Source organism: Caulobacter sp. GW822-FHT07D08, from assembly GCF_058798735.1.
This window is the reverse complement of sequence record NZ_JBXAKU010000002.1, coordinates 499,145-544,357: the sequence shown is the minus strand read 5'-3', so window position 1 is coordinate 544,357 and position 45,213 is coordinate 499,145. Positions and strand designations below refer to the sequence as shown.

Here is a 45,213-nt window from a genome sequence, read left to right as displayed (position 1 = left end):
TTCAAACCTCCCGTCTCAGAAGGTTTGAATCAGCCCCGCCACTTTTTGGGAATCCCGTTTATGGGTCTGTGGCCTAGTGGAAATCCCGGCTCCGTAGCAGCCTTCCGGACACCTTCTGGCGCACGCGCGGGGCCGGCGCGCCCGGCTCGTCGCGCAGGGTGGACAGGTGCGCCGACAGGTCGGTGAAGCCCTCGGCCACCACGTGGATGACATTCTCGGCCCTTTGCACCCGGCCGTGGACGACCAGGAACGAGGCGGTCATCACCACATTGCGGTCGGCCTCGAAGCGGTCCTTCCAGACCACCGCATTGGCCACGCCCGTCTCGTCCTCCAGGGTCACGAACACCACGCCCTTGGCCGTCCCTGGTCGCTGGCGGATCAGGACGAGCCCCGCCACCGACACCTTGCGGCCGTCCTTTAGGGTCAGCAGTTGCTCGGCCGTGATCACCCCGCGCCGGATCAGCATCGCGCGGTAGAAGCTTACCGGATGGTCCTTCAGCGACAGGCTGGTGGTGCGGTAATCCTCGGCCACTTCCTGCGGCTGGCCCATGGCCGGCAGCGCCGCACGGTCTTCGAACAGCGGCAGCCCGGCCAGCAACGGCGCCCGCACCGGCGCCTTGTGCTCGCCCTTCAGCCCCTTCACCGCCCACAGCGCCTCGCGGCGGGTGAGCCCGACCGAGGCGAAGGCGTCGGCCTCGGCGAGCAGCTCCAGCGCGCGCTGCGGCACGCCGCCCTGCGCGAACTCGCCCGGGGTGCGAGCGCCCTCCTCCCTCGCCTTGAGCAGGGGTTCGATATCGCCCTTCTCCTTCAGGCCCTTGATCTGGCGGAACCCCAGGCGGACGGCCTTCCAGCGGGGGCGGTTCTGGTCGTTGGCGATCTTGTCCGCGCGCGGCCTGAACCGGCGAGCCCCCTCCACCGCTTCGCGGTCCCCCTCCCCCATGAAGGGGGAGGAAGGCACCTTGCGAGCCTCTAGCGTGCAGTCCCAGTCGCTGGCCAGGATGTCCGGCGGCAGCACCTCCACCCCATGCTCGCGCGCGTCCCGCACCAGCTGGGCCGGCTGGTAGAAGCCCATCGGCTGGGAGTTGATCAGGGCCGCGCAGAACACGTCCGGCCAGGCCCATTTGATCCAGGCCGAGACGTAGACCAGCTTGGCGAAACTGGCCGCGTGGCTCTCCGGAAAGCCGTAGTGACCGAAGCCCTCGATCTGCTTGAAGCACCGCTCGGCGAAGTCGCGCTGGTAGCCGCGCGCGACCATGCCCTCGACGAACTTGTCGCGATATTCGGCCGGCGTGCCCAGGTTGCGGAAGGTGGCCATGGCCTTGCGCAGGCCGTCGGCCTCGTCGGGCGTGAACTTGGCCGCCTCGATGGCCAGGCTCATGGCCTGTTCCTGGAACAGCGGCACACCGTAGGTGTTGCCGAGGATCTGTTTCAGCTCATCTTCGGGGCCATGCTCCGGCGACGGCGCGGGCATGTCCACGGGTTCGATCCCATTCCGCCGCTTCAGGTACGGGTGCACCATGTCGCCCTGGATCGGGCCGGGTCGGACGATCGCCACCTCGATGACCAGGTCGTAGAACCTGCGGGGCTTCAGGCGCGGTAGCATCGACATCTGCGCCCGGCTCTCCACCTGGAAGATGCCCACGCTGTCGGCCACGCACAGCATGTCGTAGACGCCGGGCAGCTCGAGCGGGACATCGGCCAGGTCGACGATCGGCTCGCCATGATCGGCCCGCAACATGCCGAAAGCGCGCTGGATGGCGGTCAGCATGCCCAGGGCCAGCACGTCGACCTTCATCAGCTTCAGGCTGTCGATATCGTCCTTGTCCCACTCGATGAAGGTGCGGTCGGCCATGGCCGCATTGCCGATCGGCACGGTCTCGTCCAGCCGCCGCTTGGTCAGGACAAAGCCGCCGACATGCTGCGACAGGTGGCGCGGGAAGCCCATCAGCTCGGTGGCCAGGTTCACCGCGCGGGCGATCTCAGGCGCCTCGGGATCCAGGCCCGCATTGCGCAGATGCTCCTCGGGCAGGCCCGAGCCCCAGCTGCCCCAGACCGTGCCGGCCAGCAGGTTGGTGACGTCCTCGGTCAGGCCCAGGGCCTTGCCGACATCGCGGATGGCGCTGCGCGGGCGGTAGTGGATCACCGTCCCGCAGATGGCGGCATATTCCCGACCATAGCGACGATAGACATACTGCATCACCTCCTCGCGCCGCTCGTGCTCGAAATCGACGTCGATGTCCGGCGGCTCGCCGCGGTTCTCGGAGATGAAACGGGTGAACAGCAGCCGGTGCTCGGTCGGGTCGATCGCCGTCACGCCCAGGCAGAAGCAGACCGAGGAATTGGCCGCCGACCCGCGCCCCTGGCACAGTATGCCCATGCTACGGGCCTCGCGCACGATGTCGTGCACGGTGATGAAGTAGTTGGGATAGTCCATCTTGGCGATCAGCCGCAGCTCTTCCTTCAGCTGCCTGGCGACCTTCTCCGGCACGCCGGCCGGATAGCGCCAGGCCGCGCCGGACCAGGTGAGATCGCTCAGGTGCTCCATCGCCGTCTTGCCGGCCGGCACGGGCTCGTCCGGATATTCCTCGTTGAGCTGGCCGAGGTCGAAGCCGATCCGCTCGACGATCTCGACCGTGCGCTCGACCGCACGGGGCCAGCGTTCGAACAGGCGCGCCATCTCGGCCGGCGACTTGATGTGACGCTCGGCATTGGCCTCCAGCCGGAAGCCCGCCTCCTGGATCGTGCAGTGCTCGCGCACGCAGGTGATGACGTCCTGCAGCGGTCGCCGTTCGGGGCCGTGATAGAGCACGTCATTGGTCGCCACGATCGGCGCGCCGGCGGTCCGGCCCAGGTCGTCCAGGCGCGAGAGACGCTTGAGGTCCTGGGCGGCGTAGGCCCGGCTGGCCGCCAGCCAGGATCGCCCGCGCAGGTCGCCGGCCATACGGGCCAGGTCGCGTTCGAAAGCCTCGTCCAGCGTCCCGGGCGGCAGGATCAAGCCCAGCTGGCCATCGGAATGCTCCAGAAAATCCGGCCAGGAGAGGTGGCACTCGCCCTTGCCTGCCCGCCGCTGGCCGACCGTCAGCAGCCGCGTCAGCCGGCCGAACGCCTCGCGGTCGGTCGGGTAGCAGAGAAGACTGGGCGTCCCGTCCATGAAGTCCAGCCGGCACCCACTCAGTATACGGACGTTTCGCTTCTTGACCGCCGTCCAGGCCCGGACGACGCCCGCCAGGCTGTTGCGGTCGGTGACGCCGATGGCCGAGAGGCCCAGCGCCTCGGCCGCGATCGCCAGCTCCTCCGCGTGCGAGGCCCCGCGCAGGAACGAGAAATTGGTGGTGGTCTGGAGCTCGGCGTAGGCGCTCATCCGAACAGCCCATGGATCCACCACTTGGGCGCTTCGTCCTCGCCAAACAGGCCTTGGCGATAGATCCAGAACCGCCCCCCCACGTCATCCTCGACGCGGTAGTAGTCGCGGACCTTGCCGGGGCCGGTATCGGTCTCGCCGACGCCGGCGCGCCACCATTCCTGGCCGATGCGTTCAGGGCCCTCGGCGCGGCGGACGCGGTGGGCGCGGCCGCGCCAGGTGAACGACATCGGCGGATCGTCCGGCAGCTTGGCGATGGCCGTGATCGCCTCGGGCCGCTTGAACAGCCGCACCGGGCGCGGTCGGTCGGGGTTCCATTTCGCGGCGGCCGGCGGGTCGAGCGGGGCGTTGCGGACGACCGAGCGTTCGGGGACATGGCTCTCATACGGATCGGCGCGCCAGACGCGGGCTTCGCCCAAGCGGTTGACCAGGCGGTCGATCAGAGGGGCCAGGGTCTCGTCGAGGCTGGTCCCGGCTTCGGCGTCCAGCCGGTCCTGCGCCGCCGCCAAGGGCTCGACGGCGGCGGCGTGGACGGTGACGACCTCGATGCCGAAGCCGGGGTCGACCTTGTCCAGCTTGGGGACGATCAGCTTGGTCAGCCGCTTGGCGTCGCGACCGATGCGGGCCAGGCTCGCGCGGACCGGATAGGCCTGGCCGTCCAGGCGGTGGAACACGACCTCGAAGCGCTTGGCCCCGCGCCCCTCGGCCTCCAGCCGTTGGCAGATCAAGGCCAGGGCGTCGCCGGTCACGCGGGCCAGGTCCTCGGGCGCGCTGATCGGCTCGAAGAAGGCCATGCGGTCGAACCAGGGCGTGGCCGGGCGGCGGAAGCTCAGGGCCTCGGCCGCCATGCCCAGGGCCTGATCGAGGCGCAGAGTCAGGCCCAGGCCGAAGCGCTTGGCCAGCTGGGCGCGGGGCAGGGCGAAGAGCTGCCCGACACGGTGCAGGCCCAGGCGCGGCAGTTGGGCCTCGGCGGCGTCCTCCAGGCGCAGGGCCGCGACGGGCAAGGCCTCGATCGCCGCGCGCTGCTCGCCCGGCGCGGCGATGGCCAGGTCGTCGCCGTCGCGGGCCCCAAACCGCGCCAGGGCCCACGCGGCTCCGGCGGTGTCGGCGATCGCCGCCCGAGCCGGCACGCCCCAGCGCGCCAACCGCGCCACGAGATCGACCAGCATGTCGCGCTCCCCGCCCCACAGGTGGTCGGTGCCGGTGATGTCGAGAAATAGGCCGTCCGCCCCATCGATCGCCACGGCCGGCGAGAAGCGCACGCACCAGTCGCACAGGGCCTCCAGCGCCACGCGGTCGGCGACGGGATCGTGGTCGAAGGTCATCAGGTTCGGAACCAGGGCCATGGCGTCGGCGGCCTTCTGGCCGGGGCCGAGGCCAAGGGCCCGGGCGGTCTCGTCGACGGCGGCGAGGCGTCGGGTCCCGCCCTCCGTGGCCAGCAGGGCGAAAGGCGCGGCTTCAGCCGACGTATCGCAGCCCGGGTTCCGCCGGCGCCACGTCGTGATCGGCCAGTTGGGACACCAGACGGAAAGGATGCGGGCCATGGCCGGCCTCCTGTGCTTCCAAGATCCAAGAGCCGGGACGTCCGCCCCGGCAGCGTTCCAGTTCGACCCGCCAGCGCGGGGGGCCGAGGCCGATGTCGTCCGCCGGCGGCGGGGTCGGCGATGGCCCGATCCGCCAGCGGCTGAACGAGGCCGAGCCGGACACCGCCTGGCCCGCGCCCGCTCGTCCCCCGTAAGGTCTTCGGTGCAGCACCACCCCGAAGCCGCCGCGCTTCTCGCAGGCCAGCTGCAGGCGGCGGCCGGCCGTCAGGTCCGGGGCCTCGGCTTCACCGACAGCGGCGGCGACACCCTGAGTGGAAAGCGCGTCCTCCAGCACCGACAGGGTCTCGGCCTCGTCGCGCGTGCGAACCTGGATCAGCCGCTCGGTCGGGAAGCCGAGGCCAAACAGACCAGGCGCGAACAGGTCGCCGCGCCGGGCGATCCAGACGATGGCGCCGGTCTTCACGAGGGGCCGCAACAGCAGGCCGACGAAGGCGGCGGGGGCCGCCCCGGTCTCGCTCTCCAGCCCCGCGCCCGTCACCTCGTGCCAGCCGCCCAGCGGCAGGCCGCCGCCTGGAAAGCAGCCGTCGATGGCCAGATCGCCGAACGGCAGGACGGGATTCGGAGTCCGAGTCCCCGCTTCGATCGCGGCGATCCGGCCTCTAAGGGCCGCAAGACGCGCCTCGCGCGAGCCGGCCATTCCATACTCCTTGTTCCACTTTTGTTCTGATCTCGCGGCGCGGCGGAGTCAAGCCTTGGAGAGTCGGGCGGGACCGGCCAAAGTGTCTCAAACGGCCGTATGAAGCCCCCCCCGCAGGAAACCTCATGTCCCTCACCCGCGTCCTGATCGCCAACCGTGGCGAGATCGCCGTCCGCATCGCCCGCGCGGCGGCGGAGGCCGGGCTTACGAGCGTGGCGGTCTACGCGACCGATGACGCGGGCTCGCCCCATGTCGGCGCCGCCGACCAGGCGGTCGCCCTGCCCGGCGCGGGGGCGCGGGCCTATCTCGACATCGCCGCGATCGTGACGGCGGCCAAGGCGCAGGGCTGCGACGCCCTGCATCCCGGCTATGGCTTCCTGTCGGAAAACGCTGGCCTGGCGCGGGCGTGCGCCGAGGCGGGCATCATCTTCGTCGGCCCCTCGCCCGAGCACCTGGAGACCTTCGGCGACAAGGCCGCCGCGCGGGCGCTGGCGGCCGAGCGGAACGTGCCGCTGATCCCGGGGACGGGGGCGATCTCACCGGACGGCGCGCGGGCGTTCCAGGCCGAGCACGGCGCGATCATGCTGAAGGCGCGGGCCGGCGGCGGCGGGCGCGGCATGCGGGCGGTGCTGGACCCCGGCGAGCTGGACGCCGCCTTCGCGGCCTGCGCGCGGGAAGCCCTCGCGGCCTTCGGGGACGGCGGACTCTATGCCGAAAAGCGGATCGAGCGGGCGCGCCATGTCGAGGTGCAGATCGTCGGCGATGGGCGGCGCGTGCTGGCGGTCGGCGACCGCGACTGCTCCCTCCAGCGGCGGAACCAGAAGCTGGTCGAGATCGCCCCGGCCGCCCTGCCCGCTCCGCTGCGGGCCGCTCTGTGGAAGCACGCCGAGACGCTGTGCGCCGGCTATCGCGGCCTGGCGACCGTGGAGTTCCTGATCGACGCCGACGCCGATCCTTCCGTGGGGGGTGAGGCCTTCTTCCTCGAGGTCAATCCGCGCCTGCAGGTCGAGCACACGGTGACCGAGGAGGTCACGGGCCTGGACCTGGTGCGGCTGCAGTTCGACCTGGCGGCGGGAAAGCCCCTGGACCTGGAGGTTCCGCCGGCCTTCGGGGTCGCGATCCAGGCGCGGATCAACGCCGAGACCCTGACCGCCGACGGCCTGGTCAAGCCGTCCAGCGGTGTGATCGACGCCTGGAGCCCGCCGGGCGGTCCGGGCGTGCGGGTCGACGCCGGGGTCGCGGCCGGGACGGCGATCGGCGGGGCCTATGACAGCCTGCTGGCCAAGGTGATCGCGCGCGGGCGGACCCATGCCGAGGCCTCGGCGCGGCTGGACCGGGCGCTAGCGGAATTCCAGATCACCGGTGTTTCGACCACCGGGCCGCTGGTGCGGGCGATCCTGGCGGCCGCGCCGGATAGGCCGACCACGCGGTTCATCGAGGACCACGCCGCGGCGCTGGTCGCCGACTTGCCGGAGGAAAGCGCCGCACGGTCCTTCGAGATCTTGGACGGCGCCGTCACCGTCGCCGCGCCGCTCGCGGCCACGGTCGGTTCGATCGCGGTGGCCGAGGGCGACCTCGTCCGCCCCGGCCAGGCCCTGGCCGTGCTGGAGGCGATGAAGATGGAGCACCTCGTACACGCCGGCGGCGGCGGGCGGGTGCTGAAGATCGCCGTCGAGCCCGGCGCCACCGTTGCCGAAGGCCAGCCGCTGGTGTTCCTGGAGCCGATGGAGGTCGCGAGCGACCAGGCCGTCGAAGCCGTCGCCGAGGACCTCGACGCGATCCGCCCCGACCTGGCCGAGGTGATCGCCCGCCACCGACACACCCTGGACGAGGCCCGCCCCGACGCCGTCGCCAAGCGCCGCAAGACCGGCCACCGGACGGCGCGGGAGAACATCGACGACCTGGTCGATCCGGGCAGTTTCCTGGAGTACGGCGCCCTGGCCATCGCGGCGCAGAAGCGGCGGCGCTCGACCGAGGACCTGATCGCCAACACGCCCGCCGACGGGCTGATCACCGGCGTCGGGACCGTCAATGGCGGCCTCTTCCCGCCCGACAAGGCGCGGACGGCGGCGCTGGCCTACGACTTCACGGTGCTGGCCGGCACGCAAGGCGCGATGAACCACAGGAAGTCCGACCGGCTGATGGCGATCATCGCCGACCAGAAGCTGCCGGTCGTCTGGTTCGCGGAAGGCGGCGGCGGGCGGCCGGGCGACACGGACACCACGGCGGTGGCCGGGCTGGACGTGCCGACGTTCAGAAGCTTCGCCCAGCTGTCGGGCCTGGTTCCCAAGATCGCCATCGTCGCCGGCCGCTGCTTCGCCGGCAACGCCGCCATCGCGGGACTGTCGGAGATCATCATCGCCACCCGCGACAGCAATCTGGGCATGGGCGGACCGGCGATGATCGAGGGCGGCGGCCTGGGTGTCTTCCGGCCCGAGCAGATCGGGCCGTCGGCGCGCCAGTGGAAGAATGGCGTCATCGACATCCTGGCCGACGACGAGGCCCACGCCACCCGGCTGGCCAAGCAGGCGCTGTCCTACTTCCAAGGCGCGCTGCCGAGCTGGACCGCGCCGGACCAGCGGCGGCTGCGGGGCGCGATCCCGGAGAACCGGCTGCGGGTCTATGACGTGCGGGCGCTGATCCATGGCCTGGTCGACGAGGGTTCGTTCCTGGAGCTGCGCGGCGGGTTCGCGGCGGGCATGGTCACCGGCCTGATCCGGATCGAGGGCCGGCCGATGGGGCTAATCGCCAACGATCCGCGGCATCTGGGCGGAGCCATCGACTGCGAAGGCGCGGAGAAGGCCGCGCGGTTCCTGCAGCTGTGCGACGCCTTCGCCCTGCCGGTGCTCAGCCTGTGCGACACGCCCGGCTTCATGGTCGGTCCCGACAGCGAGGACGCCGCCGCCGTGCGCCGGGTCAGCCGCCAGTTCATCGCCGGCGCCAAGCTGCGCAGCCCGCTCTTCACCGTGGTGACCCGCAAGGGCTACGGCCTCGGCGCCCAGGCCATGGCGGGCGGCAGCTTCCATTCGCCGGCCTTCATCGCCGCCTGGCCGACCGGCGAGTTCGGCGGCATGGGCCTGGAGGGCGCGGTCAAGCTGGGCTACCGCAAGGAGCTGGAAGCCGAGACCGATCCCGTGAAGCAGAAGGCGCTCTACGACCAGCTCGTGGCGCGGCTCTACGCGGCCGGCAAGGCGACCAGCATGGCCGCCGCCCTGGAGATCGACGCGGTCATCGACCCCGCCGACACCCGGCGCTGGGTGATCGGCGGCATGGACGCGGCGGCGGGGGTGTCCAAGCCGTGGAGCGTGCGCGTGGACAGTTTCTAGGTTCGCGCGCGACGAAGGTCCGAACGTCGGCGCGAGGCGACCAAGTCTTCAGGGCGGTCAAGTTATGCAAAACTGCGGGCTCTCACGATTCGGCGGAGCGGCATGAAGCCGGTACTCATCTTTCAGCCCGGCATGGTCGGGGATCTGCTCTTCGTCCAGAAGATCGCCAAGACCTACGCCGCGACCGGGCGCCGCGTGATCATGCCAGTCCTGCAGAAGCACAGCTGGGTCTATGACGCCCTGGTCATGCCCGCGAACATCGAGACGCCGATCCTCGACACCGAGGCCTTCGACTTCCGCGACGAGCTGCTGTTCCTGAGCGACAAGATCGCCCTCAGCCCGATCGAGGGGCCGAACTATACGTTCCTGTCGCTGTTCTTCAGCTGGCGCTACGCCCCGGAGCAGACGATGGACCTGAAGTATCAGGTGGCCGGAATGGATATGGCCGACTGGGCCGACCATGTGGAGTTGCGCCGCGACCTCGCCAAGGAAGAGGCGCTGTTCAAGCTTCTGGGTCTGGACGACGGCGAGCCGTACGCGCTGCTGAACGAGCATGGCAGCAACAGCCAGATCCAGTTCACCCACAAGGCGCCCGAAAAGGAAGTCCGCCTCCGGCCGATCGAGGGCTACAGCCTGTTCGACTGGAGCACGGTGATCGAGCGGGCGGCGCGCATCGCCACCATCGACACGTCGCTGGTGCTGTTGGTCGAGATCCTGAAGATCCGCGACAAGCCCCTCAGCGTGGTGTCGCGCTATGAGCCGCCCAGCTTCCGCATCCAGAACATCCTGAGGCTGGACTGGCTGTTCTATTTCCGCGCCGAGCACCTGACCTTTTCCTAGGGCGGGTTAAGCGTCGGCGGTTAACACGCTCGGGCTCAGCCGCCCGCCATCCCCTTGATCTGTTCCGACATCGGATCGTCCTGATGAACGGCCAGGATGTTGATGCCCATGTAGTAGACGCCGTAGCCCAGGCCGATCAGGAACTCGCGCAGCTCGGACTCGTCGGACTTGATCCGCTCGATCATCATCATCGGCTTGCAGGTCGCGATGGTGCGCCGAGCGCCCCGCAGGGCCTCCATCTCCATGCCCTCGATGTCGATCTTGACGAAGTCCAGCCGCGTGAGAGCCAGATCGTCGATCGCCATCATCTGGGTGCTCTGGGCGTTCTCCGCGGAATAGTCGATCTCCTGGCCGATAAATTCGGTGCGCTCGGTCTGGCGGATCTCGAGACTGCCGAAGCTGGCGGGCTTGAAGTAGTCGGGGACGGGAACGTCGATCACCCCGCGCTCGGCGCCGACCGCCGCCCAGATCGCCCGGGCGTTGAAGCAATTGTTCAGCGTGATGTTGCCGGCCAGGGCGTAGAAGATCCGCTCCTGCGCCTCGAAGGCGATGACCTTGCCCCAGCCGGTCATCAGCTGGGCCCACTCGACGGTGTGGACGCCGATATTGGCGCCGCAGTCGATGGCCACCACGCCGTCGCCGAAATGAGCCCGGCGCATTTCCAGCAGCCTGACGGCGGCGTCCACCTCGTCCTGGTCGAACGACGAGGTCTCCAACAGTTGGTAGCCCACGCCGTAAGCGCCGTTCTGGACGATCCGGTAGTCGTGACGATTGACCAGCAGGGAGCCGTGGTTGGTCGACACCAGCACGAAGGCCGTCGGGCGGAGGTTTGATTTTCGCATTCGGCCCCCGAGACGCCGTCGCGCCGCGATGACGGCGCCGGAATCGGCGTCTGACGATAGGCCAAGAACTCTCGGCGTCTAGGGCGTCTGGACTTCGAGCTTGGCGGCTTGGGCCGGGGTGGGCGACGGCCTGACGGTCAGGTCACGCAGAATGATCGGTCCAAACAGCGCGGCGATCCCGCAGGCGTCGGCCAGCACGTCGCCCCAAGCCGCGTCGCGGCCGACGAACGCCTGCAGCACCTCGATCATGCCGCCAAAGGCCAGCAGCACCAGGCCGATGCGCCAGAAGCGGCTGGCGGGCAAGGCGGTGATCGCCAGGGCGGTCAGCACATAGAAGACGATGAAGTGCTTGGCCTTGTCCCAGGGGATCAGACCCATGCCGCCATCGTCGGGCAGCAGGGCCCGCCACAGGGCGAAGGCCGCCGCCGCGACGAAGATCGTGAAGGCCAGGACGTTGATCTTGCGACTGCGAAACAACATGAGCGGCCTATCGAACCAAAAAGGGGCGTCATCCAGGCGATGCAAGGCGGAAGCCAACCTTGGCCATCCCCGACGCCCCGGTCCTGTCCCGGATCGGTCATCCGGGACAGGCAGGTCGAAGCGCCTAGAACGTCAGCGCGCGCGCTTCCTTCACGTGCGGCAGGGCCTGGATCTTGGCCAGCAGTTCGGCGGCAGGAGCCTGGTCGACGCCCACCAGCGCGATGGCGTCCTCGTCGGCCGAGACGCGGCCCAGGTTGAAGGTGGCGATGTTGACGCCCGCCTCGCCCAGCAGCATCCCCAGCGCGCCGATGAAGCCCGGCTTGTCCAGGTTGTTGATGTAGAGCATGGCCGGCGAGAAGGCCGCGTCCAGTTCCATGCCCTTGACCTCGACGACGCGCGGGGCGCCGGCGATCACCGTGCCGGCGAAGCTGCGCTTGCCCTTCTCGGTGGTGATGGTCACGCGCATCAGGCTGTCATAGGTCGGGCTGACTTCCTGGCGGCTCTCCGAGACGGTGATGCCGCGCTCCTTGGCGATGGCCGGGGCGGAGACCATGTTGATCTCGGCCAGCATCGGCTTCAGCACGCCGGCCAGGGCCGCCGAGGTCATCGGCTTGACGTTGAGGTTGCTGACCTCGCCCTCGAAGGCGATGTCGATCGCGGTGATGCCGAAATCGACCATCTGGCCGGCCAGGGCGCCGATCTTCTCGGCCAGGGCCACGAACGGCTTCAGCTTCGGCGCCTCTTCGGCCGTGATCGAGGGGCTGTTCAGGGCGTTGGTGACCGCGCCGGTCAGCAGGTAGTCGCTGACCTGCTCGGCGACCTGCAGGGCCACGTTCTCCTGGGCCTCCGAGGTGCTGGCGCCCAGGTGCGGGGTGGCCACGACCTTGTCCGAGCCGAACAGCGGGTTTTCCTTGGCCGGCTCGGTGACGAAGACGTCGAAGCCGGCGCCGCCGACATGACCGCTGTCGAGCAGGGCGCGCAGGGCGACCTCGTCGACCAGGCCACCGCGGGCGCAGTTGACGATCAGCACGCCCTTCTTGGTCTTGGCCAGGTTCTCGGCCGACAGGATGTTGCGGGTCTTGTCGGTCAGCGGGGTGTGCAGGGTGATGACGTCGGCGCGGGCCAGCAGGTCTTCCAGCTCGACCTTCTCGACGCCCATCTCGACGGCGCGCTCGGGGCTGAGGAACGGGTCGTAGGCCACGACCTTCATCTTCAGGCCCAGGGCGCGGTCGGCGACGATCGAGCCGATGTTGCCCGCGCCGATCAGGCCCAGGGTCTTGGCGTACAGCTCCACGCCCATGAAGCGGTTCTTCTCCCACTTGCCGGCCTGGGTCGAGACGTCGGCGGCGGGGATCTGGCGGGCCAGGGCGAACATCATGGCGATGGCGTGCTCGGCCGTGGTGATCGAGTTGCCGAAGGGCGTGTTCATCACGACGATGCCCTTGGCCGTGGCGGCCGGAATGTCGACATTGTCGACGCCGATGCCGGCGCGGGCGATGACGCGCAGCTTGTGGGCGGCGGCGATGACGTCCTTGTCGAGCTTGGCGCCCGAGCGGATGGCGACGCCGTCATAGTCGCCGATCACGGCGATCAGCTCGTCTTTCGACAGGCCGACCTTGATGTCGAAGTCGACGCCGCGGTTCTTGAAGATGTCGACGGCGGCGGGGCTGAGCTTGTCAGCGATGAGGACGCGAGGAGCCATGTGCGTTGTTCCTTGGATCGGGAGGCGGCCGGTCGGGCCGCGATACGTGTCGAAAATCCGCGCGGCTCAGCGAAGCCATCGCAGCATGTGGGGAAAGGGTGCGACCCCGCGTTCGGCGGCCTGGCGCGGTTCGAGGGTGAGACCGAAGTACTGCAGCAGCGGCTGACCAAGGGTCGCGCCGTGCTGGAAGCTCTCGATCAGGCTCTCCGAACCGCCCTTGTAGCCGTCGGCGTGGAAGACGACGGCCGGGTCCAGTCCCAGGTGGGTCAGGGCGGCCCACGACCAGGCCAGCGTCGCCAACTCCTCGCCGTCGCCGGGATCGAGCCGTTCGGCCTTGCGGCTTTCCGGTTCGGTGACGGCGATGTGACCGGCCTCGTGCAGGATGTCGCCGGGATGGGCCAGCCTGTCCTCGTCGATCACCAACCCGCCGAACCGGATATCCAGTCCGGGCAGGAAGGTGTCGGCGGGCAGCTCGCCCTTGCGGACATCGATGCCGAGGCCGACGACGAAGTCGGCCAGCCGCTGCGTCATGGGGTCGGCGAACACCGGCGTCAGGCCGCTTGCAGCACCGCGGCCTTGGTTTCGGCGAAGGCCCAGTCGAGCCACGGCGTCAGGGCCTCGAGGTCCGAGGCTTCCACCGTGGCGCCGCACCAGATGCGCAGACCGGCCGGAGCGTCGCGATAGCCGCCGATGTCGAGGGCCGCGCCCTCCTTCTCGAGCAGGCTGGCCAGCTTCTTGGCGAAGTCGGCCTGGGCGTCTTCCGGCAGGGCGCTGATTTTGGCGTCCACGACCTTGAGACACACCGACGTATTCGACCGAATCTCCGGCGTGGCGGCCAGGAAATCGACCCAGTCGGTCTTGGCGACCCACTCGGCCAGCACGGCCAGGTTCTGGTCGGCGCGGCCCTGCATGGCTTCCAGACCGCCGATCGAGGCGGCCCACTTCAGGGCGTCCAGGGCGTCTTCCACGCAGAGCATCGACGGCGTGTTGATCGTCGCGCCCTCGAAGATGTCGGCGGCGATCTTGCCGTTCTTGGTCATCCGGAACAGCTTCGGCATCGGCCAGGCCGGCGTGTAGCTTTCCAGGCGGGCCACGGCGCGCGGCGACAGGATCAGGATCCCGTGCGCGCCCTCGCCGCCCAGCGCCTTCTGCCAGGAGAAGGTCACGACATCGAGCTTGGCCCAGTCCAGCTCCTGGGCGAACGCCGCCGAGGTGGCGTCGCAGATCACGATCCCCTCGCGGTCGGCCGAGATGAAATCGGCGTTGGGCACGCGCACGCCCGAGGTCGTGCCGTTCCAGGTGAAGACCAGATCCTTGGCCGGATCGACCTTGGTGGTGTCGGGCAGCTGGCCGTACGGGGCGCTCAGCACCTCGACGTCGGGCAGCTTGAGTTGCTTGGTGACGTCCGTGACCCAGTCCTTGCCGAAGGACTCGAAGGCCATCAGTTGCACGGGACGGGCGCCGAGCATCGACCACATGGCCATCTCGACCGCGCCGGTGTCCGAACCGGCGACGATGCCGATCAGGAAGTCGGCCGGGACTTCCAGCACGTCGCGCGTCTGGTCGATGGCGGCCTTCAGGCGCGCCTTGCCCAGCTTCGAGCGGTGCGAACGGCCCAGGACCGCGTTTCTGAGATTTTCGGGGGTCCAGCCGGGGCGCTTGGCGCAGGGGCCGGAAGAGAACTCGGGGCGAGCCGGGCGGATCGCCGGCTTGGCGAGGGTCGTCATATCGATGTCTCCCATCCTTACAGATGGACTGCATCCCGTTGGGGGGATGTGGCCCGCCGGCGAAGAACCGCGTTTCGGGCGAGATTGCAAGGACGATTTTTGCGAGGCGCGCGACGTTTCGTCCGGCCGTGGCAATTATTTTGCGGCGACGCTCGAGGTCTTGCGCCAACGCCAGGCCAGGATCGAGCCGGCCAGAAGGCAGAACAGCACGCCCAGGCTGACCAGGTTGTTCACCAGGGCGTAGAGGCTGTCATAACGCCGCGCGGCGACCAGGTAATAGGCGTGAAGGCTGAACTGCACGCCTTGCAGCAGCACCGCCACGCCCAGCCAGCGAGTCGCGTGGCGCAGAGCCAGCAGCAGCAGGCCTAGCGCCAGAATCCCATCCAAAAGCAGGTAGACGGCCCGCGTCACTTCCTTGTCGAGCAGGTAGCCCGCCAGGGCGAAGCCGACGGTGATCGCCAGCACCAGCGTCGCGCCACTGCGCTCCGGTCGACCGCCCCATCGCCACGAGGCGAAGCACGTGACCGCAAGAAGCAGCCAGCCGAACAGGACTAATGGTTGCAGGTGCGCAAGCATGTTTTGGGTCTCTAACGTAGATTAGAGACCCAAAGGTATTAAACTATTGCAATGTGCTTTTTGGCGAGACTTAGACAGCCTCGCGAAGGCCGATCTGCTGGGGGAGTTGATCCTCCTTGATGAAGCCGCCCATCCGCGTGCGGATGCCGACGCGCAGGCGCGTCTCGTCCAGCTGGCTGTGCGCTTCGACGATCGCCGTGCGCGCGATCGCCAGAGCCTGGACGGCTTCCGCGAACTTGGCGCTGGCGCCGTTCCCAACCGTCGCCGACAGGCCCAGGTCCTTACGGGCCTGCATCAGCTCGGCCATCATTTCCATGACTTCCACCGTGGCCGCGTCCACCGCGGCTTCGGTCGCATACAGCTTGTTGGCCACACGCTGCGCTACAAAAACCTTTTCCAAACCCGCCTCCTTAACGAAACACTAAGAAGAAAGGTAAATAGAATGTTAACGCAAAAGCAATCATGAAAATGCGCCTTAGCGTTGTTTTGTCGCGCTACTAACCCCCACCCTCGCTCGCCTTGGAAGCGAACCGTTAGGAACCTTGCGGCACACTGTCGCAACATTGATGAATACCTGGACGTGGGATGAGCAGCATCCGCAATCATAGCGGGTACACACACGCACCGCTACAGGCGCGCATCGCTGGCGTGGCGTTGGCCACGACGGTGCTGGCGCTGGTGGCCGCATGCCTGTGCTTCATGCTGCAGCAATGGAGCGTCGCGCGGCAGGAAGCGCGCGCCAATCACGAGATTCTGGCCGAGATGGCCGCCGCCGGCGCCGCCGCGCCGCTAGCCGATCACAACATGGTCGGCGTCTATCGCGCCCTGGAAGCCGTCGCCAAGGCCCCCAGCGTGGCGGGCGTGCGCATCACCGACACCAAGGGGCGCGTCGTCGCCCAACTGGGCGCGGCCAATCCGGCCGACACCGACACCTTGACCCGCCCCATCAAGCTCGCCTCGCAGGATGTCGGCACGCTGGTGCTGCTGGCCGAGCATCCGGGCCTGGGCCAGATCCTGGCCCGCGATCTGGCCCTGACCGGCGCCCTGTTCTTCGGCGCGGCCGGCCTGGCGATTCTCCTGGCCAACAGCCTGGCGCGCCGGCTGGCGCGGCCGATGGAGCGCCTGTCGGAAGCCATGCACGAGACCGCCGTCGGGGGCCGCTTCAAGGCCGTCGAGCAGACCGCCGACGACGATGTCTTCCAGAGCTTGACCGACAGCTTCAACCACCTGGTCTGTCGCCTCGAGGCCAACGACCACGACCTGCGCGGCGCCATGGCCGAACTGGTCAGGGCGCGCGACGACGCCAACGCCGCCAACGTCCTGAAGTCGCACTTCCTGGCCAATATGAGCCACGAGATCCGCACGCCGCTGAACGGCGTCCTGGCCATGGCCGAGCTGATGGCCATGGACAAGATGAGCGACACCCAGCGCGAGCGCCTGAAGGTGATCCGCGAATCAGGCGCGGTGCTGCTGGGCGTGCTGAACGACGTGCTGGACCTCTCCAAGATCGAGGCGGGGCGTCTGGAGATCACCGACCGCCCGTTCGACATCGCCCAGCTGGCCCAGTCGATCCGCGAGACCTACGCGCCCCAGGCCCGCGACAAGGGTCTGGCCTTCGAGGTCGCCGTCGCTCCCGAGGCGCAGGGCCTGTGGCGCGGCGACTCCGACCGCCTGCGCCAGATCCTGGGCAACCTGATCGCCAATGCCCTGAAGTTCACCCTGGAAGGCGCGGTCGCCGTGCGCTTCGCCTCGGCCGAGGACGGCTCGGGCCTGCGCATCGACGTGGCCGACACCGGCATCGGCATCTCGCCCGAGATCCTGCCGCGCCTGTTCGACAAGTTCGTCCAGGCCGACAGCTCGACCACGCGCCGTTTCGGCGGCTCGGGCTTGGGCCTGGCCATCTGCCGCGAGCTGGCGGTGCTGATGGACGGCTCGATCAAGGTCCAGAGCCGCGAGGGTCGCGGTTCGACCTTCACCGTCCTGGTCGCCCTGCCCCGCGAGGAGGCGATCACCGACGTCCACTATATCGACGACGACCACGTCCCCGCGCCGCAAGCCGCGCCGGCCGAGACCGCCCGCCTGCGCGTGCTGGCCGCCGACGACAATCCGACCAACCAGAAGGTCGTCGCCGCCGTCCTGGCTCCGCTCAACGCCGAGGTGACCACGGTCGCCGACGGCCAGGCCTGCATCGAGGCTTGGCGGGCCGGGACGTTCGACATCGTGCTGATGGACATCCACATGCCCGTCATGGACGGCGTCGAGGCCGCCAGGGCCATCCGCGCCCTGGAGGCCGAGCAAGGCCGCGTCCGCACGCCGATCATCGCCGTCACCGCCAACGCCCTGGCCCACCAGGTCGAGGACTATCTGGCCGCCGGCATGGACGGCCACGTGGCCAAGCCGATCGAGGTCACCAAGCTCTATGACGCGATCGAAGCGGCCATGACCGCCGCGCGCGTGGCCCAGGCGGCGTAAAGCGACTCCACCCTTGCGGCGCGCTCTACCGTAATCTTAGGTTGATCCAGGAGTCGCCCATCGGTGACCATGGGACGCACGCCTATGACGAAAGACTTCAGCGCCGCCGCTCCGTCCTCCGCCAAGCCGCCGGTGATCATCCGGCGCGACGACTTCGTCAAACTGGCGGCGGTGGCTGAACGCGTCGCCCAAGGTTCGGCCGCGGCCGAGCTGGTCGATCTGGTGCGCGCCCTTGAGGCCGAGCGACGGGCTCAGGAATGGGAGGCAGAGGACGCCACGATCGCCCTCGGCGTCTATGCTGGCGATGAGCGCGGCTACTTTCGCTGGTGGAACGTGGAGCGGGAAATCCGGATCAAACCGGGCATGCCCGCTTGGAGATTGCTCTGGCAGGACGGGACCCAGGAGATCGCCGTCTTTGACCACCCGCCGGTTTCAGCCGATCAGATGGCCAGGCTGGAGCATCTCGGGATCGCCACGCTGCAATCGACTTACCCGAAAGGCGCGCCATTTCGCTTCCTCCAGGTCAACGATCCCAACATGGGCCACGCCATTCGGGGGCCATTTCTGAGAGCCGACAGCGCCTCCGGTCCTCCGGGCGGGGCCTGGATCGTCTCGGGTCCCGACAGCGGCAGAGTCGCCTGGGCGAAGAACAGCTTCGACGCCCGCTTCATGGCGTCTTGCGTCAACATGGCGATCGAGCTGGAGCAGGAAGTCGCGCGATACGGCTCGGGTGACTACAGCTTCCCCAAGGAGATCGAGAAGAGCGGGCTGCGCGGCGTCATCCGCAGGCTGCGCCAATCCATCGAACCCCAGGAGCGCTGGGAAAACGAGCCGCCGGAAGCGCTACGGGCGATGGGCGTCGAACTGGAGCGGCTGCTCCTCGAATTCCTCGCCGCCAGTCGAACCTTCCGGTTCGGCAAGCCCTTCAGGGATCGAACCTGAAAAAGACGGCGCCCAATATGTTCAACATGAACGGAACATAACGAGCGGCTCAGAACCGCTTCAGGCTGCGCGTGTTTCTCTTAGCTCAACGTCGCTTCCCCCGGAGCGACGGGACAAGTTTCAGAGAGGAACCGAACCAATGAAAAAGATCCTGATCTCGATCGCCGCGGTCTCGGCCCTGTCGGCCGCCGCCGTTCCCGCCATCGCCTCGGCCCAGTCGGTCAACGACCGCCAGGCCATGCTCGACCGCCGCATCGACATCGGCGTGCGCAACGGCTCGCTGAGCCGCGGCGAAGCCTACCGCCTGCGCGCCGAACTGCGCGACACCGAGCGCCTGGAGCGCAAGTATCGTCGCGGCGGCCTGAGCGGTTGGGAGCGCGCCGACCTGGATCGCCGCTTCGACCGCATCAGCGCCCAGATCCGCTACGAGCGCCACGACCGCAACTACGGTTACGGCTACGGCGAGCATCGCGGTCCGAACCGCTGGTAACAGCCTGACCTAAGCCGGCTCCACCCGGAGCCGGCTCTCCAAGACCGTGAAGCCGCGGCCGCGCAACAGAACGCGCGCGCCGCGGCTTTCGCATTCCAGATCCCCGCCCCGGCCCGGATAGGCCTGGTGGAACTTCAGCGGGCTCGCACCAAGCTTCGCCTCGTACAGCGGCGTCAGGATGCAGTGGGCCGAGCCGGTGGCCGGGTCCTCGGGGATGCCGAAGCCCGGCGCGAAGAAGCGGCTGACCACGGCGTAGGGCTGGCCAGGATCGGCCGACGCCACGACCACGGCCTGGCCGGGGCCGCCGGTCGCCTCGCCCTGGATTTTCTTGATCAGGCCAAGGTCGGGCTTCAGGCCGCGCACCGTCGCCTCGCTATCCATCACCGCGATCAGATAGGCCCCGGCCCAGACCTCGACGGGTTGTGCGCCCAACGCCTCGGCCAGCCCCTCCGGGATCTCCGTCCGGCGCGGCGGATCGGCGGGAAAGTCCATCTCCAGCCCTTCATCTGCCCGCCTCACCGTCAGCGGCCCGGACAGGGTGTCGAAGGTCAGGAGCGGAACGTCGACGCCCAGTTCCTCGAACAGGGCGTGCGCCGCCGCCAGGGTGGCGTGGCCACACAGCGGGGCCTCCAGGGCCGGCGTGAACCAGCGCAGGCCATAGCGGGCCGGATCGGCGGTTTTCAGCAGATAGGCCGTCTCGGCCTGGTTGTTCTCGGCCGCCAGGGCCTGCATCCAGGCGGCGGAGGGCCAGGCGTCCAGTGGCTCGACCACACAGGCAGGGTTGCCCCTGAACGGTCCGCTGGCGAAGGCGTCGATGGTCCACTGGCGCATAGCGATCTCCCAAGCTGGACATCGCTGTTATGCGCGCGGAACGCGGGCGGCAAAGGCTTTATTGTCCTCGTGACAATCGCCGCGGAGCTGAAAACCTCGTCCTTCGACAAGCTCAGGATGAGGTTTTCAACGGCACGGCCTCAACATTCGTCCTCATCCTGAGCCTGTCGAAGGACGAGGACGGCTTCTCACCCCTCGACGGTGATCTCGGGCCAGCGCGCCTTGGCCGAGCCGGTGGTGCGCTCCCAGCCACCCGCGCCCTTCACCCGGAGCGGATTGGGCCGCAGGCGCATGGCGAAGAGGTCCTCCAGGCCGAACGGCGCCCAGACGCTCAGGGTGTCATCATCCTCGAGCCGCACCCCGACGCAGAAGGCGGTGGCAACGAAGCGCTTCAGGGCCGCGGCGCTGTCCTCCAGCGGCGGGTAGGGCTCGTCGGCGCCGAACTTCTTCTCGAACCACAGGTGGACGCGGGCCTGGTTCCGCACCTCCACGAGGTCACGCAGCGGCGGCTCGAAAGCGGCGGCGACGCGCTGGATGACCACGTCCTCGGCCTCGTAGCTGGTGTCGCTGTCGTCGTGATAGGCGACGTCGTAGTCCTTGATGCCGTAGGCGGGATCCCGGCCGGTCAGGGCGTTCCAGACCGGTTGATAGACCGCGCCGGAGAAGATCATCCAGTCGGGCAGGTCCAGCTCGCGGACGGTGCGAAGCACCTCCCAAGTCGTGGGCGTGGCGCGGACGATCTCGCGCAGGCGGTCCTCGAGACCTTGTTGGGAAGGTTGAGCGTTCATCGGCGCAGCGTCCAGCCGTGGTCCAGCGGGCCGTGGCCCGCGCCGAAGCCCGGCGCGCGCAGCATGGCCTCGTGGACATAGTTCCAGGCCCGGGCGACGGCGGCGTTCAGCGACAGCCCCTGCGCCAGGCCCGTGGCGCAGGCGCTGGCCAAGGTGCAGCCCGTGCCGTGGGTGTGACGGGTCTCGATCCGCTCGCCCTCGAAGGTGGTTTCGCCGTCGGCCGTCATCAGCACGTCGACGACACGCTCGCCGTCGATATGACCGCCTTTCATCAGCACCGCCTTGGCGCCCATCGCCAACAGGCTCTCGCCGGCCCGGCGCAGGTCGTCGGTGGTCTCGACCGTCAGGCCCGTCAGGGCGGCGGCCTCGGGAGCGTTGGGGGTCAGCAGGGCCGCGCGCGGGATCATCAAGGTCTTGACCGCGCCGATCGCGGCCTCGGCCAGCAGGGCGGCGCCGCCCTTGGCGATCATCACCGGGTCGACGACGACCGGGACGCCGTCTTCCCGCGTTCTTTGGGCGTGATCAATCGCGGCGGCCACGGTCTCGACCACGCCGACATCGCCCAGCATGCCGGTCTTGATCGCGTCGGCGCCGATGTCGTCCAGCACCGCCCGGGCCTGGGCGGCGATCACGTCCAGCGGAATCGGATGGACGCCGGTGACGCCCAGGGTGTTCTGCACCGTAACGGCGGTGATCGCGGTGGCCGCGTAGCCCCCCAGGGCGGTGATGGTCTTGATGTCGGCCTGGATCCCCGCGCCGCCGCCGGAATCCGATCCGGCGATGACGAGGACCCGGCCCAGGGGCGCTGTGAGGGGAACTTGGGACATGGAGGGTGTTTAGGCGGGAATCGGATCACCGGAAACTCCCTTCCCCGTTGATGGAGAAGGGATAGGCCTAAGCCCCCGCGATCGCCGCCTGGACGTCCAGGGCCTGGACCGTCTCGCGCACGTCGTGGACCCGCACCGCCGCCACGCCGGCCGCGGCGCCGGCCAGGTGCGCGGCCAGCGAGCCGCCGAGACGATCCGTGGCCTCGCCCGCCGACGGGTCGAGCCCGGCGATGAAACGCTTGCGGCTGGCCCCCAGCAGGATCGGATAGCCCAGGGCCACGAAGCGCGGCAGGGCCTTCAGCAAAGCAAGATTGTGGGCCACCGTCTTGCCGAAGCCGATGCCCGGATCCAGCCAGATCTTCTCCTTGGCCACGCCGGCGGCCATGGCCGTGAAGGCCCGCGCCAGCAGGAAGGCCTCGACCTCGGCGACCACGTCGCCATAGCGCGGGTCGTCCTGCATGGTTCCCGGCTGACCCAGCATGTGCATGAGGATCACCTCGCAGCCCAGCTCGGCGGCGACCTCGGGCGCCTCGGGCGAGAAACGCAGGGCGGCCACGTCGTTCCAGATGTTCGCCCCGGCCCTGATCGCCGCGCGCGCGACGCCGGGCTTCATCGTGTCGATCGAGATCGGGATATCGCTGGCCCGGCGGATCGCCTCGATGATCGGGACCACGCGCAGGATCTCGTCGAACTCCGAGACCGGGACCGCGCCCGGCCGGGTGCTCTCGCCGCCAATGTCGAGGATGTCGGCGCCCTGGGCGATCAGCCGGCGCGCGTGCTCGATCCCGTCGGCGGCGCCGAGATACTTGCCACCGTCGGAGAAGCTGTCGGGCGTGACGTTGACGATCCCCATCACACGGGGGCGCTGGGCCTGGATCATGGCGCGGTTCTAGCCCTCGCGCGGCCAAGAAAAAAGCCGGCCCTTTCGAGCCGGCTTTGATCGTCCGAGTTCGGTCCGCCTAGGCCGTGACGCTGGCGCCCGCGCCCGGGGACAGCGGCACCAGGGACGGCGCGGAGACCGTCTCCTTGTTGCTCTCGTCCTCGTCGCGCTTGGGGGTCTCGCCCTTCATGACGCCGATGATCTCGTCGCCGCTCAGGGTTTCGAACTCCAGCAGGGCCTTGGCCACGACGTGCAGGTTGTCGAGCTCTTCGGTCAGGATCTTGCGGGCGTCGTCTTCGCCGCTCTTCACCAGGCGGCGGACTTCCTTGTCGATCTTGACCATCGTCTCGGGCGAGACGTTCTGGGTGCGGGCGACCGAATGGCCCAGGAACACCTCGTCCTGGTTGTCGCCATAGGCCACCGTGCCCAGCTCGTCGGAGAAGCCCCAGCGGGTGACCATGTTGCGGGCCAGGCTGGTGGCGGCGCTGATGTCGCTGGACGCGCCCGAGGTGATCTTCTCCTTGCCGAAGATCAGCTCCTCGGCGACCCGGCCAGCCATCATGATGGCCAGGCGCGAGGTCATCATGTCGTAGCTCATCGAGTAGCGGTCGCCCTCGGGCAGCTGCATGACCATGCCCAGGGCCCGGCCGCGCGGCACGATCGTGGCCTTGTGGACCGGATCGGCGACGGGAACGCGCAGGGCCACCAGGGCGTGGCCGCCCTCGTGATAGGCGGTCAGCTTCTTCTCGGCGTCGCTCATGGCCATCGAGCGGCGCTCGGCGCCCATCATGACCTTGTCCTTGGCGGCTTCGAAGTCGTGCATGGTGACCATGCGGCGGTTCTTGCGGGCGGCCAGCAGGGCGCCTTCGTTGACCAGGTTGGCCAGGTCCGCGCCCGAGAAGCCCGGGGTGCCGCGCGCCAGGGTCTTGACGTCGACGTCGGCGGCCAGCGGCACGTTCTTCATGTGCACGCGGATGATCTTTTCGCGACCGGCGACGTCCGGGTTCGGCACCACGACCTGGCGGTCGAAGCGGCCCGGACGCAGCAGCGCGGGGTCCAGCACGTCGGGACGGTTGGTGGCGGCGATCAGGATGATGCCTTCGTTGGCCTCGAAGCCGTCCATCTCGACCAGCAGCTGGTTGAGGGTCTGCTCGCGCTCGTCGTTGCCGCCGCCCAGGCCGGCGCCGCGGTGGCGGCCGACGGCGTCGATTTCGTCGATGAAGATGATGCAGGGCGCGTTCTTCTTGGCCTGCTCGAACATGTCGCGCACGCGGCTGGCGCCGACGCCGACGAACATCTCGACGAAGTCCGAACCGGAGATGGTGAAGAACGGCACGCCCGCCTCACCCGCGACCGCGCGGGCGATCAGGGTCTTACCCGTACCCGGAGGGCCGACCAGCAGGGCGCCCTTGGGGATCTTGCCGCCCAGGCGCTGGAACTTGGCCGGATCCTTCAGGAAGTCGACGACCTCCTGCAGTTCTTCCTTGGCCTCGTCGACGCCGGCGACGTCCTCGAAGGTTATGCGGTTCTTGTTCTCGGTCAGCAGCCGGGCCTTGGACTTGCCGAAGCCCATGGCGCCCTTCGCCCCGCCCTGCATCTGGCGCATGAAGAACAGCCAGACGCCCACGACCAGCAGGATCGGCAGCAGTTGGACCAGGATGGCCAGGAAGCTGATCGAGCCGCTCTTGAACTTCACATCGGCGTTCTTGGCCACCATGCGGTTGACCAGTTCGTCGGAGTTCAGCGGCGCATTGACCGTCAGCACCTTGCCGTCGGCGCCCTTGGCCATGACGGTCTGCCCGGCGATCTCGGCGGACTTGATCTTGCCCGCGTCGACGTCCTTGAGGAGCTGCGAGTAGCTGATCTCGCCGCTGCCCTTGGTGCGGGCGTTCTGACTGACGACGAAAACGCCCGCCAGCACCGCGACGATCACCAGCCAGATGGCCAGGTTCCGGAAATTCATACGCCTCGTCTTCCCAACGAATAGGTTCTTGACCTCCCAAGATAGGAGGTCACGCGCGCTTGCGCCATGGACGTGACATCAGGTCACGGATTCTTGGTCGATCCGGCCGATCGCGGCCTTGAAACGATCCAGAACGAGCGGACGCGCGCGCGCACCTCCTTCGGCTGCAAGGTCCGGGCCGTCAAGCGCGGGGCAATACGGGACCGCGCCGGGACGCATGATCAACGGCAGGCCGGGACGGGCCGGCGCCGGGAGGGCGGAGAGCGCGGCGCGCTGGCGGGGCGAAAGACGGGAGACCCCGCCTTTCAAGGCGCTGACGGTCAGCGGCTCGGCGCCGGCGGCAATTTCCCAGCGACCGTCCCAGACGCTGGTCTGGCCCGCAGCAAGGTCCAGCGGGCCAAGGCCGCCGCGCGCGATTTCGCCGGCGTCGCGGCAGACCATCACCTCCGCATCGGCCTCGATCCGCGCGCCGGAGAGGGTAGCGGTGAAGATTTCACCGGAGCGCAGACGTTGCGCCAACCGCGCCAGCCGTTCGCCCCGGGGCGGTCGCTCTGTCCCGGCGGCGCACAACAGGGCGGCGGCCAGATGGGCGGCGGCGACGTCGCGCGGCAGGCGGATGGTTCCGGCGCGATCGACTTCGAAGGCCGGTGGGCGGCGCGAAACGGCCTCGTCCGCCGCGACCTCGTCGACGCCCGACGCCCTGGCCCGCGCCCGAGCGTAGCGGAGATCCTCGTTGGCGGGATCGTCCAGCCAGGTCTCGCCCTCGGCGGCCAAGGCCTGGCGGATCGCGTCGCGGGTCAGGCCCAGCAGCGGTCGCAGCAGAAAGACGCCTCGCCCCTCCGGCCAGACCGGCGACGGCGCCCATTCGCGGGGGTCGGAAACGGTCGAGCCCTCGGCCCGCATGGCCGCGCCCTCGGCCAGATCGCTGGCGGTGTGGCCCAGCAGCAGGACCTTGGCCCCGGCCTCTCGGGCGGCGGCGGCCAGCAGAGCGTGACGCGCGCGACGGGCGGCGGCGGGGACACCGGCGGAAGGCTTGTCGCCGGTCCAAGCCAGCGCTTTCGCCGCCGCGCCCAGCGCCCGCGCCTTGGCGACGGCCTCGGCGGTCCAGCGCGCGCTGTCCGGCTGAAGCCGGTGATCGACGACGAAGGCGAACACGCGCCGCTCGCCCGCCCAGTCCAGGACCGTCTTCAGCAGAAAGAGAGAATCGCCGCCGCCGGAGAAGCCGACGGCCAGCGGGGTGTCGGAAGTGCGATCGAGCCGCCGGTCGAGGGCGGCTCGAACCGCTTCTACGCGCACTTGGCCGCGACGCGGGTCGAGGCCGCGCGCGAGATGACCTGGGCCGGGGCCTTGGGATAGCGCTTGGTCAGCTCGTCCAGGGTGCGGCAGGCCTCGGTGGTCTTCTTCAGAGCCACCATCGAGCGGGCCAGCTTCAGCGTGGCGTCCGGCGCCCAGCTGGTCTGCGGCCAGCCGCGGATCGCGCCGATATAGGCCCCGGCCGCGTCGGTATAGGCCTCGCGCACGAACAGGGTCTCGCCCTGCCAGTAGCGGGCCTCCGGCGCCTTGGCGCTGTCCGGATAGTTGTTCACATAGGCCGCGAAGGCCTGCTCGGCATTGGCGTAGTCGCCGGCCAGCAGCAGATCCTTGGCCTGCTTGAAGGCCACGGCCGGATCGGCGGGCGGCGCCGGCGGCGGCGGGGCCCCGCCGGCGAGCGCCATTCCCCCGGTTCCTTGGGCGCTGACCTCGGCGGCGGCGGTCTGCATGTCGGCGATCGACTTCTCCAGCGCGGCCAGTCGCTGTTCCAGCAGATCGGCGCGCGCCTTCTGGTCGGCGACGGCGCGATTGGCCTTGGTCAGCTCGAAATTGGCGGCCTCGTTTTGGCCATTCAGCTTGGTCAGGGTCTGTTCCAGGTCGCTGACGCGCTCGTTCAGGGCGGCGATCTGGGCGTCGGTCTCGGCCGGCTGCACGACCACGGGCTTACCAGTGTCGCGGCCCTGGAAGACGATCGACCGCAGCTCGCGGACCACCTTCTCCATGCGCTCGACACGCTTGGCCGAGCGATCGTCCAGCGGATCCTCGACGGGCAGCGGGGTCTGGGCCACGGCCACGGCGGCGGTCGAGGCGAACAGGACGGCGAGCAGAGCGGATTTCAGCTTCATGGCGACCAGTATGTCCAAGTTGCTGACAAAAGTAGGGCGCAAAAAGCCCTCCCCCTTGATGGGGGAGGGTTGGGTGGGGGTGACCAGGGCTTGAACAGCGGAACCGCCGCGTCACCCCCATCCCTGCCCTTCCCCCATCAAGGGGAAGGGTTCCTATTCTTAGCGGGCGCCGTCCGTGATGGCCGTGTGGCCGTTACGGTTCTTGGCCCAGGCCTCTTCGCTCGTGCCGGCGTCGATCGGGCGTTCCTTGCCGAACGAGATCGTCTCGATACGGGCGGCGGCGACGCCTTGGCCGATCAGGAAGTCACGCACGGCGTTGGCGCGGCGGGCGCCGAGCGCCAGGTTGTACTCGCGGGTGCCGCGTTCGTCGGCATTGCCTTCGATGCGGACGCGGACCTGCGGGTAGCGGTTCAGCCACTGAGCCTGACCGGCCAGGACCGGCTGGGCGTCGGCGCGGACCGAATATTCGTCGGTGTCGAAATAGACGCGGTCGCCGACATTGACGACGAAGTCCTGAACCGAACCCGGCAGCACGCCGCTCGACACCGGCGGGGCCGGCGGCGGGGTGTAGGGCTGGCTCGGCGCGGCCGGCGGCGGCTCCGGCGCCGGCGCAACGGGCTGGGGCTTCGGACGCGAAGCGCAGGCGGCGAGCGAGGCGGCAGCCACGCCGACGAGCGCCAGTCTAATGGCGCGCTGGGTGTCGAAGCTCATCCAGTTTCTCCTCAGTCTACGAACTCTGGACCTGATCCATACCTGCGCAACGCTTGGAATGGACCCATGAAATGCCTGACCAAGCCTCACAATGATGTCAGAAGCTCGTCAGACGATGAAGATTCACTTCCGGCGCGAATAGACCAAAGCCGAAACCTCTGCCTTAACGCCTGTGCTCCGCGCAGGTTGCCCGAAGGATGTGTCAATCAGTCCAGCAGCGGCGACCAGGCCGGGTCGGAGCCCGAGCCGCCATAGGCCGCCGGCCGCAGGATCCGGCCGGTGATGTCCACCGTCCACAGCTTGGGATTGCCGGCCGAGCCCTCGCGGAAGAACATCAGAACCCGGCCGTTGGGGGCCCAGGTCGGACCCTCGTCCAGATAGCTGGTGGTCAGCAGACGCTCGTCGCTGCCGTCGGGACGCATGACGCCGATGTGGAACTCGCCGCCCGTCTGCTTGGTGAAGGCGATGAAGTCGCCGCGCGGGCTCCAGACCGGGGTCGTGTAGCGGCCGCCGCCGTACGAGATGCGGCGCACGCCCGAGCCGTCGGTGTTCATCACATAGAGCTGGGCCTGGCCGCCGCGGTCGGAGTTGAAGGCGATCTTGGTCCCGTCCGGCGAGAACGACGGTGAGGTGTCGATGGCCGGGTCGGTGGTGATGCGGGTCGACGAACGGCTGCGCAGGTCCATCAGATAGATGTCGCTGTTGCCGGCCTTTTCGACCGAGAACGCCACCTTGCTGCCGTCCGGCGAGAAGCGCGGGGCGAACACCATGCCCGGGAACTTGCCGACCGTTTCCTGCCGGCTGGTCTCCAGGTTCAGCAGGTAGATCGACGACCCCGTCGGCCGCAGGGCCATATAGGTCAGTTCCTGACTGGTCGACGAGAAGCGCGGCGTCATCACGATGTACGAGCCGTCGGTCAGGTACTGCGGGTTGGCGCCGTCCTGGTCCATGATCGCCAGGCGCTTGACGCGGGCCAGCTTGGGGCCGCTCTCGGCGACGAAGGCCACGCGGGTGTCGAAATAGCCCTTCTCACCGGTCAGCCGCTCATAGACGGCGTCGCTGATCTTGTGGGCCACCCGCCGCCAGTTGTCGGGCGTCGAGGAGAATTGCAGGCCCAGCAGTTGCTGCTGCGAAAAGACGTCCCACAGGCGGAAGTCGACGCGCAGGCCGCCGTCGGGCCCGACCGTGACCTGACCGTTGATCAGGGCCTGGGCTCCCGTCGCCTGCCAGTCGGGGAAGCGCGGCTGGACGTTGACGTCCTGCAGCCTGTCCGGCACGCCCGACACGTTCAGCGGCTGGAACAGGCCCGAACGCTCGAGATTGCCGGTGATGACCTGGGCGATCTCGGCCCCGCGCGTCGTCCCCGAGAAGGCGGGAACCGCGATCGGCAGCGGCTTGACCGCGCCGGCGTTGATGTCGACCTCGATCTGCGCGGCGGCCGGCGTGACGAAAGCCGCGCCGCCCAGCAGGACGGCGGCCATGAGCAAGAGAGCTCTCAGACGCATCGGGGCTTTCAAGCGCATCGAAGTCTCCTTCAAGTTCATTCCGAGCATCAACGCGAACAGGCCTGTTTTGCGTTGAAGTTCAGGGCGATTTTCTGACCGTACAGGTCGGACGGCAGGTAGGCGAACGGCGAAGCCTGCAACAGCGCGCGGACCGCACGGTCGGACTCCGATCGGACGACGGGATCGGACGACGACGAGCCGGGGCTCTGGGGCTGGCCCACGACCCGGCCGCCCGGGCCGATCTCGAACACCACCCGGACGGTGACGGCGGCCACGCCCTCGACGTTGCAGGCCGGGTTCCAGCGGTCCTGGACCTCGCCCTGCAGGCGGCCCAGGGCGGCGGCGGACAGCCCCGTCGCCGCGCCCATGGCCGGGCGGGCCGAGACCGAGGTCTCCGCGCGGGCCGGCCCCTTGGGAGCGTTGGCGGTCGGCTTCCCCGTCGCCTTCTTGGACTTGGCGATCGAGGCTTCCAGCGAGGCGAAGAAGTCGGTGTCCGGCTTCTTCCGCGTCGGGGTCGGCTTGGCCGGCGTGGGCGTGACGGCCGGCTTGGGAACGGGCGTCGGCTTGGGCGGCGGCGCGGGCGCGGGGGTCGGCGTGGGCGCGGGCGTCGGGGCCGGCGGCTGCGGCGTGGCCTCTGGAACCGGATCCGGCGCCTGGGCGGTCTGTTCCTCGGGCGCTTCCTCGGCGGGACGCACATTGGTCGGGCCGTTGGTGACGATGGTCACCGGCACCGACTCGCCGATGGTGATCGGCTTGGACTGCTTCCACGGCAGGCCGAACGCGATCAGCGCCGCCACCGCTCCGTGCAGCGCGATCGAGGCCAGCAGGCCTGGAGAGATCGGGGATTCGCGGCGAGCGCTCATCAAGCTTTCCTGGCCGATCCTACTGGGCCGGGCGCAGTTCGCCCGAGCCCTCCGGCTGGGCGTCCCGGGGAGCCGCGCCCGTGGAGGGGCCGCCCGTCTCGGTGATCAGGTTGATCTTGTTGAAGCCCGCGTTCGACAGACCCGCCATCACCTGGGCGACGACCGCATAGGTCGCCCCGCCGTCGGCGCGGACGAAGATCGGCTTGTCGTAGCCGCTGCCGGCGATCGCGGTCAGGCGCGGGGCCAGGTTCTGGAACGGGATCTCGGTCTCGCCCACGAAGATCTTGCCCTCGCGGTTGATCGACACGGTGATCGGCTCGTCCTGATTCTGCAGGGCGGCGGCTTCGGTCTTGGGCAGTTCCAGCGGCACGCCGGCGCTCAGCAGCGGCGCGCTGATCATGAAGATGATCAGCAGCACCAGCATCACGTCGACCAGCGGGGTGACGTTGATCTCGGACAGCGCCCCGCGCGAGCGGCGGCCGCGACGACGACGGCCCCGGCCGCCGCCGGTCGCGAAGGCGTCATTGGACGACATCGCCATCGGTCTAGACCCGGTCCGACAGGCGACGCTGGATCGCGGTCGACAGATCGTCGGCGAAGCCTTCCAGGCGGCCGGCATACTTGCCCGCGTCGGTCGAGAACTTGTTGTAGGCGATATAGGCCGGGATGGCGGCGATCAGGCCGACGGCCGTGGCGAACAACGCCTCGGCGATCGACGGGGCCACGACGGCCAGCGAGGTGTTCTTCGAGATCGCGATGTTCTGGAAGGCGTGCATGATGCCCCAGACGGTGCCGAACAGGCCGATGAACGGGCTGGCGGTGGCGACGATGGCCAGGCTGCCCAGGCCTTCCTCGACCTTGGCGTTCTCGCGGGCGATCTGGGCGTCCAGGATGCGGTCAATGCGGGCGATCAGGAAACCGGCCTGGTTCTCGCTCATGGCGCCCTTGGTCTTGGCGTCGCGCCATTCCTTCAGCGCCGCCTGCAGCATGCGCGGCAGGGCGTGGCGCGGATTGGCGCCGGCCTCGCCCGCGACGTCCTCCAGCGAACGCCCGCCCGAGACCTGCTCCTCGAAGCGGTCGGCGGCGCGGTTCAGGCCCGTGAAGCGAACCAGCTTGTCCAGAATCACGGCCCACGACCCCAGAGACGCCAGGATCAGGCCGATCATGACGGCCTTTACGACCCAGTCGGCCTGCATGAACAGGGCGAAGAACGAGAAATTCGGGGCGGCTGCCGAGGCGTCCATGCGGGTTATGGCTCCGTTGGGGCGTCTAAAAGTCTTACTACGCGCCGTATGGCATGAAGCGACGCTTGGGTGAAACTATGACAATCGTCGAGCGATCCCGAAAAACGATGTTTGTTTATTCGCCGTCGACCAGGAGCCAGGGCGCCAGCTGGGCCAGCATCTCCGTGGTCGGACGACGCGGACGGCCGTCCAGGGTGATGCAGACCGCCTCGCCCCGGGCCTCGACCAGCACCTCGTCGCCGCGCGTCACCTTCTGGCTGACATAGAGCCGCGCGCCCTTCACCCGGTCATAGGTCGTGCGCACAATCAGCGCGTCATCGATCCGCGCCGAGCGCTTGAAGTCCAGCGTCATGTGGATGATCGCGAACGCCGTGTCGGCCTTGGCTAGCGCCGTGTGCGAGATGCCGACCATCCGGAAGAAGTCGCTGCGCCCACGCTCCATGTAGCGCAGGTAGTTGGCGTGATAGACGATCCCCGAGAAGTCGGTGTCCTCGTAATAGATCCGCACGGGCAGCCGGTGCTCGCGGCCGGAAAACACGCCGGCCGTCGGTTCAGGGGCGGTGGGTTCGGGCGGGGTCGTCATGGGGACTGCTTAGCGTGGGCGGTCTGCGACGTCAGCCCCACAATGTGGCTCAACCCAGGCGTCAGGCGCTGGACATGTTCCCTTTTTGTGCTATCGTTCGAGCCATGAAGATCGAACCTGGCATCTTCGACGAAATCGACGACGACGCCGAAGCGGCCGCCGACGCGCGCGCCGAAGCCGATGTCTTGGCTGGTCGCGTGATCAGCCACGAGGCCGTCAGTCGCTGGCTGGCCTCATTGGCCGAAGGTGATCCGCGACCACCGCCGGAAGTCGGCGATTAGTGCGGCAAGTTATTTGGTCCGCCGAAGCGGTCGCCAATTTCAAGAGCATTTACGGTTACGTCTCGGCGTTCAATGCGCCAGCGGCGGCGCGGCTGGCTCGCAGACTGCAAGCGGCGGCCAATAGCCTGGCCGACCATCCCGAGCGAGGTCGAGAAACTGCCCGTGGACTTCGCGAACTTGCGATCATCCACCCGTATCTGATCCGATATCGGATCCGGGACGACGCCGTGATCATCCTGCGCATCCGCCACGGCGCGCGCCAGGACGACTAACCCCACGCCCTGAAGAGCAGGGTCAAACGTCATCCCCGAACAAACCGCCCTGCCCCGTCGGGGCTGGCGGCGCCTTCAGGCCCAGGTGCAGATAGGCCTTGCCGCAGGCGACGCGGCCGCGGGGGGTGCGCTGGATGAAGCCCTGCTGCATCAGATAGGGCTCGATGACGTCCTCGACGGCGTCGCGGGCCTCGGCGATGGCGTAGGCGATGGTCTCCACCCCGGCCGGGCCGCCGCCATAGTGCTCGATCAGGGCGCGCAGATAGCGGCGGTCGAGACTGTCGAGGCCCACTTCGTCTACTTCAAGCCGGGCGAGCGCCAGGCCGGCGGCCTTGCGGTCGATGACGGCCGCGCCGTCGGCCTCGGCGAAATCGCGGACACGACGCAGCAGGCGGCCCGCGACCCGCGGCGTGCCGCGCGCCCGCTTGGCGATCTCGTCGGCCCCGTCCTCGGACAGCGGCGCGCCCATCTTGCGGGCCGCGCCCAGCAGCACGTGGCGCAGCTCGGCCGGGGTGTAGAACTCCAGCCGGATCGGAATGCCGAAGCGGTCGCGCAGCGGCGTGGCCAGCATCCCCGCCCGCGTCGTCGCCGCCACCAGGGTGAAGGGCGCCAGGTCGATGCGGATCGAGCGCGCCGAGGGTCCCTCGCCGATGACGAGATCCAGCACATGGTCCTCCATGGCCGGATAGAGGATTTCCTCGACGTTCGACGACAGGCGGTGGATCTCGTCGATGAACAGGACGTCGTTCGGCTCGAGATTGGTCAGGATCGCGGCCAGGTCGCCGGGCTTGTTCAGCACCGGGCCGGAGGTGGCGCGGAAATTCACCCCCAGTTCGCGGGCGATGATCTGGGCCAGGGTAGTCTTGCCCAGGCCCGGCGGGCCGAACAGCAGCACGTGGTCCAGGGACTCGGCCCGGCCCTTGGCGGCCTCGATGAAGATGCGCAGATTGCCCTTGGCCTGCTCCTGGCCGACGAACTCGGCCAGGGTTTGCGGGCGCAGAGCGCGGTCGGCGCTGGGCAGGGTTTCGCCGGCCTGCGCTTCTCCTGAAATAATACGGGTCATCGGCGCATCTTCTCCCTTCCCCCTTGATGGGGGAAGGGTCGGGGATGGGGGTGACTACGGCGGTTCGGCTGCGACGAGCGCTTGTGGCCAAGGCCGCGACACCCCCATCCCAACCCTTCCCCCATCAAGGGGGAAGGGCTTTGCACCGCGCTCACCGCCCCAACTCCTGCAGGCCCGCCTTGATCAGCGCCTGAACGGTCGCCTCTTCGCCCAGGCGATCGGCGGCGGCCTCCACCACGCGGCGGGCGTTCACCTCGGCGACGCCCAGGCCCATCAGGGCGGCGACGGCGTCGCCGGTGGGCGCGGGCTTGGCGGGCGCGGCGGTCGCGCCCGAGGCCGGGGCGGCTGTCAGCACCGGCCCGTCGGTGATCGGCTTGTCCTTCAGCTCGGTGACGATGCGCAAAGCCAGCTTGGGCCCGACACCATTGGCCCGGCCGACAGCGGCCTTGTCCTCGCGGGCGACCGCCGAGGCCAGCTCGGCCGGCGACAGCACGTCCAGCACCGCCATGGCGGCCTTGGGCCCGACGCCCTGGATGGCCTGCAGCAGCACGAAGGCCTTGCGATCCTCGCGCGTGGCGAAGCCGTAGAGCCTAAGGCCCGCGCTCTCGCTCCACTGGCTCTCGATGTGCAGCAAGGTCTCCTCGCCCAGGGCCGGCAGGCGCTGGAGCGTGCGGTGGCCGCAGCGGACGACGTAGCCGACGCCCATGACGTCGATCAGGGCCTCTTCCTCGCCGACCTCGGCGACGGCGCCCCGCAATCTTCCGATCATGCGACCCTCCGATTGGCGACGCGCAGATTGGCGTGGGTGATGGCGACGGCCAGGGCGTCGGCGCAGTCGGCCGTGGTCTTGCCCGCCGTGGGCAGCAGGCGCGCGATCATGAAGCCAATCTGGGCCTTGTCGGCCGCGCCGGTGCCGACCACCGCCTTCTTGACCAGACGCGTGGAATATTCAGCGACCAGCAGCCCGGCGCGGGCCGGGGCGATCAGGGCGGCGGCGCGGGCGTGGCCCAGCTTCAGCGTCGACTGGGCGTTGGTGTTGAGGAACACCTCCTCGACCGCCGCCTCGTCGGGCTTGTGCTGCTCGATCACCGCGCAGATGCCTTCGAACAGGTGCAGCAGCCGCTGGGCGAAGTCGGCCTTCTCGTCGGGGACGATCACCCCGTGGGCGACATGGCTCATGCGCGAGCCCTCGACCGTCAGCACGCCCCAGCCGGTGCGGCGCAGACCGGGATCGAGCCCCAGGATTCGGATAGGCGTGCGATTCGCGTTCATCATGTGTTCTCGCACCATCGCCTTTTCCCGGCCCCACGAAAAGCCAGTCCTTTGCTAACGAGGCGTTAACAGCGGCCCTTGCGCGCCGGGCGCTGGCGGGCTCTCCTCACGCTCAAGTTCATTGGGGAGAGTACGGATGAAACGGTCGGTGTGGATGGCGGGCGCCTTTTTGGCCCTGGCGACGACGGCGAGCGCGCAGGTCGCCGAACCGCCCAAGACCGTCCGCCCCGACCAGATGGCCTTCCGCGACCTCTACAAGGAGTTGGTCGAGATCAACACCACCCTGTCGGTCGGCTCCTGCACCCAAGCGGCCGAGGCCATGGGCGCGCGGCTGAAGGCGGCGGGTTTCCCGGCCGAGGACGTCAAGGTCGTGGTCGCCGACGGCCATCCCAGGGAGGGCAGCCTGGTGGCGATCTTGCGCGGGACCGATCCGAAGTCGAAGCCCATGCTGCTGCTGGCCCATATCGACGTGGTCGAGGCCAACCGCGCCGACTGGACCCGCGACCCGTTCAAGCTGGTCGAGGAGAACGGCTACTTCTTCGGGCGCGGCACGTCGGACGACAAGGCCCAGGCGGCCATCTGGGTCGACAGCCTGGTCCGCCTGAAGCAGGCCGGCTTCAAGCCCAGGCGCGACATCAAGATGGCCCTGACCTGCGGCGAGGAGAGCGAGGCCTATAACGGCATCGAGGACCTGGTGAAGAACCACCGGCCGCTGGTCGACGCCGAATTCGCCCTGAACGAGGGCGCCGACGGCCTGCTGAACGAGCACGACAAGCCGGTGGTGCTGGAGGTCCAGGGCGGCGAGAAGGTCTATCAGGACTTCACCCTGACGGTGACCAATCCGGGCGGCCATTCCAGCCGCCCCGTCCCGGCCAACGCCATCTACCAGCTGTCGGCGGGCCTGGACCGGATCGGCGCCTATGGCTTCCCGCCGCGCTTCAACGACGCCACGCGCGGCTACTTCACCAAGATGCAGGCCCGCGTGCCGGCCGAGCAGGCGGCGGCGATGAAGGCGCTGGTCGCCAATATCAACGATCCCGCCGCCCTGAAGACGGTGACCGCCGACCCGATGTGGAACTCGATGCTGCGCACCACCTGCGTGGCCACGATGGTCAATGCCGGACACGCGCCCAACGCCCTGCCCCAGCGCGCCACGGCCAACGTCAACTGCCGCATCCTGCCGGGCACGCCGGTCGAGGAGGTCCGGACCAAGCTGGCCGAACTGGCGGGCGCGCCCGTCGCCGTGACTCTGGCCCACGAGCCCAACAGCGTCTCGCCGCCGCCGCCCCTGACGCCGGCCATCATGGGCCCGATCGAGAAGGAAGCCGCCAAGCTGTGGCCCGGCGTTCCGATCGTGCCGATCCTGCTGACCGGCGCCACCGACGGCGTCCATACCAACGCCGGCGGCATCCCGACCTATGGCGTCTCGGGCCTGTTCGGCGGCTCGGACGGCGACGGCATCCACGGCCTGAACGAGCGCATGCGGGTCAAGTCGCTCTATGACGGCCGCGACTTCCTCTACGCCCTGATCAAGGACTACGCGGGCGGGAAATAGACGCCCTTCGCCTCTGGAACCGTCGCCCGATCTCCCTATCTCCGCTCCAGCGTAAAGGGAGACGGACGATGGTCGAGACATCGGACGACGGCATCCTGGCCGAGTACATGGTCAGCTACTGGTCGATGAAGCACGAGAAGCTCGACCGACCGACCAAGCTTCTCGAGACCCTCTACATAACCGAGCGCTACCAGGCCGGCGAAAATCTTCGCGAAGCGCGGTCGGCCTATGATCACGCGGTCTGGAACGGCGTGCCGGTGGGCGAGATGGATCGCCGCCTGGCCGAGCTCGACCAGTTCATGCGCGAGCTGGTCCGCGAACGCGCCGCCCAGTGGCGCCAGCCACACTAGGAAGCCGGGGCGAGACTCAAGCCGCCTCCACCGCGCTCCAGCCGAACAGGCCGCCCAGGATCAGGCGCTTGACGGCGGCGACGTCGAGGCCTGTGCAGACCTCGGCGTTGGGCGCGCCGTCGATGCGGTCGACGCGGCCCAGGCGCTGGCCGTCGACGACCACCCGCAGGCGCGCGGGCGTGAAGCTGAAGAGCTCGGGCGCGATCAGGCTGGCGGCCGCCACCGAGTCGTGCGGCCGGCAGCCTTCGCCGCCCCAGACCTGCCGGTGGAAGGCGATATAGGGCCCGGCCGCCTTGATCAGGCGCTGGGACAAAGGCGAGCCGCAGCAGGCCGCGCCCTTGGCCAGGTCCTCGGCGGTGACTGACACCTGGTGCGTGACGTCCATCGGCATCAGGCGCGGCATGACCCGGCCCTCCAGCGTGCGCTGCAGGGCCTCCGGGTCGCTCCAGCTGTTGAAGTCGGCGCCGCCGGCCGCCTTGCCGGCCACCTCGAAGGCGCCGGCCATGATCGTCGGCCGCCAGTCGCGGAAGGCGGCGGGGTCCTCCAGCAGGCCCTTGGCCAGGTTGGTCAGAGGCCCGAGGAACAGGCCGCTGACCTTACGGCGGGCGGCGAAGGCCAGGAAGTTGGCCGAATGGCCGCGCTCCAGCTCGGGCAGCTTCCAGCGCTGCGAGAAGCCCGCGCCGTTCAGGCCGTCGACCCCATGAGCCGGACGCATCCGCTCGACCCGGCGGCGAGCCAGGCCAGAGCCGGCGCCGATATAGACCTCGGCCCCACAGCCGGCGAGCCGCAGCACGCCCCGGGCGTTGGCGGCGGCCTGGTCGACATAGGTGTTGCCGAACACGGCCGAGACCGAGACCACGTCCACGGCCTGTCGCGCGCGGGCCAGAAGCGTCAGCGCCAGGGCGTCGTCCACGCCGCAATCGGTGTCGATGTGAACCCGCAGGACCATGTCCGCAGTCTAGCCGCGCCCCATGACGAGGAGAAGGGTGGCGGAGCGCGGTGAGCGCGCTATCCCGCCAGGTACCGGTCCAAATTCCGCTTCACCCGCGCCATCACCGGCTCATCGGCCGCCGGGCGCTGGAACGCCTGGCCGGTGATCGTCTCGAACGCCTCGATATAGACGTCCGAGGTCTGCCGGATCAGGTCCGTGGGGATCTCCGGGATCGGGTCTTTGTAGGGATCGCAGCGCTGGGCCACCCAGGCGCGGACGAAGTCCTTGTCGAAGCTGTCGGGGCGCTCGCCCGCCGCGAACCTGGCGTCGTAGGTCGCCGCCTTCCAGAAGCGGCTGCTGTCGGGGGTGTGGATCTCGTCGGCCAGGACGATGGCGCCGTCGGCGTCGAGGCCGAACTCGTACTTGGTGTCGGCCAGGATCAGCCCGCGCTCGGCGGCCAGGGCCTGGCCGCGCGCGAACAGGGCCAGGGCGTAGGCGCTGAGCTGGTCCCACTGGTCGGCCGTCAGCAGGCCCTGTTCCAGGATCTGGGCGGGCGACAGCGGCGCGTCATGGTCGCCGTCGGCGGCCTTGCTGGTGGGGGTCAGGATCGGCTCGGGCAGGCGCTGGTTGGCGCGCAGGCCGTCGGGCAGGCGCACGCCATACATTTCGCGCTCGCCCTTGTTGTAGAGCGTCAGGATCGAGGTCGAGGTGGTCCCGGCCAGATAGCCGCGCACCACCAGTTCGACCGGCAGCATCTCCAAACGCCGGCCGATCAGCACGTTCGGGTCCGGATAGGCCAGGACGTGGTTGGGGCAGATATCGGCGGTGGCGTCGAACCAGTAGCGCGCCGTCTGGGTCAGCACCTGGCCCTTGTACGGCACGGCGCACAGGATGCGGTCGAAGGCGCTGAGGCGGTCGGACGCCACGATCACCCGGCGGCCGTCCGGCAGGTCGTAATTGTCCCGCACCTTGCCGCGATAGTGGTTGGGCAGGCCGGGCAGGTCGACTTCAGCCAGGGCGTTCGGGGCGGAAAAGGTCACCGGGGCCTCGGTCGCTAGAAATACTGGAAGTAAGAAGGGGAGGCCCATTCGGACCTCCCCCAAGAGCGTCAGCCCAGCTTGGCCAGGTCTTCGTCGCTGATGTCTTCGTTCGAATAGACGTTCTGGACGTCGTCGTCGTCGTCCAGCAGGTCGAGCAGCTTCATCAGGGTGGCGACCGAGTCGCCGGTGACCGGCACCTGCATCTTCGGGCGCCAGGCGATCTTGGTGTTCGACGCCGCGCCGAACTTGGCTTCCAGGGCGGCGGCCACCTCGTTCAGGCTTTCGAAGGCGGTGTAGATGGTGTGGCCTTCGCCCTCCTCGTCCATGTCCGAGGTGACGTCGTCGGCGCCGGCCTCGATGGCGGCTTCCATCATGGCGTCTTCCGTCGCGGCCTTGGCCGGGTAGGTGATCTGGCCGACGTGATCGAAGTTGAAGGTCACCGAGCCGGTGGCCCCCATATTGCCGCCGATCTTGGTGAAGTAGGATCGGACGTTGGCGGCGGCGCGGTTCTTGTTGTCGGTCAGCACCTCGACGATGATGCCGACGCCGCCGGCGGCGACGCCTTCATAGCGGATTTCCGAATAGTCGGCCGCGTCGCCCATCTGCGACTTCTTGATCGCGCGGTCGATGACGTCCTTGGGCAGGCTCTCGGCCTTGGCGTTGTTCACGGCCAGGCGCAGGCGCGGGTTCATGGCCGGGTCGGGCAGGCCGGTCTTGGCCGCGACGGTGATTTCCCGCGACAGCTTGGAGAACAGCTTGGAGCGCGCGGCGTCGGCGCGGCCCTTGCGGTGCATGATGTTCTTGAATTTCGAGTGGCCGGCCATTCGGAGGCTCTGTCTCTGGTCTGAAAAATGGAGTGTGGGCGCTTCTAGCCCCCGAGGGCGGGTTTTGTCACCCCCAAGGGGCGCCGGGCCAGGCTTGCGCTCCGCCTGGCCTAGATGATAGTTAGGCAATAACTTAAGCGTCTAAGAGCGATCGATGAGCCTGACGCTATACGCCCACCCGCTGTCCTCGTTCTGCTGGAAGGTGCTGATCGGCCTCTACGAGAACGACACGCCGTTCACGCCGCTGGTGGTGAACCTGGGCGAGGAGGCCTCGCGCGCCGCCTTCCTGTCGGTCTGGCCGATCGGCAAGTTCCCGGTGCTGCGCGACGACGCGCGCGGCGAGACCGTGCCCGAGACCAGCGTCATCCTCGACTATCTGGACGCCTACTATCCCGGTCCGGTGCGGTTCACGCCGGCCGATCCGGACGCGGCCTGGCGCACTCGGCTGTGGGACCGGTTCTTCGATTTCTACGTGATGACGCCGATGCAGAAGATCGTCGGCGACCGCATCCGCCCGTCGGACGACCAGCGTGATCCATTCGGCGTCGATCAGGCGCGCGGGCAGATCACTACCTCCTATCCGGTGCTTGAGGCCGAACTGGCCGACCGGACCTGGATGTCGGGCGACGCCTTCGGTCTGGCCGACTGCGCGGCGTTCCCGGCGCTCTACTACGCCGACAAGGTCCAACCGCTGGGCGAGGCCTATCCTCGGATCAGCGCCTATCTGGCGCGGCTGACGGCTCGGCCTTCAGTGGCGCGCGTGCTCGAAGAAGCCGAGCCCTTTTTCAAGTACTTCCCGGCAGGGTGAGGCCAGCATGGCCGGGGCGCCCGCCGCCGCGGGGTTTTGTCACCCGATTTGATCTGGCGCATTTGCGGAACCGCCAGGCCCCGGGATGGTTAAGGCTCCAGTCGGGCGCGCAGCGACCCTCTCCGGCGTCGCGCTCGGTCCCTGGGCTCAAGGAGCCATCTCATGCGAAGATTCCTGACCATCGCCATCGGCGCGGCCTTGCTTGCCGCAACGCCGCTCGCAGCGTCGGCCCAGAGTGGTCCGATGGGACGACCGGGCGCCCCCCAAACCAGCCCTGGCCCGGATCGTCCCGGACAGGATCGCCCGGGCATGGGCCGCCCTGACATGCACGGCAACGACTATGGCCGCTGGGACAATGGCTGGGGCCGTCGCCCGCCGCCGCCGCCCAAGCACTTCAACCGCCACGGAAACTGGTACCAGCACGTGCGGGCCTGTTCGGCGCGCTATCGCAGCTACAATCCCCGCACTGACACCTATCAGCTCCGTCGCGGCGTCTATCGCCGGTGCCGGCTGTAGCCTTCGGCGGATGATAGCCCGCTCTCCAGGAGAGGCTTAGATCACGGGCACCGTCGGCTGCAGCCGCCCGCCGACGCGGATCGGCTCGACACGCACCGCCAGGCCCGTGCGGTCGTCGGTCTCGACGAACACGCCGCACACCGTCGCCGGACCCGAGGCCGGCGTGTAGCGCCCGCCGCTGATCTTGGTGGTGAAGCGCCGCAGAGGCTCTTCCTTCTGGTTGCCGATAACGCTGTCATAGTCGGCGCAGGCGCCGGCGTCGGTCTGGTAGGCGGTGCCGCCCGGCAGCACCTGGCAGTCGGCGGTCGGGACGTGTGTGTGGGTGCCGACCACCAGAGAGGCGCGGCCGTCGCAATAGTGGCCCATGGCCATCTTCTCCGACGTCGCCTCGCAGTGCATGTCGACGATCACCGCGTCGGCCACCTGGCCCAGCGGGGCCTTGTCCAGCTCACGGTCGGCGGCGGCGAACGGGTCGTCCATGGCGTCCATGTGCACCCGGCCCAGCAGGTTGACGACGAACACCGTCTTGCCACTGTCGGTCTGGAACAGGTGGCTGCCGCGCCCCGGGGCGTCGGACAGGATCGGGTAGTTGGCCGGTCGGATCAGGCGCGGCTCGCGGACGATATAGGTGAGAGCCTCGCGCTGGTCCCAGCTGTGATTGCCCAGGGTCAGGCAGTCGGCGCCGGCCTCGAACAGCTCGCGCGCGGTGTTCTCGGTGATGCCGAAGCCGGCCGCGGCGTTCTCGGCGTTGATGATCACGAACTCGAGGGAGAGCCGGCGGCGAAGATCGGGCAGATGGTCGGCCAGGCCGTCGCGGCCCGACTTGCCGACGACATCGCCGAAGAAGGCGAAACGCATCGAAAGTCCTTAAGGAGGGCCTGGGCGGCCCATGTCATTGACCGCGATATACTCTTTTTCGGTGAGAATAGCGTCCAGCCTTTGATCGTGCGGCTCGTGCGGCAAATTCTCCGCCTGCTGGCCACTGTAGGCCAGGCCCAGCACGACAACGGACTTGCGAGCCCTCAGGGCTTCCAGCGCCCGGTCGTAATAGCCGCCGCCCTGCCCCAGGCGCAGGCCGTCGCGCTGGAAGGCCAGCAGCGGCGTGATGACCAGGTCCGGCAGCACGACCGCCTGGGTCGGCGGGGGACCGCGCAGGCCGATGGCGTCATGGACCAGCGGCTGGTCCAGATCCCAGAGGCGGAACACCATGCGGGCCGTCTCGGCGTCCTCGACCGTCGGCAGGGCCAGGGTCCAGCCCGCCTCGCGCATATGGTCGGCCAGGATGCGCGGCGACACCTCCGAGCCAAGCCCGTGATAGAGCGCGACAACCTTGCCGGCGGGATCGGGGAACAGCTTGGCCAAGGGCTCGCGCGCCACCTCGGCGATCATCCAGTCGGCTTCGGGATGCTCCAGCGCCAGCTGCTTGCGCTGGTTGCGCAGGAAGATGCGCAGGGCCGTCTTGGCCGCGATGGGATTGGTGATCGCCATCCGTCGCTTATAGGAGACCATCGCTTCGGGAAGAAAGGTGGCGGCGCCGCGAAGAACCGTGAAGACGTTTCAATCCACTCGAACCTGTCAGTAACAGGTGGGCCCCGTATTCCCGCAGCCACGGCCACGGGAGGGAACAGGTCCCGATAGAGAGATTAAGGTCCCTGGGAATAGAAATCTTCGACGAGAGCCACAGCAAGACCCGCCGTGGGTCAATATAGGGGGTCGGGCGCCCCAGCGATAGAGGTGCCCGCGTCGCAGGCGACGATCAGAGGCCCAGCGACGCCTTCAGGAAGGCGTCGGTCTTGGTCAGCATCTCGGTTCGCGCCGTGTCGTCGTTGAGCTGGTGGTCCAATCCCTTGAACTCGACCAACTCGGCCTTGCGTCCCGCGTCCCGCAGCTTGCGCTCCATCAGCCGCGACTCGCCGATCCCGACATTGGCGTCGAGGTCGCCATGGAACAGCAGGACCGGCGCCTTGATCTTCGCGGCGTTCTGGGCGGGCGAACCCTCGGCCACGTGCGGGCCCTTGCCGATGAATTGACTGACCTGGAGGTAGTTGGTGAAGTTCATGGACTCCGCGCGCAGGGTCTCCAGATCGGTGACCGGCGCGATCGCCACGATGGCCTTGAAGAGGTCCGGATCCAGCACCGCCGACTGCAGCGCCGCATATCCCCCGTACGACCAGCCGACGATGGCCAGCTTGCCCGGCGCGGCGATCCCCTGCTGGGCGAGCCAGCGGCCGCCGTCATTCACATCGCCGATCGCGGTGCGCCAGGACTGGAAGCCGTTCTTCTGGAACCAGTCGGCGCCATAGCCGGCCGAGCCTCGATAGTTGGGTTGCAAGACGGCGTAGCCCTGCTGGGCGAAATACTGGGCGAGCCAGTCGAAGCCCCATTCGTCGCGCGCGCCGGGGCCGCCGTGCGGCATGACGATCGCCGGCAGGTTCTTGCCGTCGCTGCCCGGCGGCAGGGTCAGGTAGCCAGGGATCTGCGTGCCGTCTGCGGCCGGATAGGTCACCGCCTTCACCGTGGCCAGCTTCAACTTTTCCAGCTGCGGCCGGGCGGCGATCAGCTCCTGCAGGTTCCGGGTGGTCTTGTCATAGAGGTAGTAGAGGCCCGGATCGCTGTCGCTGCCGGCGAACAGCAGCAGCTTGGACTCGTCGGCCGAGGCGTCGACGAACGTGACCAGGCGACCCGGCAGCGCCTTGCCCAGCGCCAGACCCAACTTGCGCAAGTCGGGGTCGAAGAATTCGGTCTCGCGCTTGTCGGTGACGTAGGAGACGCCGACCACGCGGCTCTGGCGACCGATCCGAACAAGGCCCGTAACGTCGACGTCCGGCCGCGCCAGCACCAGGTCGCGCTTGAGGCTGTCGTCCAGCGCCGTCTTGTACAAGGCCAGGCGGCCGTCCTTGACGTCGAAACCGTAGACGACATTGAGCTTGGGATCGACGGCTTCGGGGCTGAAGCCGCTGTAGCCCGTGGCGCCGAGGGTCAGTTGGCCCAACGGCAGCCAGTCGCGGCGTTCAGGCTGGCGATAGAAATAGAGGATCTTGTCGCTGGCGTAGCCCGACGACCGCGTCGGCCGAACGCCCATCACCCGGACGGTCCCGCGCCCATCGCCGATATATTCGATGGCGTTAAGGTTTGGCTTCTCGACGGACCGGCGAGCCAAGGTTGTCGTGTCGACGCGATCGACGCCCAGGCCGTCGTCTTCCTTGGCCAGGTGGGTGCCAGTGCCGCGCTCCGGCACATGGTCGCGGGTCATCAGGATCCCACCCGGCGCGTCGTCGGTGGCCCAGTCGATCACCACGCCGCCGTTCTGCGACAACCGCAGCGAGCGGTCGTTGGTCTCGGCGCTGAGCACCTTCAGGTCGCCGCCGTCGCTGTTGATCGCGATTAGGCGGGTGAAGCCCAGCCGATTCTGCGCGTCCTTCACGACGACATAGATCTGGCAGACCAGGCGCGTATTGGTCGACCAACGGCAGCTCGTCAGCCGTTCGGGGCTGCCGCTGGAGGCGAGGATCGGCTTAGGCGGGCCGGAAGCGGCCGTGTCGACCACCTCCAGGTGGACGCCGCGCCCAGCGGTCGGGACGATCATCGCCACTTGCTGGCCGTCCGGCGACAGGCTGATCTGCTGGATATATTCGCGCGCGCCGAACGCGCCAGCGGTAGAATCCGCCGCCAGGGCCTGACCGCTCAAGGCCAAGCCCAGAAGCCCAAACGTCGCCAGCACTCTCATCGAAGCCCTCTTCCGAAACAGGTCCCAACGATAGGGAATACAGTGGAGAGAACAACCTCAAGTTATAGCGCGAGCGGAGCGCCTACTCCGCCGCCAGCTTCTCGATCTTCTCGGCGGCCGCGTCCAGCGCGCGGATGGCGGCGATCTCGGCCTTGGTGCCGTCCTGGTTCAGGCGGGCGATCTCGGCGTTGGCGTGGGCCAGGCGCAGCTTCATGTCCGACAGTTCGTCGGCCAGCAGCAGGGCGCCCATCAGGAAGAGCCGCGTCTCGCCCAGTTGGCCGACGTCGGAGCTGACCTGGCGGACCTGGCGGTCGAACAGCCGCGCCAGTTCCGAGAGATGCGGCTCCTGGCCGTCCTCGCAGCCGACCATGTAGGGCCGGCCGTTCACGTGGATGGTCACCTGGGCCATGCGTCAGGCCTCCCCCAAATCGCGGACTTTGGGATCGCGAACTTTGGGATCGCTGACTTTGGGATCGCCTGCCTTGGGCGCGTCGAACAGGTCGTCGTCCTGCAGAGGCGCGACGGCGTCCTCGGCTTCGTCGTCGTCATGCGCGTGGTCGTCATTGGCCACGAACTCGTCGCCGAGCGCGGAACGGATCTCCGCGATGGCGCGGCCCAGGGCGGCGGAGGCCTGCTCGCCGGCTTCCTCCAGCGCCTTTTCACGTTCGCGGGCGGCTTCCAGGTCGGCGACCAGGCGCGTGCGCTCTTCGTCATCGAAGAGGCTCGGCTCGGCGGAGGACAACGACGACGCGACAGGCGCGGCGGCGGCGGCCGCAAGCGCGCGCTCGACCTCGGCGGCCCTGGCCGCCTGGCGCTGCTCAAGCTGAGCCACCGCGCGCTCCAGACGGCGCACGGCCAGGTCGAGGGCCGTACCGTCGGCCGGGATCATCGGCGATTTCCAATCATGCGACGCAACATATAGATGAGCCCCGTCTATGCCAGTCGTCAGGGCGACATTTGGGCGGCGCGGAGCCCATAGCAGCATTTACCGAAGCCGTGTCAGTTTCTAGGCCTTGACTCAGCGCCTTTCCCCCGCAAAACGCGCACCCAAATAGGGAACGCCGATCGAACTCGATCGCGCGGTCATAACAGGAGAACGACCCATGGCTATTCGCGTCGCCATCAACGGCTTCGGCCGCATCGGACGTCTGGTCCTGCGCTCCATCGCCGAGCATGGCCGCCGCGACATCGAGGTCGTCTCCATCAACGACCTGGGCCCGGTCG

Annotated in this window: 45 protein-coding genes, 1 other RNA gene and 1 pseudogene (1 of these 47 running past the window's edge); 12 read left to right on the top strand and 35 right to left on the bottom strand. The window is 68.6% G+C overall.

All coding sequences use genetic code 11. From position 1 onward, the window contains the following. Positions 1-73: 73 nt before the first annotated feature. Genes AC1RJ9_RS06500 through AC1RJ9_RS06490 form a run of 3 tightly spaced genes read right to left on the bottom strand, consistent with a single transcriptional unit; the run spans position 74 to position 5,602 of the window. Positions 74-3,361, bottom strand: a complete 3,288-nt coding sequence (locus tag AC1RJ9_RS06500; RefSeq protein ID WP_492836912.1) for an error-prone DNA polymerase — start codon at positions 3,359-3,361, stop codon at positions 74-76. Further along, a complete protein-coding gene (locus AC1RJ9_RS06495; RefSeq protein ID WP_492836911.1) occupies positions 3,358-4,905 on the bottom strand; it encodes a Y-family DNA polymerase in 1,548 nt (515 codons plus the stop codon). The genes AC1RJ9_RS06500 and AC1RJ9_RS06495 overlap by 4 nt, the downstream gene beginning before the upstream one ends. Then, positions 4,820-5,602: an ImuA family protein gene (locus AC1RJ9_RS06490; RefSeq protein WP_492836910.1), complete on the bottom strand. Its 783-nt coding sequence runs from the start codon at positions 5,600-5,602 to the stop codon at positions 4,820-4,822. The genes AC1RJ9_RS06495 and AC1RJ9_RS06490 overlap by 86 nt, the downstream gene beginning before the upstream one ends. Before the next feature lie 125 nt (positions 5,603-5,727). Here AC1RJ9_RS06490 and AC1RJ9_RS06485 point away from each other — a divergent pair, with 125 nt between their 5' ends. Next, a complete protein-coding gene (locus AC1RJ9_RS06485; RefSeq protein ID WP_492836909.1) occupies positions 5,728-8,928 on the top strand; it encodes an acetyl-CoA carboxylase family protein in 3,201 nt (1,066 codons plus the stop codon). 102 nt (positions 8,929-9,030) lie between these two features. Next, the gene (locus AC1RJ9_RS06480) at positions 9,031-9,768 is read left to right on the top strand and encodes a hypothetical protein (RefSeq protein ID WP_125159104.1); all 738 of its coding nucleotides are present in this window, start codon (positions 9,031-9,033) and stop codon (positions 9,766-9,768) included. A 35-nt stretch (positions 9,769-9,803) separates the two neighbouring features. On the opposite strand, the gene AC1RJ9_RS06475 is transcribed toward AC1RJ9_RS06480, so the two are convergent. From AC1RJ9_RS06475 to AC1RJ9_RS06445, 7 genes are all read right to left on the bottom strand, one after another. After that, the gene (locus AC1RJ9_RS06475; RefSeq protein ID WP_125159105.1) at positions 9,804-10,610 is read right to left on the bottom strand and encodes an FkbM family methyltransferase; all 807 of its coding nucleotides are present in this window, start codon (positions 10,608-10,610) and stop codon (positions 9,804-9,806) included. 78 nt (positions 10,611-10,688) lie between these two features. After that, the gene (locus AC1RJ9_RS06470) at positions 10,689-11,090 is read right to left on the bottom strand and encodes a VanZ family protein (RefSeq protein ID WP_492836908.1); all 402 of its coding nucleotides are present in this window, start codon (positions 11,088-11,090) and stop codon (positions 10,689-10,691) included. A 124-nt stretch (positions 11,091-11,214) separates the two neighbouring features. Beyond that, positions 11,215-12,792 carry a phosphoglycerate dehydrogenase gene (gene serA / locus AC1RJ9_RS06465; protein ID WP_492836907.1) on the bottom strand — a complete coding sequence of 526 codons (1,578 nt, stop codon included), beginning with the start codon at positions 12,790-12,792 and terminating at the stop codon, positions 11,215-11,217. 66 nt (positions 12,793-12,858) lie between these two features. Then, on the bottom strand, positions 12,859-13,323 hold the full coding sequence (locus AC1RJ9_RS06460) for a hypothetical protein (RefSeq protein ID WP_492836906.1): 465 nt from the start codon (positions 13,321-13,323) through the stop codon (positions 12,859-12,861). A 20-nt stretch (positions 13,324-13,343) separates the two neighbouring features. After that, complete coding sequence (locus tag AC1RJ9_RS06455) at positions 13,344-14,519, bottom strand: phosphoserine transaminase (protein ID WP_492836905.1); 1,176 nt, start codon at positions 14,517-14,519, stop codon at positions 13,344-13,346. Positions 14,520-14,654: 135 nt separating this feature from the next. Beyond that, positions 14,655-15,095: a hypothetical protein gene (locus AC1RJ9_RS06450; protein WP_492836904.1), complete on the bottom strand. Its 441-nt coding sequence runs from the start codon at positions 15,093-15,095 to the stop codon at positions 14,655-14,657. A 70-nt stretch (positions 15,096-15,165) separates the two neighbouring features. Next, positions 15,166-15,495 (bottom strand): hypothetical protein, encoded by a 330-nt coding sequence (locus tag AC1RJ9_RS06445; RefSeq protein ID WP_492836903.1) that lies wholly within the window; start codon positions 15,493-15,495, stop codon positions 15,166-15,168. A gap of 166 nt (positions 15,496-15,661) precedes the next feature. On the opposite strand from AC1RJ9_RS06445, the pseudogene AC1RJ9_RS06440 reads away from it, so the two are divergent. The 3 genes and pseudogenes from AC1RJ9_RS06440 to AC1RJ9_RS06430 all read left to right on the top strand — a co-directional run bounded on the left by AC1RJ9_RS06440 (position 15,662) and on the right by AC1RJ9_RS06430 (position 18,999). Continuing rightward, a pseudogene (locus AC1RJ9_RS06440) lies at positions 15,662-17,567 on the top strand (ATP-binding protein). A gap of 84 nt (positions 17,568-17,651) precedes the next feature. Then, positions 17,652-18,509 carry a hypothetical protein gene (locus tag AC1RJ9_RS06435; RefSeq protein WP_492836902.1) on the top strand — a complete coding sequence of 286 codons (858 nt, stop codon included), beginning with the start codon at positions 17,652-17,654 and terminating at the stop codon, positions 18,507-18,509. Between the two features lie 139 nt (positions 18,510-18,648). Further along, positions 18,649-18,999: a hypothetical protein gene (locus AC1RJ9_RS06430; RefSeq protein ID WP_492836901.1), complete on the top strand. Its 351-nt coding sequence runs from the start codon at positions 18,649-18,651 to the stop codon at positions 18,997-18,999. Between the two features lie 9 nt (positions 19,000-19,008). On the opposite strand, the gene AC1RJ9_RS06425 is transcribed toward AC1RJ9_RS06430, so the two are convergent. From AC1RJ9_RS06425 to ybgC, 13 genes are all read right to left on the bottom strand, one after another. Further along, the gene (locus AC1RJ9_RS06425) at positions 19,009-19,830 is read right to left on the bottom strand and encodes a PhzF family phenazine biosynthesis protein (protein ID WP_492836900.1); all 822 of its coding nucleotides are present in this window, start codon (positions 19,828-19,830) and stop codon (positions 19,009-19,011) included. A gap of 188 nt (positions 19,831-20,018) precedes the next feature. Beyond that, the gene (locus AC1RJ9_RS06420; protein ID WP_492836899.1) at positions 20,019-20,618 is read right to left on the bottom strand and encodes a nucleotidyltransferase family protein; all 600 of its coding nucleotides are present in this window, start codon (positions 20,616-20,618) and stop codon (positions 20,019-20,021) included. Next, on the bottom strand, positions 20,615-21,445 hold the full coding sequence (gene thiD / locus AC1RJ9_RS06415; RefSeq protein ID WP_492836898.1) for a bifunctional hydroxymethylpyrimidine kinase/phosphomethylpyrimidine kinase: 831 nt from the start codon (positions 21,443-21,445) through the stop codon (positions 20,615-20,617). The genes AC1RJ9_RS06420 and thiD overlap by 4 nt, the downstream gene beginning before the upstream one ends. A gap of 67 nt (positions 21,446-21,512) precedes the next feature. Then, positions 21,513-22,325 (bottom strand): dihydropteroate synthase, encoded by an 813-nt coding sequence (folP, locus tag AC1RJ9_RS06410; RefSeq protein WP_492836897.1) that lies wholly within the window; start codon positions 22,323-22,325, stop codon positions 21,513-21,515. Between the two features lie 79 nt (positions 22,326-22,404). Then, positions 22,405-24,288, bottom strand: coding sequence for an ATP-dependent zinc metalloprotease FtsH (gene ftsH / locus AC1RJ9_RS06405; RefSeq protein WP_492836896.1), 1,884 nt, complete (start codon positions 24,286-24,288; stop codon positions 22,405-22,407). Positions 24,289-24,366: 78 nt separating this feature from the next. Further along, a complete protein-coding gene (gene tilS, locus AC1RJ9_RS06400) occupies positions 24,367-25,584 on the bottom strand; it encodes a tRNA lysidine(34) synthetase TilS (RefSeq protein ID WP_492836895.1) in 1,218 nt (405 codons plus the stop codon). Then, positions 25,575-26,444: a tol-pal system protein YbgF gene (gene ybgF / locus AC1RJ9_RS06395; protein WP_492836894.1), complete on the bottom strand. Its 870-nt coding sequence runs from the start codon at positions 26,442-26,444 to the stop codon at positions 25,575-25,577. Before ybgF ends, tilS begins: the two co-directional genes overlap by 10 nt. A gap of 159 nt (positions 26,445-26,603) precedes the next feature. After that, complete coding sequence (gene pal / locus AC1RJ9_RS06390) at positions 26,604-27,170, bottom strand: peptidoglycan-associated lipoprotein Pal (protein WP_492836929.1); 567 nt, start codon at positions 27,168-27,170, stop codon at positions 26,604-26,606. Between the two features lie 191 nt (positions 27,171-27,361). Further along, positions 27,362-28,660 (bottom strand): Tol-Pal system beta propeller repeat protein TolB, encoded by a 1,299-nt coding sequence (gene tolB, locus AC1RJ9_RS06385; RefSeq protein WP_492836928.1) that lies wholly within the window; start codon positions 28,658-28,660, stop codon positions 27,362-27,364. A 47-nt stretch (positions 28,661-28,707) separates the two neighbouring features. Further along, complete coding sequence (tolA, locus tag AC1RJ9_RS06380; RefSeq protein WP_492836893.1) at positions 28,708-29,523, bottom strand: cell envelope integrity protein TolA; 816 nt, start codon at positions 29,521-29,523, stop codon at positions 28,708-28,710. A gap of 19 nt (positions 29,524-29,542) precedes the next feature. Further along, positions 29,543-30,064 (bottom strand): ExbD/TolR family protein, encoded by a 522-nt coding sequence (locus tag AC1RJ9_RS06375; RefSeq protein ID WP_492836892.1) that lies wholly within the window; start codon positions 30,062-30,064, stop codon positions 29,543-29,545. Between the two features lie 4 nt (positions 30,065-30,068). Next, positions 30,069-30,767 carry a protein TolQ gene (gene tolQ / locus AC1RJ9_RS06370; RefSeq protein WP_099581245.1) on the bottom strand — a complete coding sequence of 233 codons (699 nt, stop codon included), beginning with the start codon at positions 30,765-30,767 and terminating at the stop codon, positions 30,069-30,071. Positions 30,768-30,882: 115 nt separating this feature from the next. After that, entirely contained in the window at positions 30,883-31,350 is a 468-nt protein-coding gene (gene ybgC, locus AC1RJ9_RS06365) for a tol-pal system-associated acyl-CoA thioesterase (RefSeq protein ID WP_492836891.1), read from the bottom strand. Between the two features lie 104 nt (positions 31,351-31,454). Between ybgC and AC1RJ9_RS06360 the strand changes: the two genes are divergently transcribed. Further along, positions 31,455-31,631, top strand: coding sequence for a CopG family transcriptional regulator (locus AC1RJ9_RS06360; protein WP_492836890.1), 177 nt, complete (start codon positions 31,455-31,457; stop codon positions 31,629-31,631). Next, positions 31,631-31,903, top strand: a complete 273-nt coding sequence (locus tag AC1RJ9_RS06355; RefSeq protein ID WP_492836889.1) for a type II toxin-antitoxin system RelE/ParE family toxin — start codon at positions 31,631-31,633, stop codon at positions 31,901-31,903. Before AC1RJ9_RS06360 ends, AC1RJ9_RS06355 begins: the two co-directional genes overlap by 1 nt. A 22-nt stretch (positions 31,904-31,925) precedes the next feature. On the opposite strand, the gene ruvB is transcribed toward AC1RJ9_RS06355, so the two are convergent. The 3 genes from ruvB to ruvC all read right to left on the bottom strand — a co-directional run bounded on the left by ruvB (position 31,926) and on the right by ruvC (position 34,253). After that, positions 31,926-32,966 (bottom strand): Holliday junction branch migration DNA helicase RuvB, encoded by a 1,041-nt coding sequence (gene ruvB, locus AC1RJ9_RS06350; RefSeq protein WP_492836888.1) that lies wholly within the window; start codon positions 32,964-32,966, stop codon positions 31,926-31,928. Positions 32,967-33,117: 151 nt separating this feature from the next. Continuing rightward, the gene (gene ruvA / locus AC1RJ9_RS06345) at positions 33,118-33,735 is read right to left on the bottom strand and encodes a Holliday junction branch migration protein RuvA (protein ID WP_492836887.1); all 618 of its coding nucleotides are present in this window, start codon (positions 33,733-33,735) and stop codon (positions 33,118-33,120) included. Further along, on the bottom strand, positions 33,732-34,253 hold the full coding sequence (ruvC, locus tag AC1RJ9_RS06340; RefSeq protein ID WP_199170735.1) for a crossover junction endodeoxyribonuclease RuvC: 522 nt from the start codon (positions 34,251-34,253) through the stop codon (positions 33,732-33,734). Before ruvC ends, ruvA begins: the two co-directional genes overlap by 4 nt. 121 nt (positions 34,254-34,374) lie before the next feature. Here ruvC and AC1RJ9_RS06335 point away from each other — a divergent pair, with 121 nt between their 5' ends. Continuing rightward, positions 34,375-35,793: a M20/M25/M40 family metallo-hydrolase gene (locus AC1RJ9_RS06335; protein WP_492836886.1), complete on the top strand. Its 1,419-nt coding sequence runs from the start codon at positions 34,375-34,377 to the stop codon at positions 35,791-35,793. Between the two features lie 68 nt (positions 35,794-35,861). After that, on the top strand, positions 35,862-36,143 hold the full coding sequence (locus AC1RJ9_RS06330; RefSeq protein WP_492836885.1) for a hypothetical protein: 282 nt from the start codon (positions 35,862-35,864) through the stop codon (positions 36,141-36,143). A 16-nt stretch (positions 36,144-36,159) separates the two neighbouring features. On the opposite strand, the gene AC1RJ9_RS06325 is transcribed toward AC1RJ9_RS06330, so the two are convergent. The 3 genes from AC1RJ9_RS06325 to AC1RJ9_RS06315 form a co-directional block, all read right to left on the bottom strand. Then, positions 36,160-37,092, bottom strand: coding sequence for a nucleoside hydrolase (locus tag AC1RJ9_RS06325; RefSeq protein WP_492836884.1), 933 nt, complete (start codon positions 37,090-37,092; stop codon positions 36,160-36,162). A 59-nt stretch (positions 37,093-37,151) separates the two neighbouring features. After that, complete coding sequence (locus tag AC1RJ9_RS06320) at positions 37,152-38,114, bottom strand: phosphoribosylaminoimidazolesuccinocarboxamide synthase (protein ID WP_492836883.1); 963 nt, start codon at positions 38,112-38,114, stop codon at positions 37,152-37,154. A 68-nt stretch (positions 38,115-38,182) separates the two neighbouring features. After that, a complete protein-coding gene (locus AC1RJ9_RS06315; protein ID WP_492836882.1) occupies positions 38,183-38,938 on the bottom strand; it encodes a YebC/PmpR family DNA-binding transcriptional regulator in 756 nt (251 codons plus the stop codon). A gap of 154 nt (positions 38,939-39,092) precedes the next feature. On the opposite strand from AC1RJ9_RS06315, the gene AC1RJ9_RS06310 reads away from it, so the two are divergent. Then, positions 39,093-39,746 carry a glutathione S-transferase family protein gene (locus AC1RJ9_RS06310; protein ID WP_492836881.1) on the top strand — a complete coding sequence of 218 codons (654 nt, stop codon included), beginning with the start codon at positions 39,093-39,095 and terminating at the stop codon, positions 39,744-39,746. Between the two features lie 162 nt (positions 39,747-39,908). After that, positions 39,909-40,262, top strand: coding sequence for a BA14K family protein (locus tag AC1RJ9_RS06305; RefSeq protein WP_492836880.1), 354 nt, complete (start codon positions 39,909-39,911; stop codon positions 40,260-40,262). 36 nt (positions 40,263-40,298) lie between these two features. On the opposite strand, the gene AC1RJ9_RS06300 is transcribed toward AC1RJ9_RS06305, so the two are convergent. The 6 genes from AC1RJ9_RS06300 to AC1RJ9_RS06275 all read right to left on the bottom strand — a co-directional run bounded on the left by AC1RJ9_RS06300 (position 40,299) and on the right by AC1RJ9_RS06275 (position 44,878). After that, positions 40,299-41,120: a TIGR00282 family metallophosphoesterase gene (locus AC1RJ9_RS06300; protein WP_492836879.1), complete on the bottom strand. Its 822-nt coding sequence runs from the start codon at positions 41,118-41,120 to the stop codon at positions 40,299-40,301. A 9-nt stretch (positions 41,121-41,129) separates the two neighbouring features. Next, positions 41,130-41,750, bottom strand: a complete 621-nt coding sequence (locus AC1RJ9_RS06295; protein WP_492836878.1) for a 5-formyltetrahydrofolate cyclo-ligase — start codon at positions 41,748-41,750, stop codon at positions 41,130-41,132. Between the two features lie 39 nt (positions 41,751-41,789). Then, positions 41,790-41,952, bottom strand: a non-coding RNA gene (gene ssrS, locus AC1RJ9_RS06290) — 6S RNA. Between the two features lie 66 nt (positions 41,953-42,018). Then, a complete protein-coding gene (locus AC1RJ9_RS06285; RefSeq protein ID WP_492836877.1) occupies positions 42,019-43,989 on the bottom strand; it encodes an alpha/beta hydrolase family protein in 1,971 nt (656 codons plus the stop codon). Positions 43,990-44,071: 82 nt separating this feature from the next. Beyond that, on the bottom strand, positions 44,072-44,398 hold the full coding sequence (locus tag AC1RJ9_RS06280; protein WP_099575970.1) for a cell division protein ZapA: 327 nt from the start codon (positions 44,396-44,398) through the stop codon (positions 44,072-44,074). Positions 44,399-44,401: 3 nt separating this feature from the next. Continuing rightward, on the bottom strand, positions 44,402-44,878 hold the full coding sequence (locus AC1RJ9_RS06275; RefSeq protein ID WP_492836876.1) for a hypothetical protein: 477 nt from the start codon (positions 44,876-44,878) through the stop codon (positions 44,402-44,404). 214 nt (positions 44,879-45,092) lie between these two features. On the opposite strand from AC1RJ9_RS06275, the gene gap reads away from it, so the two are divergent. Then, positions 45,093-45,213, top strand: partial view of a type I glyceraldehyde-3-phosphate dehydrogenase gene (gap, locus tag AC1RJ9_RS06270; protein WP_492836875.1) — the 5' portion only. The gene runs 887 nt beyond the window's last position; 121 of the gene's 1,008 nt are visible here — the first part of the coding sequence; the start codon lies at positions 45,093-45,095; the stop codon falls past the right edge of the window.

Coding starts and splice junctions, on each gene's coding strand:
- AC1RJ9_RS06500 (WP_492836912.1), bottom strand. CDS start 3,361: ATGAGCGCCTACGCCGAGCTCCAGACCACCACCAATTTCTCGTTCCTG.
- AC1RJ9_RS06495 (WP_492836911.1), bottom strand. CDS start 4,905: ATGGCCCGCATCCTTTCCGTCTGGTGTCCCAACTGGCCGATCACGACG.
- AC1RJ9_RS06490 (WP_492836910.1), bottom strand. CDS start 5,602: ATGGCCGGCTCGCGCGAGGCGCGTCTTGCGGCCCTTAGAGGCCGGATC.
- AC1RJ9_RS06485 (WP_492836909.1), top strand. CDS start 5,728: ATGTCCCTCACCCGCGTCCTGATCGCCAACCGTGGCGAGATCGCCGTC.
- AC1RJ9_RS06480 (WP_125159104.1), top strand. CDS start 9,031: ATGAAGCCGGTACTCATCTTTCAGCCCGGCATGGTCGGGGATCTGCTC.
- AC1RJ9_RS06475 (WP_125159105.1), bottom strand. CDS start 10,610: ATGCGAAAATCAAACCTCCGCCCGACGGCCTTCGTGCTGGTGTCGACC.
- AC1RJ9_RS06470 (WP_492836908.1), bottom strand. CDS start 11,090: ATGTTGTTTCGCAGTCGCAAGATCAACGTCCTGGCCTTCACGATCTTC.
- serA (WP_492836907.1), bottom strand. CDS start 12,792: ATGGCTCCTCGCGTCCTCATCGCTGACAAGCTCAGCCCCGCCGCCGTC.
- AC1RJ9_RS06460 (WP_492836906.1), bottom strand. CDS start 13,323: ATGACGCAGCGGCTGGCCGACTTCGTCGTCGGCCTCGGCATCGATGTC.
- AC1RJ9_RS06455 (WP_492836905.1), bottom strand. CDS start 14,519: ATGACGACCCTCGCCAAGCCGGCGATCCGCCCGGCTCGCCCCGAGTTC.
- AC1RJ9_RS06450 (WP_492836904.1), bottom strand. CDS start 15,095: ATGCTTGCGCACCTGCAACCATTAGTCCTGTTCGGCTGGCTGCTTCTT.
- AC1RJ9_RS06435 (WP_492836902.1), top strand. CDS start 17,652: ATGACGAAAGACTTCAGCGCCGCCGCTCCGTCCTCCGCCAAGCCGCCG.
- AC1RJ9_RS06430 (WP_492836901.1), top strand. CDS start 18,649: ATGAAAAAGATCCTGATCTCGATCGCCGCGGTCTCGGCCCTGTCGGCC.
- AC1RJ9_RS06425 (WP_492836900.1), bottom strand. CDS start 19,830: ATGCGCCAGTGGACCATCGACGCCTTCGCCAGCGGACCGTTCAGGGGC.
- AC1RJ9_RS06420 (WP_492836899.1), bottom strand. CDS start 20,618: ATGAACGCTCAACCTTCCCAACAAGGTCTCGAGGACCGCCTGCGCGAG.
- thiD (WP_492836898.1), bottom strand. CDS start 21,445: ATGTCCCAAGTTCCCCTCACAGCGCCCCTGGGCCGGGTCCTCGTCATC.
- folP (WP_492836897.1), bottom strand. CDS start 22,325: ATGATCCAGGCCCAGCGCCCCCGTGTGATGGGGATCGTCAACGTCACG.
- ftsH (WP_492836896.1), bottom strand. CDS start 24,288: ATGAATTTCCGGAACCTGGCCATCTGGCTGGTGATCGTCGCGGTGCTG.
- ybgF (WP_492836894.1), bottom strand. CDS start 26,444: ATGAAGCTGAAATCCGCTCTGCTCGCCGTCCTGTTCGCCTCGACCGCC.
- tolB (WP_492836928.1), bottom strand. CDS start 28,660: ATGCGTCTGAGAGCTCTCTTGCTCATGGCCGCCGTCCTGCTGGGCGGC.
- tolA (WP_492836893.1), bottom strand. CDS start 29,523: ATGAGCGCTCGCCGCGAATCCCCGATCTCTCCAGGCCTGCTGGCCTCG.
- AC1RJ9_RS06375 (WP_492836892.1), bottom strand. CDS start 30,064: ATGGCGATGTCGTCCAATGACGCCTTCGCGACCGGCGGCGGCCGGGGC.
- tolQ (WP_099581245.1), bottom strand. CDS start 30,767: ATGGACGCCTCGGCAGCCGCCCCGAATTTCTCGTTCTTCGCCCTGTTC.
- ybgC (WP_492836891.1), bottom strand. CDS start 31,350: ATGACGACCCCGCCCGAACCCACCGCCCCTGAACCGACGGCCGGCGTG.
- AC1RJ9_RS06360 (WP_492836890.1), top strand. CDS start 31,455: ATGAAGATCGAACCTGGCATCTTCGACGAAATCGACGACGACGCCGAA.
- ruvB (WP_492836888.1), bottom strand. CDS start 32,966: ATGACCCGTATTATTTCAGGAGAAGCGCAGGCCGGCGAAACCCTGCCC.
- ruvA (WP_492836887.1), bottom strand. CDS start 33,735: ATGATCGGAAGATTGCGGGGCGCCGTCGCCGAGGTCGGCGAGGAAGAG.
- AC1RJ9_RS06335 (WP_492836886.1), top strand. CDS start 34,375: ATGAAACGGTCGGTGTGGATGGCGGGCGCCTTTTTGGCCCTGGCGACG.
- AC1RJ9_RS06330 (WP_492836885.1), top strand. CDS start 35,862: ATGGTCGAGACATCGGACGACGGCATCCTGGCCGAGTACATGGTCAGC.
- AC1RJ9_RS06325 (WP_492836884.1), bottom strand. CDS start 37,092: ATGGTCCTGCGGGTTCACATCGACACCGATTGCGGCGTGGACGACGCC.
- AC1RJ9_RS06315 (WP_492836882.1), bottom strand. CDS start 38,938: ATGGCCGGCCACTCGAAATTCAAGAACATCATGCACCGCAAGGGCCGC.
- AC1RJ9_RS06310 (WP_492836881.1), top strand. CDS start 39,093: ATGAGCCTGACGCTATACGCCCACCCGCTGTCCTCGTTCTGCTGGAAG.
- AC1RJ9_RS06305 (WP_492836880.1), top strand. CDS start 39,909: ATGCGAAGATTCCTGACCATCGCCATCGGCGCGGCCTTGCTTGCCGCA.
- AC1RJ9_RS06300 (WP_492836879.1), bottom strand. CDS start 41,120: ATGCGTTTCGCCTTCTTCGGCGATGTCGTCGGCAAGTCGGGCCGCGAC.
- AC1RJ9_RS06295 (WP_492836878.1), bottom strand. CDS start 41,750: ATGGCGATCACCAATCCCATCGCGGCCAAGACGGCCCTGCGCATCTTC.
- AC1RJ9_RS06285 (WP_492836877.1), bottom strand. CDS start 43,989: ATGAGAGTGCTGGCGACGTTTGGGCTTCTGGGCTTGGCCTTGAGCGGT.
- AC1RJ9_RS06280 (WP_099575970.1), bottom strand. CDS start 44,398: ATGGCCCAGGTGACCATCCACGTGAACGGCCGGCCCTACATGGTCGGC.
- AC1RJ9_RS06275 (WP_492836876.1), bottom strand. CDS start 44,878: ATGATCCCGGCCGACGGTACGGCCCTCGACCTGGCCGTGCGCCGTCTG.